Raw genomic sequence first — 53,960 nt, 5'->3', positions numbered from 1 at the left:
GTCATCCACAGCTGTGGACAGAATCGCCTTGAACAGCCGGTACGCCTTCGCGACGGTCACCTCGCTGACGCCTTCGTCGAGCAGCTTCTTCCGCCATCGCCTGACGTGCGGCTCCTTGATCTCGTTGAGCGGTATGTCGCCGAAGGTCGGGGCGATGTGCTTGCGCAGGAGGTAGCCGTACAGCTCAACGGTGCGCGGGCGGAGCTTGGGGCGTTCGTCGATCCAGTCGGTCGCGTACTTGCCGAGAGTGATCTTTCCGGCGTCTGGGTCGATCCACTCGTCATCGAGGATCTGCGCCTCGGTCCTCGTAAGCCAGACTTCCGCGTCGGTCTTGGTCGCGAAGGTCTCGGGAGCCGGGCGGTCCACGCCGTCCGGGCCTTGATAGCGGGCCTGGTACCGGCCGGAGGGTAGCTTGCGGACACGGCCGAACCGCCGCTTGGGAGGCTTCGGCTCTTGAGCCCCCAGCCGGGAGGAAGGCCCGCAGATGCTCGAGAACATTCCCAATGTCCAACTCCGTGCCTGGCGCAATGAGCACCAGCTCACGCGTGCAGAAATGGCCGACCGAATTAACGGCACCCAAATCGGTATTTCGGAACGCCTGACCTGCGACGAGGAGCGCATTCGACGTTGGGAGGCCGGGGAAGTCCGCTGGCCACGTTCGCCGTACCGGCTGGCACTGACGCAACTCACGGGTTTGCAGCCGGAGGCGTTGGGGTTCTTGCAGGCCAGACAGACGGGAAGCCGCTTGATCGAGGCGACGGCCATCCTGCCGATGGACGCACTACGGGCCGAAGCCGACCTGTACGGCACCATGGAACTCGCCCAGCAACTCCAGGCATCCGACGTCGGCACCGGCACCTTGGAAGCCCTTGCCGAGGCCGTCGATCTGCTCTGTCGTGCCTATCCGGTCGTGCCTGCCGCGACGCTGCGAGACCGCACGCAGAAGCGCCTTGCCCAAGTCAACCGGCTGCTTGCCGGGCGCCTCACCCTCGACCAACACCGCGAGCTGCTCGTCATCACAGGTTGGCTCACGGCCCTCCTGGGGTGCGTGCACTACGACTTGGGCGAGCGAGAGGAAGCAGAGACCGCGCGGCGAGCCGCCTTCGAGATGGGCCGCCAGGTCGACCACGGTGAACTCATGGGCTGGGCGCACGAGATGTCAGCCTGGTTCGCCCTGGTAGAAGGCCGCTATGAGGACGTCGTCAACGCCGCCCGCATGGGCCAGGCCGTCGCCGGCCAGACCAGCGCCATGGTGCAGCTCACCTTGCAGGAAGCCCGCGGCCTGGCTCGCATCGGTGACCGCCGCGAGGCAGATCGCGCACTGACACGCGGAGCAGAAGTCCTCAGTCGCCTGCCCATGCCCGACAACCCCGATCACCACTTCGTGTTCGACCACGCCAAGTGGGTCTTCTACGCAGCCACCTGCTACACCTGGCTGGCCGACGACGACCGCGCCGAAGAGCATGCTCGCGAAACGATCCAGATGCACACCCGCCCAGACGGCACCTCCAACGCCCCGATGCGAGTCGCTGACGCTCACATAGATCTCGGCATCGTGCACGCCCGACGCGGCGACCTCGACGCCGCAGTGGCAGACGGCATGGCCGCATTCGACATCGACCGCCGATCTCTGACCGACCTCGTCAACCGCGCCGCGGACCTCGACCGCGTACTACGCCAGCGATACCGCCGCGAAGCACTTGCCGAAGAGTTCCACGAGCGATTCGTGACGGCCCGCAGAGCTCTCACCAGCCGCCGACCCGAACTGCTCGACTGATCCGCTTGCCGGCCGCAGTGCCGCATTGCCGAATTGTTCTTATAGGTATCAAGGCGGTGGCGCGGCGTGCCGCCGCACCTCCGGCCCTCCGCCCGCCCGCCGTCCGGGCGTGCGGCCTGGGGGCCGGTCCCGAACGGCGGCGGGACACCGGGCCGGGCACCGCACGCCCGCCGCGCCGTACCAACCGAACGCCCCGACCGGGGTTGCCGCGCCACCGCACAGATGCGACCCTCACGATCGCCACGGCATGGTCCGCCGCCGTACAAGTCGGGGGCGATCGACGGTCCAGGGCTTCGTTCCTCAGCCCTGGCCCACCGGGCAATGTGGTTGCGGTCTGCTTCCAAGCCAAGGCAAGTCCTTGAGCTTTGCGATCAGCGGGAGCCGTTAGAGGTGGGCGACCGGCGAGACTTGCTCAGGACGAAGCGTGGGGGTGTCGTCTGGCGGTGATGTTCGCCGCAATGAGCAGCCCGGCCGGGACGGCTGCGAGAAGGAAACCGCTCGGTCCGATCAGGCTGACGCCCAGCGCTCCCCAGGCGAGGATCACCCAGCCGACATACCCGGGGACGTGTTGTCCCTGCCGCCCCGCCCGTGCCACCAGTAGTCCTAGCAGCACCAGCACCACGACGAATCCACCGGGCAGCGCCCAGAACGTTGCCACCGAGTCGCTGTCCGCGGCACGGTTGCGGAGGTCCCCGGCGAGCCAGCTAGACCAGGGAGCGAGGCGGGCGAACACGGCGGTGTGCGCCACGGCGATCAAGATCATGGTTCGGCCGGCCCAGACGGTGAGCCGACTCGGGGGCACGGACAATGCAGGTGGGTAGGCCGCGGGTGTAGTGCTCATGGTTGCCAGCTTCTCTGGGCCGCGGTCCGGCGTGACTCCCCCCGCGGGGGGATGCCGCTCCCTCGCTCCGGCTAGTGGCACAGGTGTGGCGCCTACGGGCGCAGCCGTGGTCGACTCTTTTCGCCATAGCGCCAAGATGGCAGTCACTCGCGCTCCAGATCTGCGCCGCCAGCCTGTACATGGAGGCCGTTCTGGGAGCCGCCTGGAGCCACCCGGACGGACGATCACGAACTGAGCCGAACGAACCTGAACGGCGGGGCGACGGCCGACCAGCCCGGCGAACGCGTCCGGACGGCTCTGAAGATCGTTTGCGGACCTACGGATCAGAAGGCCATGCTGTAACGCGCGTACTGGTCGCCAGGCGGAGTGAACTCCATGCCGTTCTCGTCAAGCGCGTTGTAGATCGTCATTTGGCCGTTCGGAAAGCCGAACCCTAAGGACGCGATCGTTCCCTCCACGAGATCCCTGTTCCTCCACATCAGCAGTTCCACTGCCGAACAGGGCTGCCCGACCAGTGCAGTGAGTTCATCCGGTACGTCGTCTCGCCACGCGAGGTGAAAGTCCGGCCAGTCCGGCGAGCGCGCTGGATTGATGGTGTTCCAGGTGATGGAGAGCTCGTCGAACTTCCAGTAGTTGATCTCGACCTGTTCGCCCTCGAAGTCCAGGAGGACCGGGCAGTCGGCGAACCACTTGTCCTCGTCAAGGTCCCACACCAGCAGCGCTCGGGTCAGTCGCCGGCCGACGAGGTGGCCCAGTCTCACCCCATGAGTGGCAGTGATCGCCAAGCGTTCGCTCAACCATTCCGGCCTGTATCCGGGGATTCCGAAGTTGAACATTCCGTGATTGTGCCGGATGCCGTCGCCGGGGCTTCTCGGGGCTGTCGGCCTCCGCTCACCCGGTGAGAGCATCAGTCAGGAGGCGAGACAGCATCGCCGACGAAGTCTCGGAATGCTTCTAACACCTCACCGAGGTTCAGAGGCCCACATGCTCCTTCGAAGTGGACCCCGTTGCTCCAAGCGTGTACCCAGCCGTCATCGGCGCGTTCCACCACTAGGCGGTCCAGTAAGGCCCCGGCAAGAGGCGTGTTGACGAGGTCGATCTTCAGGCGCCATCCCGGATTGTCCAAGGTGTCGATTGTCACGCCGTACCTGTGCTCCCAGTCGTCATTGCAGCAGGAGGCATACCAAGATTGAAGGAAGACGAGTGCATCCGTGATCACGTGGTGAGTCTGCCAGCCGTGCCCGTCGCGTGCCCGATGGGGCGGGAAACGAGGGGGAACAGCGGGGAGTCATAGGGAAAGCGATCAGCGCCGTGAGCTGCGTTTCAGCTGGTCGAGCATGATCGGCATGCGTCTTTGCGAGCAGGATGTCAGGAGTTCGAATCTCCTAGGCTCCACGTAGGTTCACAGGGGCACCCACCCGCTACCCGACTCGGTGGGTGCCCGTCTGCTTCCCGCCCCTGGTCAAAGGCCCTCGCTCCGCTCGGACGTTCCTTCTTGATGGGCGCTTGCGCGCCGGGAGGCTTCGCCGTGGGGCGCTTCGCGCGATGGGCTTCGCTTGGGGCCGCTTCGCGCGATGGGCTTCGCTTGGGGGCGCTTCGCGCCGCAGGGCTCAGGCGTTGCTTCCAGTCGGGCCACGGGCCCGACCCCTGCAGGGCCTCGCTTCGCTCGCACGTCTTTCAGCAGGCGAGGAGGGCAGAGATTCGCGCAGGCGAAAGCAGATCCGATCGGCTATGTGGCTGACAAAGCCGAGGATCGCGAAATTCATGCGGGACGCCGACAAGTGGTGCGGACAGCACCTCCGACAGGCCTCATGGTCTGTGCCGATCCTCCGAGAGGGTCGGCATCGGTCCGGCGGGCCTTCATCGCCAACGATGATCGTCTCAGCTCATTGAGCGCGATCCCCGCAGTCCAGCAGCAGATCCCCGCCATCCAGCAGCAGATCCCCGCCATCCAGCAATTCCGCCAGGAGACCCTCGGCGCTGACCCGCACCAACTGCTCAAGCTCCAAGCCGACTCGCTGGCCCCGGCAGTCCCGCACTTCAAGGGGTGTCCGTACAAGGGGTCATGGCGTCGAATCAGGCGGGCTGAATGCGCGGAGGGCGTGTGCCACGAGCATGTGGAGTTGTTCGGCGTCGGGCATGCCGAGGTGGAAGATGAGTCGGTGGTAGATAGGCCCGTAGAACAGGTCGAGGGCAGCGTCCAGGTTGGCGTCGGGAGCTAGCTGCCCATCGCGTTGGGCCTTCCGCATGCGTTCTTTGAACGCGATGATGCGTGGCTTGATGAGTCGTTCCCGCAGGTCGTGCGCCAGCTCGTCGTCCTGGAGCGCTTCGGCGATAAGCCCGGTGATGGCGGAGTTGTTCGGCGGGCTGAGCAACGTGATGACGGCGGACAGCTGGGCGTGCAGGTCGGCGGCAAGGTGGCCGGTGTCTATGTGGTCAGTGACCAGGCTCGCCGCATCATCGACGGCATCCAAGACGACAGCCCCTTTGGAAGGCCACCAGCGGTAGATCGTCTTCTTGCTGACGCCGGCGCGGGCGGCGATCGCCTCGATCGTCAGCCGGCCGTAACCAAGCTCGGCACATAGCTGGAGCGCCGCATCCAAGATGGCGCGGCGGCTGGTCTCGCGGCGGCGTAGCGGGTTCGGCGATGTTGGCATGCTCAGCAGTCTATGGGAAACGACACGTAGCGTGTTGACAGCTGTTTGAACGACACGTAGCGTGTCGCCATCGAACTACACGACACGTGTCGTATCGGTCCCAGGCCATGGCGGGCAGATGTCGGCCGCCGGCGATTGCCAACGACCTTGAAGGGAACGCTCATGGATTTCGCTCTATGGATCGTTGCCGCTCTGCCGACCGGCCGTCGCCTTCCTGCCGAGCGGCGCCGGCACATCGCTCCAGATGGTCTTCACGGTTGCCGCCGCGAGGCGGGCCGAAGACCTCAGTCAGGGCCAGCGGCGTGATCGCTGTGGTCGTTGAGTCCCCGGTCCGGCTGGGCTGATCTTTCGTGCCGTACTCGGTACTGCGCCGGTCTGAGCGCCGCGGGCACTACGGGTGCGGCGTTGCTGTCCGCCGGTGCGGTGGCCACACGCCCGCGCGGCGGGTGCGGGCGTACCGCAATGGTCGCGGGTGACCTGGTTCATCCCGCCATGGCCGTCGGCCGCCTTCGTGACATCGAGCCGTTTCGGCCCGCCTCCCCTACCGACCGCAACGGAGTGAAGACGCTCTGCTGCAGGCCGAGCGCCAACTCCAGAACGGAACCTTCATGTTCATCACCCATGTCACGGCAACCGAGTTCGCCGCTGCGCATGTCGGCTGCCGTCGGTCTCGTGCCGTATCTCGTCGGCGCGCTCATTGCCCGCCTGCGAATGGACTCCCGCGGTCACGTCGCATGGGCCGTCTTCTTCGTCGCCGCGGTGGCCGTCCTGGCCGTGAACCCGGGCCACCCCAACCCCTGGTGAATCAACAGATCACGAGAAATCCCCGTGATCCAGCCGACCGGTCAGCTGATCAGCTGATCAGCACTCGGCAATCAAGCTGCACGGCGCTGCTGTCGTCACCCTTGTCGCACGCTCATGAGCGTGGCCGGCGCAGTCGCCGCCAGTCCCGGGCCCGGTGTGAACGCGCGCTCGCATGCCTTCCGCGATCACGACGGGCCGCGTTGAAGGAAAGCGAAATATGAGCGGGTACGCCACTGAGGCGACCGAGGTATTTGTCGCCCACCGCAAGTTGTTGTTCAGCGTCGCCTACGAGATGCTCGGATCGGCGGCCGACGCCGAGGACGTCCTGCAGGAGACCTGGCTACGGTGGGTCAAGGTCGACCTTGGGCAGGTGTCCGACCAGCGTGCCTACCTGATCCGGATCACCGCCCGGCAGTCGCTCAACCAGATGCGCAACATGAAGCTCCGCAAGGAGGCGTACGTCGGCCCCTGGCTGCCCGAGCCGCTGATCACGACGCCGGACGTGGCCGAGGACGTCGTGCTCGCCGAGAGTGTGTCGATGGCGCTCATGCTGGTCCTGGAGACGCTGTCGCCGACCGAGCGTGCCGTGTTCGTGCTGCGCGAGGTCTTCGACGTCGGCTACGACGAGATCGCGGCCGCCGTCGGCAAGACCCGCGACGCCGTCCGCCAGATCGCGCACCGCGCCCGCCGGCACGTCGACGCCCGCCGACCACGAAGAGCGGTCTCTCCACACCAGACCCGGGCGGCTCTGCGGTCGTTCCGGCGCGCGCTCGAAACCAGGGACCTGCAGGGCCTGCTTGACGTGCTCGCCCCCGAAGTCGTCCTGACCGGCGCCGGCGGCGGACTCGAGCAGGCTCCGCCGCGGCCGGTCGCCCGCGCAGACAAGGTGGCCCGCATGATCGGCGGCGTCGTCGGCAAGGCCCGTGTCACGCTCATCCGTGACCCCGCGGTGAGCAACAGTACAAGTACCCAGCGATACTCTCGCGCGTGGACGGCGAAATCGACGGCGTCATAGCAGGCCGTCTCGGCACATCCGCGTCACCTACCCTTACGGCATCGACCTGCCCGGCGGGACGCCTCCGGCGGGGCTCACCGGAGAACGTGGCTGATATCCCGTTGCGGTACCGGCCGTGCATGCGGCCTGGGGCCGGTCACGGCCAGGGCCGCAGTCGGGCCGCCCGGCCGATCGCCAACCCGCCGTGGCTTACGAACCCGCCGCGCTGAGCCACGCCGCCGCAAAAGTCGTTAAGAGGCCTGCAGAATCTCCCGAAGCCGCCTCGTGGCCGTCTCCGCGGCGGACCTGGTGAGCGAGGGATCGAATTCGCCCACGTGGCCGTCGTGGTCCAGCACCATCATGGTGTTCTCCACTCTGATAATCACGATGTCGATCGCGACCATCGAGTCCTTGTCGAGGTTTTTGCCCGGGAACCCGCTGCGGAGCTTGATCCCATAGACACCGTCACCGAGCTTGCCGACAGGCAGCTTGCGGATGGTGTCCTTGGCAGCGTCCGAGGTGACCGTGACGTGGCTACAGTCGCGGACCATCTTCTTGGCCGCCCGCTCCAAGGCTGAGATCTTGCCGCGAGTGCCGCTCACTATGTACTGGCTCATTCCCTCCCACTTGTCTTTCTTCTTCAGCCAGGTCGCGCTCTTGGCTCGATAGAGCGGGACGATTCCCTTGACCGCCGTGGTGCACGCCTTCGAACGGGTGACCATGTCATACAGAGGATCCCTGTTTCGAGTCGTGTTGTGCGTGAAGTCCTCACCGAGATTCTCCGGCAGAAGCAGGGCCGCTTTGAGCTGATCCGGAGACGGTGGCTGGGGAGAGATCGCAGCCGAAGCGGGAGTCGGTGTGAGAAGCATTCCGCATAAAAGGCCGGTGGCCAGAAGCGAACGATGAATGATCACGGCGGGCACTCTAGCCGACGATCCTTTGGTTCACAGAGGGAGACGGCCGTTCTGGTGTACGAGGCTGAAGCCGCATCGGTCCATCTGCGATCACCTAGAACGGCCAGGATCAGAGCTGCGAACTCGGTCTGGTCGCAAAGCGCGCCGTGCGCACCTCGCGCCGGCCCCGCCGTACCGATCGAGCGCTCTGACGGGGTCGGCGCGCCGAAGTACGAGATGCAGCCCTGCGATCGCCACCGCACGGATGGCCGCCATGCGCGCTTGAGGGCGGTCGACGATTCAGGTTCGGTCCTCACCCTGGCTCACCGAAGCAGAGTGGTTGACGTTTGATCAGGCATGCGACGCCAGGCGAAGGCAGGGCGCTATGGGGCCATATTGATGAAATGGACTGCCAACACAGCGCGATGTGTCACCATCTCCGGATGGCGAACCATCGTGATCCGATTCAGCGGGTCGGGGCTTATGCGATATGCATCAGCGAAGAATCCGCCATACTTCTGTCCCGGTTCGCGGAACCGGACTGTCGCTGGGGGCCGCCGGGTGGCGGCGTGGAGCACGGCGAGCATCCCGCTGACGGAGTTGTTCGCGAAGTGCATGAGGAGACCGGATATCGGGTGAAGGTCGTCCGGATGCTCGGAGTTCACTCCAACGTATGGCGCAGTCCGGATGCCGAGGTCCACGCGATCAATCTGTTGTACGAAGTGGCCGTGGTGGGAGGGTGCCTTCAGGATGAAATCGGTGGCAGCTCTGACCAGGCGGCGTGGATCCCGTTGGCAGAGCTACCGGAGCGACGCCGTACGGAAGCGTCCATGGTCAGCTACCTTGATCAGCCCGGCTGTGGTCCCGGTTGCGGAGTCCACTGGGTGGAGCGAGCCCAGGCTTCCGCGTGTTCCGTGATCTCGGCGATGAGCGGGCTCTTGGCCGCCGCGTAGGCGTTCATGTCGGGCCAGTCCTGAGCGGCGAGTCGCTGTTTGAGTTCTCCGTAGAGTTCCCGGTCGGCGGTGTCGTGGCGCAGCCAGTCGCGAAAGAGGAGATGGCGGCGTTCCCAGTCGCTGCCCGTGGTGCAGATGTGCACATGGACGGCGCGGTCCTGGGTGCGCACCATGCGGTGGCCGGGCTGTCGGACGCGCAAGTGGTAGCCGGCGGAGACGAGCCTCGGAAGGTAGGCGTCCTCGTCGTTGGCGTCGGGCACGCTCAGGTCGATGTCGACGATCGGTTTCGCCGCCAGCCCGGGGACCGCGGTCGAGCCGATGTGGTCGACGCGGCGGGCCAGCGGGCCGAGAGCGATGATGATGCGTTCCCGTTCCTGCGCGAAGCGCCTCGGCCACATCGCGTCGTACGGGACGACTTTGATGTCGCGCCTTTCCTGTCCGCCGATCAACTCGATGTCCTCCGCCATGGTGGTCATCATCTCAACAGGGCGATGTCGGCTGGTCAGGCTTCTTCCAGCTGGGGTGGTCGGCCGGTGAGGGCAGATCGGGCTCTATGGCGGGTCTTCGGCAACGTCTGCCATGGCGTGCGACATGCGACATGCCACATGTGGGGAACGCGCTGCTCCGTGTCGAAGCCGATATCGCTGGTGGAGTGGTCACGAGCCGTAGAGCCGCCGGGTGTCGCCGGCGCACTCCTGGTCGCCTTCCAGTCGCCGGCGCACCAGGACGATGAGCCGTACCTGGATGACAAGGAGCACCAGTGCGATCAGCCCCGATGCGGCGCTCATCTCTTCTTCTGAAAGCCCACCGGCACATTCCGTTATGTTGCCGCCCTCGTATGAGGAGGCGCAGTCGTGTCCAAGGATCCCGGCGACGATGAACCAGTTGGCAAACAGAAGGGGGACTGCGCCCAGGGCGATGAGCAGCGTGGTGTGGTTGGCCCTTCCGCCTGCGGAGTTCGTCTCCGCCGGAACAGGTTCGAGACGGCGGTCTACATCGAAATCACGACTCACGTGGAACACGTAATCATAGGAAAGCTGCCCGCTGTGCGATATTCGTGCAGTGAGCGGGATTCCGCAGGTGTGGAACGCGGCTGTGTCCTAAGGTCGCGATCATGACGAGGTGGATGGGGGGCTGTTTGGTCGCTGCTGTCCCACCCCTCTTAGGCGTTATCAGGATCGTTCTGCGGACCGAACGCACGCAGGAGGAGATCCGGAAGTACTACCGCGAGGCCACGATCAGAGGAGCCGAGGAGAACGCGACGATCTCCTTGTCCTTCAAAGAGGCAGGAGACACGGCGGACCTCCGGGTGATCGTCGAGGTTCACGACAGGCACGGCAGCGACTGGGACTGGCGCTGCGAGTAGACGGGCCTTCTCCACACGCACGGCAGGGGTCCTCGCCTCGTGCCTGCGGAAGTCACCGGTCGCCCCGCGGCCCTCCTCCTGGTGCGTGGCATGCTGGCAACCGCCCCGATCAGCGCCGCCGCGAAGCCCGCGAGCACGCGGCAACCCTGGGAGTCATCGCGTGACCGAACCCGGCAAGGTCCTCTACGTCATCGTCTGCGCCGCCGGCCCCGCTCCCGACGTCGGCCGTCTGGTCACTCTCGCCCAGGACGCCGGCTGGACCGTCCAGATCATCGCCACGCCGTCGGCGCTCGACTTCATCGACGTCGGCCAACTGGAGAAGCAGACCGGCCGTCCGGTCCGCAGCCGGTACCGCAAGCCGCATGAGCCCAAACCACCGCGCGCCGACGCCATCGTCGTCGCGCCGGCGACCTACAACACGGTCAACAAGTTCGCCCAGGGCATCGCCGACACCTACGCCCTCGGGCTGCTCTCCGAAGCGCCCGGACTGGGCATCCCCGTCGTCGTCCTGCCCTTCGTCAACACCGCGCTCGCTTCCCGGGTGCCGTTTCAGCGCAGTGTCGCCGCGCTGCGCGCCGAAGGCGTTCGCGTGCTGCTCGGTCCCGGTGAGTTCCAGCCGGGCCCGCCCAGCTCGGGGGCCGAGCGCATCGACAGCTACCCCTGGTCGCTGACTCTGGAGAACTTGCCGCATTGATGTCTCAGGGATCGAGCGGTACGTCGGAGAATTTCGGGGTTCAGTGGGCTTCTGCCGAGGGGGTGTGCGCAGAGGGGCCGGCGGCGGTCCAGCTGCTCAGCAGTCGCAGGGCGTCGGCGGTGGCGGAGCCGGGTTCGACGTTGTAGACGCACAGGGTCTGGTCGGGGTCGCCGGGAGGCTGGAAGGACTCGTAGGCGAAGTGGAGATCGCCGACCACGGGATGGTGGTAGTGCTTGGTGCCGTGGGTGCGGCGCAGGACGCGATGGTCGTTCCACCAGGTGGTGAACTCCGGTGAGCGCAGGGTGAGCTCGCCGACGAGGTCGGCGAGCCGCCGGTCGTGCGGGTGGCGGCCCGCTTCGAGGCGGAGGATGGCGACGGTCTCGGCGGCGATCTGTGCCCAGTCTCCGACGCGGTCCCGGGCCTCGGGGTCCAGGAGGTAGTAGCGGGCGAGGTTGCGCTGGGGGACGGGGAGGGCGTCGAAGTCGGTCAGGACCGCGCGCGCCAGCCGGTTGCTGGCCAGCACGTCGGTGCGCCGGCCGAGGACGAAGGCGGGGACGTGCTCCAAGGTCTGGAGCATGAGGTGCAGACCTGGGCGGACCCGCTGCGGTTCGGCGGGGGCGCGGCGGGCGGGTGCGGGGCGGGCCAGCAGGTCGGTGAGGTGCTCGCGCTCCGCGAGATCGAGCTGGAGCGCGCGTGCGAGAGCCTCGACGACCTCCGGGGAGGGGGTTCCGGCGCGGCCTTGTTCGAGACGGGTGTAGTACTCGGTGCTGACGCCGGCGAGGCGGGCGACCTCGTCGCGGCGCAGTCCGGGCACCCGCCGGGGGCGGCGGTCCTCGGTCAGTCCCGCGCGGTCGGGGGTGATGCGGGCGCGACGGGAGCGCAGGAAGTCGGCGAGCTCGCTGCTACGGTCCATGCTCCTAGTGTGGGGGAGCCGTGTGTGGCGCACTCCGCCCTGGGTGGCCCTGCCAGTACCTGCCTTCCCGGTACCTGCCCCCGCGGTGCCTGCCTTCTCAGGGCCAGCTCAAGCCCCCTGACGGGGCCTCGGGGGTGGTGTGCTGGATGCGTGGCCGATGGCTGTCGGCCACAGGGTTCCACCCCTTGATTCCTCACCCTTCGGAAGGTGTGCATCCATGTCCACGGAAACTCTCGCCAAGCCCCTGACCGGCCGCGTGGCAGTCGTCACCGGCGCTTCCAGCGGCATCGGCGAGGCCTCGGCCGAGCACCTGGCGAGGCTGGGCGCGCGGGTCGCCGTCCTGGCCCGGCGCGCGGACCGGCTGCGGGAGCTGGTCGCCCGTATCGAAGAGCACGGTGGCACCGCCCTGCCGATCGCCGTCGACGTGACCGACGCCGCGGCGGTGCGCTCGGCCGCCGATCGGGTGGCGGCCGAACTGGGCGACGCCGACCTGCTGTTCAACAACGCGGGCGTGATGTTGCCGGCCCCGATCGAAGAGCTGGCCGCCGATCAGTGGCAGCGGCAGATCGACCTCAACATCACCGGGCTGATGAACGTCATCGGCGCGTTCACCCCGCAGTTGGTCAAGGCCGCCGGTGAGCGTGGCGTGGCCGACCTGATCAACACGTCGTCGATCGCGGCGCAGAACATCTTCCCGACCTTCGCCGTCTACTCCGGCACCAAGGCGTACGTGAGTCACCTCTCGCGTCATCTGCGTGCCGAGCTGGGCGCGAAGAACGTGCGGGTGTCGGCGCTCGAACCGGGCATCGTCGGTACCGAGCTGCAGAGCCACGTCACCGACGACGGTGCGCTGCAGTGGCTGGAGGGCTCCAAGGAGACGATGGACTGGCTCACGCCGCAGGACGTCGCCGAGACCGTCGGCTTCATCGCCACGCTGCCGCCGCGCGCGAACCTCCAGCAGGTCACGATCATGCCCACCGGCCAGCCCAGCTGACCTCCCCACTGGTCAGCTCAGCTCCCCGGCACGGGTCTGGCACGATCACCACATGGATGCGCACCGGATTCGGCTCATGCGGCGCGTCGAAGGCATTGTTCCCTGGGACCACCAGGAGGCGGCGCACGCGGCCGGGGCGCTGGACTGGATCGCGAGTGGTGCTCCGCTGTATCGGACCCGGAAGCCCGACATTCCGGACCCTCACCTGGTCAGCTACTTCGTCGTGCTCAACGGTGACGGGCAGCTGTTGCTCGTCGCCCACCGCAAGGCGGGACTATGGCTGCCCAGCGGAGGCCACGTCGAACCGGAAGAGGATCCGTGGCGGGCGGTCGAACGTGAATGTGCGGAGGAACTGCACATACCCGCCCGCCCGATCCGCCTGACGGGGCCGGAGCCCTTCTTCATCACCTGTACGAGAACGCGCGGGGCGGGGTCGCACATCGACGTGTCGCTGTGGTTCCTCCTGGAGGCGGACGCGGTCACCTCGTACGACCACACCGAGTTCGCGGACGTCACGTGGTTGGCGCCGCGGCAGGTGCTCGACGAACCGATCGAGATCCTCGATCCGCACATGCACCGCTTCACGCGGAAGCTGGTCAGCGCTCTTCGGTGAAGAGCGCTGACCAGCCTCCGCCGGGGTGCTCCGGTTGCGAGCGTGGTCTACGTCCCGGCCCGCTCCGCTGTCGTTGGACGTTCTACGAGGTGACGGGCCAGGTCCGTCAGGTGGTGCGGACGCAGGGTCCGGCCGCCGCTTCCCGGCAGCGGGACGTGCAACGGCCCGGTCCAGGCGGTGGGGATCGCCGCCGGTCCGTACACGGCTCCGGCCAGGCCGCCGGCGACGGCGGCGACGGTGTCGGTGTCGCCGCCCAGGTCGATCGCGGCGCGGACGGCGGCCTCATAGCTGCGGGTGGTGCGCAGAGCCCACACGGCTGAGCCGAGGCAGGGCCAGACGGCGCCGTTGACCTCGGTGGCCTGGCCGGGATGCCAGCCGGGGGCGAGGACGGTGGCGTAGCGTTCCCGATGGTCGGGGTGGACGGCGGCGAGGGTCCGGGGGAGCTCGTCCAAGGGGTTCGCGCCGTCCAGGGCGACGCGTACCAGGTCATGGAAGATCGCGGAGCCTTCCCAGGCCGCCGGGTCGCCGTGGGTGAGGGCGGCGAGGCGCCGAGCCGCGTCCATGGTGGCCTGCCGCCCGTCGCGGGCGAAGTACACCGCCGATGGGGTGGCACGCATCAGGGCGCCGTTGCCCGCGGCGCGGTGAGTGCTCCGGTAGTGGGCGGCGGCGGCCTGATCCCAGGGCAGGCCGCGGGCCAGTACGTCCCTGGTCTGCAGTCCGATGTCCTTGGGCCGGTCGGCCGCCCACCGTTGGAAGCGGGCGAAGATGTCCGGTAAGTCCAAGCCGCCGCGCTCCAGCAGCGACTCGGCCACGTGAACGGCCATCTGCGTGTCGTCGGTGGCCTCCCCGGCGTCCCAGCCGCGGCCGCCGCTCATCTCGCCGCCGGCACCCGGCACCGGATGGCGGGCGGAGAACGCGCCCGCCGGGCCGAACTCGAACGGAGCACCCAGCGCGTCACCCACGGCCGAGCCGACGACAGCGCCGACGGCGCGTTGCACAAGATTCACATCAACAGGCTAATCGGCCGTGAAGGGTCGGTCATCGAGCGTTTCACGGCGAGGTTGTGACCGGTCAGCGGTTGAGCGGCGGCGCTCGCGGATCCGCCGCGCGTGCTCGTGTGGAGCTGAGGAGACGGCGCAGGGCCCGGATCGCGGGGATCCGGGCCCTGTCGGTCGGTGTGGCGGGTCAGCCGGTGACCGGGATGTCGGTCTTCACCGGCGTCGGGGTGGGCGCGGGCTTGGGCTCGTCCTGCAGCTGAGTGACGGTCTCGTCCCAGGTGAACCAGTCCTGGGTGGTCGCCGTTCCGCGGTCGTCGTTGCCGGGGTGCGTGCGGGTGGGCGTGTTGCTCGGCGTCGGCGTCGAGGGCGGCGTCCGCGTGGGGGTGGTGGTCACCGTGGGCGTCGTCGTGGGCGTCGTGGTCGGCGTCGTCGTGGGTGTGGACGTCGGAGTCGGCGTCTGCGAGGGCGTCACCGTCGGCGTGGGCGTCTGGGAGGGGGTCACCGTCGGGGTGGACGTCTGGGAAGGCGTCACCGTCGGCGTGGGCGTGGGCTCGCACTCGACCCAGAACGCCTTCTGCTTCGCCGCCCCCTTCTCCCCGGCGAAGTTCCAGAACAGCTTGTAGTGCCCGTTAGGCAGGGTCATGTCAGCGGTACGGCCATGCCCCTTCGGGTCCAGCACCAGGGTGCCGCTCTCCACCGTGGTCCGGTCACCCGTGGGCGGCCAGGACTTGATCTCCCAGCTCACCCGCTGGGCCGCGTCGAAGTTGAACCCGACCAGGTAGAACACGCAGACGTGCGGCTCGTCGCGCTGGTCGTCCTCCGGCGTCGTCCACTTGTGGACCTTGACGTCGCCGTTGTCGCCGTGCGGCGTCGTCTGGACCGCTCCAGCGGAGGCCGTGTTGGAGATGGCGAGCACCGCGAGTGCCGCCACTGCGAGCATGAGCGCGGCTGTCAACCAGCGCCGCACCGGGGAGAATCTGGGGGGTGTCACGGAACCACACCTCTGGCGTATGAAGAGAGCTACAGCCTCACAGGGCTCATGTGTGTAAAAATGTCACACTCTTTGGCCATGGATCTTCAAACGTTCCAAACCGTTATCTAGCGGGGCCAAAAGGTGACGTTCATGTGTGTCCAGAACCTCCGGAGCCGATCGTGCCCCTCGATGCCCCCCGCCGACTCCTCGGCACGACGCTCGTCGCCATGAGCCTCGTCGCCTCGACCGCCACCACGGCCACCGCCGCCACCGCCGCCGCCGCCTCACCGGCGGCTCCCAGCGCCGCGCCGGCCGCCGCCGGCGGCGCCGGTGCCTCGGTCACGGCGACCGCGCTTCCCCAGGCCACCACGTTCACGCAGTTGAGCGGCCTTCCTCAGGACACGGACACGTTCGGCAAGCTGAGCGGCGTCGTGGTCCACCCCGTACGCACGGTCGCCGTCCACGCCCAGCCCGGCGGCAAGCCGGCGGCCACCCTGCCGGCGAAACAGCTCGGCAGCCTGACCTGGGTCCCCGTGGTGGAGGCGCGCAAGGGCTGGTATCGCGTGCTCCTGCCCAGCAAGCCCAACCACGTGACCGGCTGGATCAGCGCCAAGGGCCTGAAGAAGGCGCGCAGCCGCTACCGCGCCATCGTGAAGCTGGGCACCAGGCAGCTGACCGTGATGAAGGCAAGCAAGAAGCTCGGCACCTGGACGGTGGCGGTCGGCGGCCCCCAGACGCCCACCCCGGTCGGCAGGACGTTCCTGCTGGCCTTGATGTCGCCGAAGAAGAAGACCTACAGCCCGCTGATCCTGCCGCTCGGCGCGCACTCGCAGACGCTGGACACCTTCGGCGGCGGCCCGGGCACGGTCGCCTTCCACGGCTGGCCGGACCGGAAGGTGTTCGGCCAGGCGGTCACGCACGGCTGCGTCCGGGTGCCCGCTCGCGCGCTCAAGGTGCTGGCGGGGCTGCCTCTGGGGACCCCGGTCCTGATCGCCCCCTGAGGGAGGCGGCGGCGGTCGGCCGGCCGTTGAGCAGCGCCCTGCCGAGAGTGGTGACGTGATGGAAGACGGTGTTGCGCTCCCGCCGGGAATGGACGAGGCCGGCATCGCGCAGCACCGTCGCGTGCCGGCTGGCCATGGCGAGTGAGATGCCGAGGCGCAGCGCCAGCTCCGTCGTGGTCATGGGGCTGGAGACCTCCGCCAGCACGTACGCGCGGGTCCGCCCGAGCAGGGCCACGATCGGTTCGGCCTCGCGCTCCGTCGCGCCGTTCTCGCGGACGCGCGGCAGCCAGCCGACAGGCGGCCGCGCGGGAAGGCACAGCACGGGTGGGAGATCGGTGTCGCGCAGCGTGATCGGGTGGCGGCGGCAGAACGCCGACGGCAGCAGAACGATCCCACGCCCCTCGAGGCGCACATCATGGTCCACGTAGTCGCGCACGCACAGGACCGGCGGCTCCCACACCACGTCGGGATGCAGGTTGCCCAGCAAATGGTCGATGCCGCCGTCGGCCAGCCCCCGCAGCATCCGGTCGCGCTCGGTCTGCAGATGCGGCAGCAGCACGCGCTTGTACGGAGCTATCGCGGCGCGGTGGTACTCGGTGACGGCCCTGCCCAACCGGTCGAGCATGGGCGCGCCGCCGTCCAGCAGCGCCCTGATCGACGAGGAGTTCGGCTGCTTGTCACTGAAATAGCTCAGCTCCTCGCGGAAGCGCTGCGTCGGGGTGGACAGCAGCCAGTCGAGTTGCTCCTCCAGCGCGACGCCGCCGCGTCCCGGCGTGAGGAAGTCCGGCGAATATCCCCGGGGCGGCGTCAATGACAGCAACAGGCGGAAGTCCGTGACCTTCACCCGCCGGGTCCGCCGCCACCACTCCCCATAGACCAGGTCCCGCCCTTCCTGCAGGACGTGCAGGCTCAGCAGCACGTCCCACAGCGGGTCCGCGTCCTCGGCCAAAGTGATCCGGCGCAGGTCCTGGCTGGTGAAGTGTATGCGCAGCACTTTCGCCCTCTCATCGCGTCCGGACATGCCCGCATTCTTCGACTGCGGTCCCGGCGGAATGGTTTGACCTCATTTCCGGGTTCTGCCCGGCCGCCCGGCCGGGACGGCTGTGAGCTGCGATGTTGCGTCAGCGTGCAAACGTTTGACCCGGCGGAGACCCGCCCAGCATTCTCGGAGAGGTCAAGGCAAGTCGCGGTATGCATATCCGCCGATGCGGGCCTGAGGATTCATTCCCATGGCGCGTTTCACGTCCGGCTGGGGCGGAGTTCTTCGTTTGTTCAGCGGATTTCAGCCGGACGGGCTTGCAGCGTCCCCGAATGCGAAGGGAACACTCGTGACCGAACTCATCACCCGGCTCGGTGAACGCATGATCAGCGCTTTTGTGCCGCAGGAGAAGGCCGAGGCGGTCGGCGGCTGCAAGACGTACGCGTGCTGGATCTGCACGAAGGACGGCTGCAAGCAGTACGCGACCTACGCGTGGGACCCCGTGCACGGCACCTACTGCTGGCGCTGCCCCGTCTGACGTCCCGGCCTGCCTTGCCGGCCCGGCCCGGCTGTCCTGGCCGGGCCGGGCGGGCAAGTGGCCTCGGTGAGACAGGGTCCGGGCCGACGACTGGGGACCGACGACTGAGGAGGGATGACGTTGACAGTGCTCGCCATGGGCCTCGTACTGACCGGGATCGTGTGCGTGCTCAATCTGTTGCTGCTGCTGGCGCTGGCGAGACGGGTGAGAGACCTCGCGGCGGAGGTGGCGCGCACGCGTGACACCGGGACGGCGCGGGACGGCTTCCTGGCGATCGGCGAGAGGCCGGCGGATTTCACGGCGCGGACGGTTGACGGCCGCCAGGTGACGCCTGACGCGCTGACGGCCGGAACCCTGGTCGGATTCTTCAGCACCAGCTGTGGCGCGTGCCGCGAGAAGATACCGGCGTTCGTCGAACAGGCACGTGAACTTCGCGACCAGGGACGGCTCGCGCTGGCCGTGGTCGTGACCGGGCCTGAGGACCCGAGGTCCTACGTGGAGCGGCTGGAAGAGACCGCGCGCGTGGTGGTGGAGGATCACGAGGGGCCGGTCGGCCGTGCCTTCAAGGTCTCGGCCTTCCCCTCGTTCGGCGTGATCGGTGAGCACGCGCGGGTGCTCGCGGTGAGCGCCGATCCCGGCGAGGCGGTCCGGGCGCTCGCTCCGACCGCCCCGGGCGGGGCGGGAGCGTGATGGGCCGGCCCTTCGCCGGTCCGGTGCTCAGTGCCGTCCGGCACGGCGGAAGGCTCGTCCGGCTCTGCGGGCGCGCGGCCATGCCGCAGGTCTGGGGTTATCTCCTGCTCGAAATCCTCATCGGGGCCCAAGGAGTGGCGGCCGCCTGGCTCACCAAAGCGGTCATCGACGCTCTGATCGGGCGAGCGCGGCTCGCGGACGTGGTGTGGCCGGTGGCGATTCTGTCGGTGCTGGGGCTGGTACGCGGGGTGGCTCCGCTGATCCGCAGGTACGTGGTCGCGGAGATCGACCGCCGGGCGGCCTTGACCGCACAGGACGAGCTGTTCGCGGCGGTCGAGCGCTTCGTCGGGCTGGACCGCCTGGAGGATCCGGTCTTCCTCGATCGGCTCCGCCTCGCGCAGCAGAGCGTGACGGCGCCCGGCGGGTTTCTCGAGGCGGCCTTCGGCGTCATCCGGGGCGTGGTGTCGCTCGTCGGCTTCGTCGGTTCTCTCGCCCTGATCAGTCCGGCGGTGACGGGCATCGTCGTCATCGCGGCGGTCCCGGGGTTCGTCGCCGAGTTCCGCGTGTCGCGGCGCCGGCACCAGATGTTCATGGACATCGGCCCGGCGCAACGGCGGGAGATGTTCTACGCGAACCTGCTCACCAGCGCGCAGGCGGCCAAGGAGATCCGGCTGTTCCGGCTCGGCCCGTTCCTGCGCGGCCGGATGACCGGTGAACGGCGGGCCACGGACGCGGCCAGGCGCCGGCTCGACCGGCGTGAGCTGACGACGCAGACCACGCTGGTCGTGCTGTCGATCGTCGCCTCCAGCGCCGGCCTGCTGTGGATGGTCGCGGCGGCCGGCCGGGGTCAGCTCACGATCGGGGACGTGTCGGTGTTCATCGCCGCTGTGGCCGCCACGCAGTCCGGTCTCACCGACATGATCGTCTCGACGACCGCCGCCTACCAGGATGCGCTGATGTTCGAGCACTACGAGGCCGTCCTGCGCGCCGCCCCCGCGCCTGCCCCGGTGCCGCCGACGGCCCGGCCCGCCACCCTGCCGCCCACGCCGTCCACACCGCCCGCAAGCGTGCCCGCCGCCGTTCCCGCGCTCCGCGACGGCATCCGGCTGCGTGAGGTGTGGTTCCGCTACAGCGACGACCACGACTGGGTGCTGCGCGGCGTGGACATGTTCATCCCGGCGGGCGCCACGATCGCGCTCATCGGGGCCAACGGCGCGGGCAAGAGCACGCTGGTCAAGCTGTTGTGTCGCTTGTACGAGCCGACGCGAGGCGCCATCCTCTGGGACGGCACCGACATCCGGCACCTCCCGCCCGAGGAGCTTCGCGACCGGATGGGCGCCGTCTTCCAGGACTTCATGGCCTACGACTTCAGCGCCGCCGACAACATCGCCGTGGGCGAGCTGTCCGCGCTGGACGACGAGGTCCGCCTGCGCGAGGCCGCCGAGCTCGCGGGAGTCCATGACACCATCAGCGCGCTGCCCCGCGGCTACCGGACACTGCTGACCCGGATGTTCGTCGCCGGCCCCGGCCCGGCCGGCTCGGACGTCGGAGTGCTGCTGTCCGGCGGGCAGTGGCAGCGCGTCGCCCTGGCCCGCGCGTACGTGCGCAAGGACCGCGACGTCATGATCCTTGACGAGCCCAGCTCCGGGCTGGACGCCGACACCGAGCATGACCTGCACACGAGACTCAAGGACGTCCGGAGCGGCAGGACCAGCATCCTGATCTCACACCGCCTCGGCGCCGTACGGGACGCGGACATGATCTTCGTCCTGCGGGACGGCGTCGTCGCCGAGCAGGGCACGCACGCCCGGCTGCTGGCTCTCGACGGTGACTACGCGCGGATGTTCGGCCTGCAGGCGGCCGGTTACCAGAGCGAGCACCCCACGGGCGAAAGGGTGGGTTGACCATGCACATCGCACCGGCCTGCGGCCTCGCCGCCGCCGCCGTCGCCGCCGCCGTGGCATGGGGCGGGCTCGCCCTGCGGCGCCGGCTGCTGGTCATCACGGTGATCGGCCGCAGTATGGAACCGACCTACGCCCCGGGAACGCGGCTGCTGGCCCGGCGCACGTCTGACGTCTCCAGGCTGCGCAGGGGCGACGTCGTCGTCCTGAGATCACCCGCCGCCGAACGGCCGGTCAGCGTCAGAGTGCCCACCGCCGACGGCAGGACGGTGGTCGCCGGCTCGACGCCGGTGACCGACCTGGTCGTCAAGCGGGTGCACGCGCTGCCCGGCGACCCCGTGCCGCGCGCCCGCGTCCCCGCACTGGCTCACGTCGAGGAGGAGACGGTCCCCGCCGGCCGCATCGTGGTCCTCGGCGACAACCCGGAGGAGTCGGTGGACTCCCGCCGGTACGGGTACCTGGCGGCGGACACGCTGGTCGCGGTGGTGATCCGCGCCCTTCAGGGACAGACCGCGCCGGGCTCCTCCGGACGCACGTGACAGCCGTTCGACGGTTACTGGATCCAGCCGCGTTCCTCGGCGCGCAGGGCGGCCTGGAAGCGGCTCCCGGCGCCGATGCGGGTGTCGGACGCCAAGGCCGAGGCCGACCTCGGCTGGGCGCCCAGCCTGCCGGGGTACCGGGAGGGGATCCGCCGCGACGTCACGTCGTAGTGCGGCGGCGCCGGTGGTCAGGGCGTGACCCCGTAGAGAACGCGTTTCCCGATGTCGTCCCCCTCACCGGGATACTCGGTGACCGACCAGAGCAGGACCGGGTTGCCGGTGGTCGGCGAGCGCTGCCAGTAGAGGTCCTGGACCCCCTTCCCGGCGAAGTGCGGGACGGGGGTCTGACCGGGGACGGCCTGGTAGCTGTCCCACTGACGCCCTGCGTCACCCAGCGCGGCTCGTTGAGCTTCTTCTTCACGGTGGCGTCCGCCTTCTCCAGGCAGAACCAGTTCTGGGTCACCACCCTGTCCGAGCCCAGGCGCAGGGCGCCGTCGTTCTGCATCGCCCGCGGGCAGTTGCGTGTCGCGTGCCTGGTCGCGGCGGCCAGGAACTCGGTCGGATTCGTGTACTCCAGCGGGCCGAGTCCGAGGTCGTCGCGCAGGTCGTGGATGAGGTCGGCATAGGGGTCGCCGGTGACATCGCTTCCGTCCCAGGTCAGGACGAAGTCATCGGCGTTGGGCAGCTTCCGCATCGGCTGCGGGGTGGGTTGCCGCAGGGCCGCCTCCGGAGCGCTGCCCACTGCCGCGGCCGGGCTGGTGAGCGCGGTGACGGCGAGCACCGCGGCGGCCGTTCCCCGCATCAGGGAACGCAGTGAACGTGACATCGGCCATCACCTCCGTGAGGCCATCGGCCGGTGCCGCGAGCCCGGCTCCCGGTGAAATCGCAGGCGGCGGGCCTGGACCGCGGTGTCGGCGCGGCCGGTTCCGACCTCGGTGCCGGCACTGCCGGACCCGGCGTCGGAGCGGGCGAGGGTGATGCCGGACGTGGTGCCGGACGTGACGCCTGCGGGGTCGGGCACGGGCACGGGCTGCGTGGGCGGTTCGATCTCCTCCAGGTATCCGTTGGCCAGCAGCCAGCTCACCGGCACTTCCCGGTCCGCCTGCGGTGCCTCCGGAATGTACTTGCTGACCACGTGGTACTGCGTGCCGCCGCCCGGCTGCTGGAACGCGGGCGCGGCCGGGCCGATCTCGACGCGGAACGTCTTGAGCACCTTGAACGCGTGGTAGTTGCACGGGTGCGTGGGATCCTGCGGGTTGGTGTTGAGATTCCGCGGCGGCAGCGCGCGCCTGATGAACAGGTCGCCCAGCGGCGACAGGAATGCTCCGGAGTAACCGCCGAAACGGTCGAGCTTCATGCCGATCTGCAGGAACGTCGTCTTGAGCAGCAGCCGGCCGTTGGGATAGTTGCCGGAGCGGCCGAATCCGTCGTCGGGCGGGAAGCGGTAGTTGTTGACGGCGTAGTCCCAGTAGCGCGAGAGAAAGTGCTGGGGTTCGAGCCCGCCCAGCGGCACATAGCCGCGGAGAATGGCGCCGAGATAGCCGGTCCGCGGCAGGACTTTCGGCCCGAGGTCGGGGTCGCCGGTCACGTACGGGGGCCCGCAGGTGTGGGCGTCGGCGCCGTTCCTGCTGGTCTCCTTCTTGCCGGGGGCCTGCGTGGGCAGGAGGGCCCGCGACCGGACCGGCCGGATGTCGAACGGAGCGGCGCTGTCGGCGTGCGCGGCCGGGATGCCCATGGTGGCTGCCGTCGCGCAGATCGCGGTGGCCAGCATGACGCTGTGTCGGTGATACCGCATGACTTCCCTGTCGATCGTGCGTGAGAAACGAAAGAGGCTCGATCACGCGCGATTCGATGACGGCGACGAGCAGCCGAATCGCACTCACGGTTTCTCCTGCGGCGGAGCGGATCCGGCCGGCTCGGAGATATCGACGGAGAGGTTCGATTGCCGCGCGTCGGCGCGCGGCCATGGGATGCCGTCGCGTACGTGAATGCGGTGATCGTTCTCTACGTGCCCGACGCGACAGGAATGGCATCGCGAAATTCATAAGGGGAGGGCAAAGAATTGAGCATCAAAAGGGGGCAGGATATCGCCTATTGCATTTCTGTGAAACGCCAGGAATTTATGCGTCTTGTCCGCATATAGGCGTCCAATTCGCAGTTGTAGGGGGCCTGCCTCGGTGCCGCGCGATGATCCGCGGCAGGCCGGCGCACAGCCGGAGCCCGCCATCCGTGATCACGTCGAAACGTTGCGTAACGCCTTCATAACGTCGCATCTACACGTGTTGCTTCTCGCGGAAGCCGGACCGAATACTGCGTCAACACGAGTAGATGGGACTTGCGTAGTGGTCACACGCCGCGATGTGGCGCGGCTGGCCGGCACCTCAGAGGCCGTCGTCAGCTACGTGCTCAACAACGGGCCGAGGAACGTCGCCCCGCACACCCGCGAACGGGTGCTGCGCGCGATCGACGAGCTCGGCTACCGGCCGAACGCCGTGGCGCGCTCGCTGCGCACCAGCCGCACGCACACGATCGGGCTCGTCGTCCCGGACAACGCCAACCCCTTCTTCGCCGAGCTGGCCCGCGAGATCGAGGACGTCGCGTTCGAGAACGGCCTGACGGTGCTGCTCGGCAACGCGATGGACGACGACGACCGCGAGGCCGCCTACGTGCGGACCCTGATCGACCGCCAGGTGGACGGGCTGATCCTGATTCCCGCCCACGGCCCGCGCGCCTGGCGGTCCCAGCTGGCCGCGTCCGGGGTGCCGTGCATCGTGCTCGACCGCGAGCTCGACGACACCCCGGCCAGCCACCTGCTGCTCGACAACGAGGGCGGCGCGTACGAGGCGACCACCCACCTGCTGGAGCACGGGCAGCGGCGCATCGGTTGCGTGGCGGGGCCGAAGGACATCCACCCGACCGTCGACCGCGTCGCCGGCTGGTCGCGGGCGCTGACCGAGGCCGGTATCGACCCGGCGTCGATGCCACTGGCCCACGGCCCGTACGGGCGGCGGCAGGGTTACCTCAGCGGCCGGCGGCTCCTGTCGCGGGAGGACCGGCCCACCGCGCTCTTCGTGACCAGCGACGAGCAGGCGATCGGCGTCATGCGCGCCGCGGCCGAGCTGGGGCTGAGCGTGCCAGCGGACATCGCGCTGTGCTCGATCGACGGCATCGCCGCCTCCTCCTACACCGTGCCCGCGCTCACCACCATGCGTCAGCCGATCGAGGAGCTGGGCAGGCGCGCGGTGGAGCTGCTGGCGGCGCAGATCGGTGACTCGCCGGGCGGCGAGCGCGTGGTCCTGTCGGCCACGCTGATCAGGCGCGGCTCCTGCGGCTGCCCCGACCCCGCGGGTGGGCTGGACGATGCCTGAGACGACGCCTCGGAACGCTGCTGAAACGGCGCCCGGGACGACGGCTGGGACGGCGCGGGAGCTGGAGCTGGTCGTCGTCGGCAGCCTCAACATGGATCTCACGGTCCCCGTGACGCGCCTGCCGGGCAGGGGTGAGACGGTGGCGGGCGCCGCCGTGGTGCGGGCCGCCGGGGGCAAGGGCGCCAACCAGGCCGTGGCCGCCGCCCGGCTGGGCGCGCGGGTGCGCCTCGTGGGCCAGGTCGGCGACGACGCGCTGGGCCGCGAGCTGCTCGCCGCCGTGGCGGGTGAGGGTGTGGACGTCTCGGGAGTACGGCGGGTGCCCGCCGCCACCGGCATGGCGATGATCGTCGTCGAGGACGGCGGCGAGAACATGATCACTGTCGCCCCCGGCGCCAACAGCCTGTTCCACCTCACCGATCCGGGCTCCGCCGCCACCGGCCCCGGCTCCGTCACCACCGGCCTCGACCTCGCCGGCCCCGGCTCCCCCGCCACGGGCCTCGACCTCGCCCGCGCCGACGCGCTCCTGCTCCAGCTGGAGATCCCGGTCGCCGCCTGCCTGGCCGCCGCGCGGCAGGCCCGAGCCCACGGCGTGCCGGTGATCCTCAACGCCGCGCCGTACACCGACGGCCTGGACGACCTGCTCCCCCTGGTGGACCTGCTGATCGTCAACGAGAGCGAGGCGGACGCCCTGTGCCGCGGCGCCGACCCCGCCGGGCTGCTCGCGCTCGGGCCGCGCGCCGCGGTGGTGACGCTCGGCGGGCGCGGCGCGCGGGGCCGGGACGCCTCCGGCGCCTGCGAGGCGCCGTCGTTCCGGGTGCCCGTGGTGGACGCGGTCGGCGCGGGCGACACGTTCTGCGCGCAGCTCGCGCTCGCCCACGCGGCCGGCCTGCCTCTCGCGGATGCGGTACGGCGGGCCTGCGCGGCCGGCGCGCTGGCGACCACCGCCCACGGCGCCCAGACCGCCATGCCGACCGGCGGCCAGGTGGAAAGGCTGCTCGCCCGTGCGTCATGACGGCCTCTGGCATCCGCGCCTGCTGCAGATCCTGTCCGCGGCCGGACACACCGACCTCATCGTGGTGGCCGACCCCGGCCTGCCCGTCCCTCCCGGCGTCGAGACGGTGGACCTCGTCTGGCGCCGGGGCGAACCCGCCTTCCTCCCCGTACTCGAAGCGGTGCTCGGCGAGCTCGTCGTCGAGGCCGCCTACGTCGCCGAGGAGTCGCCGCCCGGCTTCCTCGACGAGCTGCTGAAGAACACCACGAGAACACAACGCATCCCTCACACCCGGCTCAAGGAGCTCACCGGCCGGGCCCGCGCGGTCGTGCGAACCGGTGAGGCGACGCCGTACGCGAACGTCGTCCTCCAAGCGGGCGTTCCCTTCTGAAGGAGACACCAGATGAACAAGAAGATCGTCGCCGTGGCCGGTCTGGCCCTCGCGCTGACCGCCTGCGGCAAGGAGGGCGGCACCGCCGCCGAGCCGGCCGCCGCCCCCAAGCCGGGTGAGAAGCCAGGCGTCTGCCTGGTGATGAAGTCGCTGGCCAACGAGTTCTTCCAGCAGATGCAGAAGGGCGCGGAGGAGCACGCGGCCAAGCGCGGCGACCTCACGCTCAGCGTCGTCGGCATCCAGAACGAGACCGACATCGACAACCAGGTCGCCGCGGTCGAGAAGTGCGTGACGCAGCAGGCCAAGGCGATCGTGATCGCCCCCGCCGACTCGCGGGCGCTGGTGGCGCCGCTCAAGCGGGCCGTCGACGCGGGCGTGAAGGTCGTCAACATCGACGTCCAGCTCGAAGAGGGCGCGATGAAGGCCGCCGGCATCGGCGACAAGGTGCCCTTCGTCGGCCCCGACAACCGCGAGGGCGCCAAGCAGTCCGGCATGGAGCTGGCCAAGGCCGTCGGCAAGGACGCCGAGGTGGTCATCCTGGAGGGCAACCCGGGCGCCGCCAACGCCGCTCAGCGCAAGGCCGGCTTCGAGGACGCGGTCAAGGAGGGCGGGCTCAAGCTCGTCGACTCCAAGACGGCGCACTGGGAGACCAACGAGGCGCACACCGTCTTCAGCAACATGCTCACCGCCCACCCGAACATCAAGGGCGTGCTCGCCGGCAACGACAACATGGCGCTCGGCGCGCTGAAGGCGATCGACGAGCAGGGCAAGAAGGGCCAGATCAAGGTCGCCTCGTTCGACAACATCCCGGCCATCGCGCAGTACGTCAAGGACGGCACCGTCGTGTCCACCCTCGACCAGTACGGCGCGCAGCAGGCCGCCAACGGCATCGACTACGCCATGAAGATGATCGGCGGCGAGAACTTCAGCGGCTGGCAGAAGACCGAGATCAAGCTCATCACCAAGGACAACCTCGGATGATGACGGTCACCGGCCTCGTCAAGCGCTTCCCCGGTGTGGTGGCGCTCGACGGGGTCGATCTCGACATCCGCGCGGGCGAGATCCACGCCCTGGTGGGGGAGAACGGCGCGGGCAAGTCCACGCTGGTCAAGGCTCTGGCCGGGATCCACGCGCCGGACGCCGGCACGATGACCTTCGACGGCGTGCCGTACACCCCGGCCGGCGCGGCCGACGGTCTGGCCGCCGGGATCTCGGTGGTCCACCAGGAGCTGGCGCTGCTGCCGTACCTCACCGTGGCGGAGAACCTGTTCCTGCGCGGGCTGCCGCGCACGGCGGGCGTCGTCGACCGGAAGCGGCTGCGCGCGGACGCCGCGCGGCTGCTGGAGCAGGTCGGTCTGGACGTCGCGCCGGACACGCCGGTCGAGCGGCTCGGCATCGCGCAGATGCAGCTCGTGGAGATCGCCAAGGCGATCTCCACCGACTCCAAGCTGCTCATCATGGACGAGCCGACCGCCACGCTCACCTCGCGCGAGGCGGGACGCCTGTTCGGCATCCTGCGCGGGCTGCGCGAGCGCGGCGTCGCCATCGTGTACATCTCGCACCACCTTCAGGAGGTGCTGGAGCTGGCCGACCGGGTCACCGTGCTGCGCAACGGGCGCAGCATCGAGACCCGTGAGATGGCCGGGGTGACCGCGCCGGACCTGGTCCGGCTGATGGTGGGGCGGGACCTGGCGCAGGAGTATCCCGTCAAGCCGCCGACCGCGCCGGGCGAGGTGGCGATCGAGGTGCGCGAGCTCAAGGTCGCGGGCTTCGAGGGGCCGCTCTCCTTCTCGGTACGGCGGGGCGAGGTCGTGGGGCTGGCGGGGCTGGTCGGCTCGGGCCGTACGGAGGCGATGCGCGCGATCTTCGGCGCCGACCCGGCCGTGTCCGGAAATATCAAGCTTTACGGCGAGAAGGTGCACATCCGGCACCCCAAGGACGCGGTGCGGCACGGCATCAGCCTGCTCACCGAGGACCGCAAGTCGCAGGGCCTCGTCCTCGACCTGCCGATCAGCGCCAACGTCACGCTCGCCAAGCTGCGCGGGCTCCTGCTGCGCTTCGGCCAGGAACGCTCCCTGTCCGAGGACCTCGGGCGGCGCCTGCACCTGCGCTCCGCGGGCGTCGGCCAGCACGTGCGCACCCTGTCGGGCGGCAACCAGCAGAAGGTCGTGCTGGCCAAGTGGCTCAACGCCGGCTCCGACATCCTGATCGTGGACGAGCCCACCCGCGGCATCGACGTGGGCGCCAAGTACGAGATCCACGAGCTGCTGCTCGGCCTGGCCGCCGAAGGCAAGGCCCTGATCGTCGTCTCCTCGGACCTGCCGGAGCTGATGGGCGTCTGCGACCGCATCCTGGTCTTCTCCCGCGGCAAGATCGCCGGCGAGGTCGCCAGGCCGGACTTCGACGCCGAGCACATCCTCACGCTCGCCTACTCGGGCTACCTCAAGAACGGTGAAACACAATGATCAAAAGGCTCGTGCTCGGCGAGGCCGGCATCGGCGTCGCCCTGGTAGTGCTCGCGGGCTTCTTCGTCATCGCGGCACCGAACTTCGCGACCGAGCAGAACCTGCGCAACATCATGACCCAGATCACCCTGAACACCGTGCTCGCCGTGGGCATGACGTTCGTGATCCTGGTCGGCGGCATCGACCTGTCGGTCGGCTCGGCGATGGCGCTGTGCGCGGTCGTGTCCGGCACGATGATGGCCGGATCGCACTCCGCCGTGACACTGCTCGGCGCGATCCTGGTCAGCGTGCTGGTCGGCGGCGCGGTCGGCTGGATCAACGGGTTCGTGTCGGAACAGTGGCGGGTGCCGTCGTTCATCGTCACCCTGGCCATGCTCAACGTCGCCCGCGGCGCCGCCGAGCGGTACACCGACGCGGCCACCATCTACAACCTGCCCGCCGCGCTCAACGACTTCGGCACCATCACGCTGCTCGGCGTCCCCGCGGTGTTCTGGGTCGCGCTGCTGCTGGCGGGCATCGGCTGGTTCGTGCTGTCGCGCACGGTCTTCGGGCGGCTGATCTACGCCACCGGCAACAACGAGGAAGCGGTCCGCCTGTCCGGCCACAAGACGTCCCGCATCAAGATCGCGGCATTCATGATCGCCGGACTGACGGTGGGCATCGCGGCCGTCCTGTACATGGCCCGGCTCAACATCGCCAGCCCGATCCTGGGTCAGGGCTACGAGCTGAACGCGATCGCCGCCGTGGTCATCGGCGGGGCCAGCCTGATGGGCGGGCGCGGCTCGATGGCCGGCACGTTCCTCGGGGCGTGCCTGCTCGGCGTGCTCACCAACGGGCTGCTGCTCATGGGCGTCTCCGACTTCGAGCGGCAGATCATCACCGGCCTGGTGATCCTGGTGGCGGTGGTGCTGGACGCGTACCGGCTGCGCCTGGCCCGCAAGCTGGCCGTCACCCAGCCCGCGAAGGAGCCCGTGCCGGCGGCGGTCGCCTCCTGACCGCCGTCACGCCGTCTCGTCGCGTCCCCTCTCGCGTCCCTCGTCGCCTCCCTCGTTGTGCACGAGGAGCAGGAACGTCCTGGCGTAGGACATGCCGCCGGCCGGCCGGGGCCAGGGCAGGCCGGCCAGCACCTCCGAGGCCGCCTCGTGGTGGATGCCGTCGACCCGGATCTCGGCGGTCTCGGAGTCCCCGCCGCTGCCGAAGAACGCCTTGACGCCGATCAGGTGGTCACGGTCGAACGAGCTCCGCAGCGCCGGGGCCAGATGGGGCGCGAGCGGGTTGTCCGCGGCCCAGCGCTGGACGGCCTGGAAGTCGTCGCCGATGCCCCAGCCGGTGATGCCGCCGTGGATCATGTGCCAGCCGGGGAACCCGTCGGGGTCGTCGGCGGCGTAGTGCCCGGCGAAGGAGCCGTCCTGGGCGAGGAGTTCGAGCAGGGCGCTGCCGGTGGTGCCCAGCCAGATCTCGATCGCGCGCTCCACGGTCTCCTCGGGAGTCGTGCCGTATCCCGTGGCGCAGTCGCTGATCGTGGTGTTCCCGGGCCGGTCGACATTGAGCACGAAGTCGATGTCCACATGACCGGGGTGGCCGGTGTGGTCCTCGCCGAGCACCACGGCGAGGCTGCCGGGGCCCTTGGCCAGGTCTCCCGTGACGTGCCAGGGCTGGTCCATGGCCTCGGACAACCGCCGGGCGATCATGCCCAGGACGACCTCGTCCGGTAGCCGCTCGTCCATCGCGCCCGTTCTCCCGTCGTTCATCATGATCATTGCAGGGTAGACCGTACCGGCTCACGAGCGGGGACGGGGATCAGCCAGGGGCCGGCGACCAGCGCGACGGCGACCTGCGCGGCGCCCGCGACGACCAGCGTCGGCCCTGCCCCGGCCAGGCCGATGACCGCCCCTCCGGCGAGCAGGCCGAGTGACACCGCCCCGTCGTGCACCAGGCTCTCGGCGGCGAAGGCGGCCCGCCGTTCCGCGCCGTCGGTGCGCACGGTGATCAGCCGGTTCATCGAGCCGATGCCGAGCGGCATGGCGAAGCCGCCGGCCGCGGCCAGGCAGGCGATCAGCGGCAGCGACGAGGTGACCGCGGGCAGGGCGATGAAGGACGCCCCGAGGATGACCCATCCGGTGGCCATGGTGCCCAGCGCCGGCAGCCGGGGCACGACCGCCGGCGCCAGGAGCGCGCCGACGAGGGAGCCCGCGCCGTAACCGGTCATGCCGGCCGAGATGAGCAGCCCGGGACGGCCGGTCTCGGCGCCGAGGATCGCCAGCCCGAGGGTGAAGGCGAACCAGACGAGCCCGCCGACGCCCGACATCGTCACGGCGCGGCGTATCTCGGGGTGACGGGCCAGGACGTGCCTGAGCGCCGGCGCGTCGCCGCCGGGGGAAGCCGACGCGTCGTCACCGCCGGGGGTGGCGGACGCGTCGTCACCGCCGGGGGAGGCGGACGCGTCGTCGCCGCCGGTGGTGGCCGTCGCGGCGCCGCGCACCGTCAGCAGCACGGCCGCGCCCAGGCCGACGCCCGCCGCCTCCGCCCAGAGCAGGTGGAAGGGGCCGGTGGCGGTGATCGCCCAGCCGGCCAGGGGCGGGGCCAGGATCATCGTGCTCCGGTGGGCGAAGTCCTGCCAGGCGAGCATCCGGGCGGCGACGCCCGCGCCCAGCCGGTCGCAGAGGTCGGCGAGCAGCGCCCGCTGGGCGGGCGCCCCCACGGCGGTCGCGCAGCCGGTGATCAGGCCGGTGGCGGCCAGGTGGATCGAGCCGACGGTGCCGAGGGCGGCGCCGACCGGGACGACGAGCAGTCCGGCCACCTGGACGGCGAGCACGCCGGCGAGGGCGCGGCCGGTCGTCAGCCGTTGCCGCAGTCCGCGCGCCCACCACGCCGAGGTCAGCATGGGCAGCCCGACGGCGCCGCCGACGAGCCCGGTGGTCCAGGGGGACCCGGTCTCGGCGAGCGCGACGAGGGGGAGCGCCACGGCGGTGGTGCGCTGTCCCATCCAGGTGAGGAACGTGGTCAGGAGCATGGCGGCGATGTCGCGGCGAGAAGTCACGGAGCAATCCTGAAATCTGGCGAAATTTCGGGGTAGGTCGTGGATCGTGCCGTGAGCTCATAACGTTGGCTTATGAGGTCATTGCCGTCGGTGGAGGATCTGCGGCTAGTCGAAGCGCTCGTCCGGCACGGCTCGCTCGGCGCGGCCGGGCGGGAACTGCTCATCAGCCAGCCCGCCGCGAGCAATCGGCTGGCCGCGCTGGAGCGGCGGATCGGCGAGCGGCTCTTCGACCGGGACACGACCGGAGCGCGGCCGACGCCGGCCGGCCGGGCGCTCGCCGCTGAGGCGGCACACGTGCTGGAGCACCTGGAGGCGATCTTCGATCGCACCCGGGCGGCGGCCCGCGCGGGCAGCCTCAGGGCGGGCACGTTCGGCAGCCTCGCCCCGTGGGTGTTCCCGGCGTTGGAGGACCTGCTGGGCGAGGTGACGGTGCACCAGGTCGCCGACCACGGCGATCGGCTGGTCGAATGGGTCGGCGAGGGCTCGATGGACGTGGCCTTCGTCGCGATCGCCGATCAGATGCGGTTGCCGGCCACGGTGACGGCGCTGCCCGTGGCCCGCGACCGGCTGGTCGTCCTCGTCCCGGCGGGGGCGCGCCTCGGCTCCGGGCGCAAGCCGTTCGCGGGGCTCGACGTGGTCGCGTACACCTACGACGCCTCCACCGCCGCGCTGCACCGGCGGCTCTCCGAGCTGGGCGGACGGCCGCGGCGGGCGGCCACGGCGGAGACGGCCGTGCGGATGGGCCGCCTGCTCGGCTGCCCGATCGTCCTGCCGAGCGGGCCGGCCGTCTCCTACGCCGGGCCGGGGGAGGAGATCGCGGCGATGACGATCCCGGGCAGGCTCACCCTGTTCATGGTGACCCGCCGCCCCATGCCGCCCGAGCTGTCGGCCGCCGCCGCGGGCCTGGCCGCCCGCCTCGGCCTGGAACCGGCGTCGGATTCGAGCCCGCCCGGCTAGCAGCCGAAACAGGTGAACAGAATTTCACGCCGTTGCGGAAATCGAATTCGTGCATATGAGAAACGCCATTTCCAGGGCGTCTGGAACGTTCCGTCCGCACGCTTGGTCATCGGTCGGTGTCAGGCCGAACGCATTGCAAGAGATCTTGACACGGAATCCCCGACTGTTAGCATTGCGCTGATATCGGACAGGCTGTAATGGGCAGAAGGGACACGCAATGTCGGCACTTCTGAGGATGGAACCCCGAGTGGCCGGGACCGACGTGATGGAGCCGGTCGTCGAGTTCGAGCAGCGGTGGGAGAGCCAGGTCGACCAGGACCGCTGCCCGGTGACGCGACCTGGCGTCTCGAAAATCTGCTGATCACCGGGGTCGGCGTGGCCCGGACGTACCGGAATTCACCCAGACGGGGGCTGGCGGAAGATGTGCGAGGCGGGTTCCCAGGACTGGGTGGAACAAGTCGTCAGGCAATGCGTCGGCGCTGACCACACGGTGACAGGCGGCTCTGTCTGGCTGGTTGTCAGGCCAGATAGGGCCGTTTTACCGGACCACGGATGGAAGTTACACGTATCTTCTCGCGCCTCGAACTTTCCCGCGCTCGTGGAGAAACTCGTCCCCTTGCTGGTGGCCGAGGGATGTGTGTTCAAGCTGGCCCGTTCGCGGCAGGTGCTCCACGAGTTGAACGACGGCCGGACGGTCCCGGAGAGCGTCGGCAAGGCGTTCACCGTCTATCCCGACCAGCATCGCGTCCGTGACGTCGGGCTGCTGCTCGCCCGGACATTGACCGGCCACCAAGGGCCGCGCGTGCTCAGCGACCGGAGAGTGTCCGCGGACGCTCCGGTGTACTACCGGTACGGAGGGTTCGTCACCCGGCGGAGCACCGACGTGCGCGGACAGTCCATCACACAGCTGCGCGGGCCCGCCGGCGAGGAGTTCGACGAGGCCGCCGGGCTCAGCTACCGGCAACCGTCGTGGGTCGAGGACCCGTTCACCGGCGCTCGGCCCGAACCCGGCCGCTCCGGCGACGACCTGCTGCTGAGCGGTCGCTACCGCGTCGTCGTCGGGATCCGGGAGGCCGCCCAGGGCAACGTCTACCGCGCGATCGACGAGCGGACCGGCGGGCGGGTGGTCGTCAAGCAGGCGCGCGCCTTCGTCGCCGAACACGGCGACGGCAACGACGGCCGGCTGCGGCTGCGCAACGAGCGCCGCGTCCTGGAGGCCCTCGACGGAGTCGCCGGTGTGCCGCGCTTCCTCGACCACTTCCGGTACGGCGACGACGAGTTCCTGGTCACCACCGACCGCGGCCCGGCGACCCTGGCCGAGGACGTGCGGCGGAACGGTCCGTACCGGACAGGACCCGGCGCGGGCGCGCGGAGCCTCGACCGGCTGGCGGGCGAGCTGGCCCGGATTCTCACCGCGGTGCACGAACGCGGCGTCATGATGCGGGACCTGTCCGCCGCCAACGTCGTGATCGGTGACGGCGCCAGCCTCATCGACTTCGGACTCGCCTCCTACGACGGGCTGCATCTGTCCGGGCTGACACCGGGCTACGCCCCCGCGCGGCAGGTGCGCGGCGAGCCGCCGCGAGCCGCCGACGACCTCCACGCGCTCGGCATGACCCTGGTGTACGCGGCGACAGGGCTCCACCCGGTGACCCTGGGCGACGACCCCGAGCTGCCGAGGACGCGGGCGCTGCAGACGGTCTCGCGGTACCACGGCCCGACGCCGTCGGGGACGATGTCCGCCGTGGTGGACCTGCTCGGCGACGAGGAACGTGCGCGCGCCGCGGTGCTGCGGCTCGCGTCAGGGGACGACCGCCGGACGGTCTCCCCGCCGACGCCTGTCGCCACCGCGCCTGTCGCCACCGCGCCTGTGGTCACCGCGCCTGTGGTCACCGCGCCTGTGGTCACCGCGCCCGTGGTCGCCGGGCCGGTGGTCGCCGCGCCCGTGGTCACCGCTGACGTGGCCGCCGAGGTGCTGGACAACCTCGTGGGCGATCTGCTCGATCTGGTGGACGGCGTCCTGGAGGCTCCGGCCGGCACGAAGGCCGCCAACGACGCGAGCGTCTACAGCGGCAGCGCGGGCATCGGCCTGGAGCTGCTGCACCACCGGCACCGGCCGGCCGCGGAGCGGAAGCTGCGCGAGCTGGTGGACTTCACCGTACGCGTCACGGCGCCGTTGACGCCGCAGCCCGGCCTGTTCACCGGCGTGACCGGGACGGACGTCTTCCTCCAGGAGGCGGGTGACCGCGGCATCAGCCCGGCGGGGGGCCGGCCGGGCAGGAGCCTGCCGCCGCCGGAGTGGCGCCCGGAGGCCGCCGACCTGACCGACGGGGACGCGGGCGCCGGCCTCGGGCACCTGTACTTCCACCGCCTCACCGGCGACCCGGCCGACCTGGAGGCGGCGCGGCGCTGCGCGCGGGCCGTCGTGGCGGAACGACCGCTGCCCCGCGCCTCCAGGCCGGGCGAGGCCGACGTGACGGCCGGACGCGCGCACGGCCTGGCCGGCACCACCGCGTTGCTGCTCGGCCTGGCCGAGGAGACCGGCGAGTCGTGGGTGCTCGAAGCCGCCGCGGACCGCGTGCGCCTCCTGTCCGAACGCGCCCGGGTCCTGGTACGCGAGGCGGAGGACCCGGCCGCCGAACCGATGACCATGTCCTGGTGCCGCGGCCTCGCCGGGGTCGGGCCGACGCTGCTGCACGCGAGCAAGGTGCTGGGCGACCCGGCCCTGGCCGACCTCGCCCGTCGGGGAGCCGACGTGTGCGTCGCCCGCATGTCGCGCCTGAGCGCGCTCGGCCAGTGCTGCGGCGTGGCCGGCGTCGGCAACTACCTGCTGACCCTGGCCGAGCTGGAACAGTCGGAGCGTCATCGGGCGGCGGCGTACGACCTGGCCACTCATCTCCTGCTCCGGAGCGCCGGCTCGCCCCTCCACCCCACCTTCTTCGCGCCCGGCGACCCTCCCGCCCGCTCGCTCTCGTGGGCGCAGGGACTGACCGGCGTCGTGACGTTCTTCCGCCGGCTGGCGTACGGGGGCCCCGACTGCCTCCCGGTCGGCTGAGCCTCCCGGTGAGACTTTCCTGCGCCGGAGAGCGATTTCCCAGCTCCTCGGAGGCTCCGTCCGCCGTTCGTCGACGTGGCCGCGCGGCTCAGGAACCCTCCCGGAGCGGAAGGGGTTCCTGCCGAGCCGCCACGGAGGAAGGGCGGTGGCGGTGGCAACGGGTGGGTGATCCTCCTGCCCTGCGCCACGTCCCTGCTCGCGCGGGCCCGGGCAGGCGCGGGACCGAGGAGTCAGGCGACGAGGGCGCGGACGAGGCGGATCAGCGCTTCGCGCCGGGCGGCGGGGCTGTCGTCCGGGACGCCGGCCCGGATCATGCGGGCGAGTTGCGGGGTGGAGAACCACCAGCCGGCCAGGGCGATCACCGCGTACACGAGGTCGGCCGGCGGCAGCGCGCCGGTGAGGGAGCCCTCCTCCTGGGCGGCGGCCAGCGCGGCGACCTTGCCGGCGTAGTGGGCGGTCCTGGCCGCCTCGGCGGGGACCTCGGCGTCGCCGGCGTGCAGGCCCTCCCAGTGCAGCAGCCGCACCAGGTGCGGGTGGGAGCTGTGGTAGTCGAAGACCCGCCCGGCGTACCCGCCGAGGTCGGCGGCCTGCGCGGCGTCCAGGGGGACGGCGGCGGCCAGCCGTTCGAGCTCCTGGGTGAGCACGGCGCCGAAGAGCTGGTCCTTGTTGCCGAAGTACTGGTAGATGCGCTCCTTGTTCACCCCGGCCTTGGCCGCGACCCGGTCGACGCGGGCGCCCTGCGGGCCGTGCTCGGCGAACTCCTCGACGGCGGCGTCGAGGAGGAGTTGCCTGGTTCGGGCGGTGTCCCATGCCATGACCTCAGCATACGACATTCTCCAACTGGGCGGTTGGAGTTTTCGGCGCGGGTGTGGCAAACTCCAACCATCGAGTTGGATTCGGGGCTCGCCCAGAGCCCTCACCCGTCCCAGAGAGGGGATCGCCATGCCGGTCGCCCAAGCCGCCCATGCCACCTCCGCCGCCCCCGCCAGCCCCGCGAGGCCGGCGAGGCCCGCCGCCGTCGCGCCCGCCCCGCCGTCGGTGCACCATCGGGCGCTGCTCACCTGGCTGGCGGTCTATTCGATGATCATGGTGGTCCAGCTGCTGCTCGGGCCGGCCATCGCGCCTCTGCCGATGCCCCTGCGCACGCTGATCCTGACCGGCGTCGTCGTGCCGACGGTGGTGTACCTGCTGATGCCGCTGCTGCTGCGGGCCCACGCCAGGATGCCGAGGCGCGGGAGGCGGCCTAGCTCCGCGGGACGTCCTTGACGAACACGATCCCGTCGCTCCCCGTCAGCTGCTCCGGATCCAGCGGGAAGTAGCCGAACCAGGGCGACGTGCGGGCCGCGAGCGCGGCGCCGCCGAGGGCGGCGGCCAGCCGGCCGGTGCCGACGACGCAGCGCTCCTGCGGGAGCGCGTACAGGAGCCCCTCGACGGTGTCCGGGGGCGGGGTCTCCACTCCCTGGTGCCGCATCGTGCCGAGGGCCGTGGCCAGGAACGCGAACTCCTCGCCCAGATGGGCGCGGACGATCGCGCCGGCGCTCCACCACTCCACCGGCAGCTCGCCCAGCCGCATCGTGCTCCTGTGCCGCTGGAAGTGGAGGTTGTGGGCGTGGACCAGCGCCGGACCCCGCTCGGCGACGGCGAGGAGGTTGGCGGCGATCATCGAGCTGCGCAGGCCCAGCAGCCTTGTCATGCGTCCCGGTGACGTGTCGGCCAGCCAGAAGTGGTAGCGCAGGAGGCCGGTGGCGGCGCGGCCGTACAGGCGGGCCCGGTCCCAGCCGTCTCGTGCGGACGCGGCGATCAGGCGCGGCGTCTCCGCGTCGAGCAGCGCCACGAGATCGTCGGCGAGCAGCAGCAGCTCCCTGGCCTCGGCCGACCGGCCCACGGACCGGGACGGGTCCGTCGTCGCGGCGGGATCGGTCCACCGGTCGTCGGCCCCGAGCAGGCCGTCGAGGGTGTCGGCGGTGCAGGGCAGCAGGTCGGCGTCCACATGGGCCGCGAGGTAGCCGTGGAGCGCGGTGAGGGGCCGCCGGGGGCTCGCGGCGTGGGTGATCTCCAGCGGGCCGTCGCAACCGGCGAAGCGCAGCCGCTCGGCCGGGGCCCGGCCGTCGTTGTACGCGCGCATCCAGCGCACGAGCTCCCGGTTGGCCGCCGACGCTCCCCACCCGTGGCTGAAGCCGCGCTCCATGACCTCGTCGAGGGTGCCCGTGCCCGAGGTGACGTAGTCGTCCACGGCCAGGCCCAGCACGCAGTCGCTCTCGATCCCGATCGTCCGGTAGCCCTCCTGCTCGACGAGCTGCCGGAACAGCTCGTTGCGCAGGCGCAGCAGGGCGTCCTCGCCGTGGGTGGGCTCGCCGAGGGCGAGCAGTCGCGGCCGGGCCGGGAACAGCCTCAGGACGGCGGCGGCGTCGACGGCATGAGTGGCGTCCTTGACGCTGATGTCCATGCCTTCAACGGTATCTCTGAACCGTCTGTGGAAGCTTTTCCGCGATCCGGCCGCGACAGGAAGGGACAACCTTAAAAGCTCAGAGAGCGAAGTCCACGGCGAACTCCTGGTACACGCGCTCCTTGGCCGCCCACGCCCTGGGCGAGTAGGCGGCGTAGAAGGACTTCCCGCACTCCAGGTCCTTCAGGGCCGACCTGATCTCCTTGTCCAGGTACGGCTTGGCCTCCGCGGGCTTCAGCTGCGGCTTCAGGATGATGGTGCGGCCCTCGGGGGCCTTCGGCAGCTCGCCCTTCCAGTTCTTCCTGGCGACCTCGCCGGCCTGCTTCGTGTACTGCGACCGGCCGAGTACGGCCAGGACCGAGGGCTTGGCCTGGCCGACGCCCAGGCACTTGGCGAACTGCCGGCCGAGCCGCGTGAGCTGCCCGTCCTCGTCCAGCGGGACGAGCGACGCGTCCAGCGCCGCGTCGAGCCGGGTGAGGTAGCCGTCGTAGGAGGTGACGGTCTTGCCCAGGTGCTGCTCGGCGGCCTTGGCGAAGCAGCGGTCGTCGGCCGCGCGCCACTTCTTCAGCTCCTCCGCGGACATCGCCATCATGGTGTCGTTGTTCGGGTTCTCCCCGGACACGGGGTTGACCACCGGGTCGCGCGGAAAGACGAGCGGGGACCAGACGCCGAAGCCGTACTTGGCCCGGTACGCACGCAACGCCGCGTAATCACCCGTGATCCGTTCGCGCTCCCCGGGCTGCCGCTTGCGCTTCGTCACCGGCTGGGCCAGGTAGGTCAAGCCCTGCTCCTTCATGCAGGCGACCCGCGTCTGCTCGACGGCGGCCTTCTTCTCGTACGCGGCCTGCGTCTCCGGCGAGGTGGAAGCGCCGAACGAGCCGACGAGCAGGGTGACCGCGACGGCCTTCGCTGCGATGAACATGGGTGTGCTCCTTCTCTCGAAAATGGGCATGCGAAACAGAACCTCCGGCCGAAAAGGCCGGATCGGGGGGAAGACTCAGCAGGGAATCTCCATGCGGGACGCGTCCGGCGACACCTCCGGCAGCGCCGGGACGAGATCGACGGCGAGCACGGCCGTGCCGTTCGCCGCGCCCTTGCGCGCGGTGACCTCGCGGTTGGGCAGCCTCACCTTCCTGTCCCTGGTGTTGACCGTGCGCTCGCCCAGGTAGCGATAGGTGTGCCGGTCGAAGATGAGCTCCGACCGGGTGCCGTCGCCCTCGTCCATGGCGACGGCGAGGCCGGGGCGGCCGGCGGCGTCCACGGCGTCGGGGACGAGCACGATGCCGTCGAGCCCGGCGGCCACCTGGTACAGCGCGGCGCTCAGGCTGGGACGTACCACCGACTCGGCGACCAGACCCTGGAGCGCGGACCAGACGCGCAGCGGTTCCTCGCCGCCCGTCTCGGCCACGAGCTTGGCGCGCACCTGCGCGGGGTCCGTCGGCCAGGCGCCCAGCCGGGCGTACGCGGGCCGGCCGGGGCAGGTCGCCGGCTCGTACACGGTGTCCTCGGTGCCGTGGTCCCAGGAGGTCCGGGGCGCCGGACCGATGGCCGAGACGGCCTGCTCGCGGCTCAGCCAGGGCTTGCCCACGTCCGCGGCCTCCCAGCGCTCCTCGTTGACCAGCACCTTGGTGTACTGCGTCCTGCCCGCCTCGTCCTCGGTGTACAGGCTCTGCTGGGCCAGCCGCCTGGTGTGGACGTACTCGCCGCGGGCCGGCACCATGTCGGGCTGGTCGGTGGCGGCCCGCGCGGCCAGCGAGAGCAGCGTCTTGGCGTCGGCCGGCGGCGCGCCGATCAGGGATCCGGGGCCGTGCGGGCCGGAGCCGCCCAGACCCACCTCGGCGACGAGGACGCCGGCGGTGAGCGTCACCGCGATCGCCCCGGCGAGCGCGACCCGCCGCACCGGCAGCGCCTCACGCCACCCGCGGCGGGGACGGTCCGACCGGGACGCGAGCGCCCCACGCCACCCGCGGCGGGGACGGTCGAACCGGGACGCCAGGACGGCACGGGAGCCGGCCAGGTCGCGCTCGGTCGCCTCGGGGACCTCCGCCCACAGCCGGGCGAGCTCCGCCATCTCATCCATGGTTCGCTCCTTCCAGCGCCTGGCGGACCTTCCTGCGCGCCCGGTTGAGCCGGGACCGCACGGTCCCGACCGGGACGTCCAGCGCCTCGGCCACCTCCTCGTACGTCAGCTCCGCCCACGCCACCAGCAGCAGCACGTCCCGGTCACCGGTGCGCAACCCGGCCAGAGCGGCCACCAGCGGCCTGTTGACCGCGAGCGTGCCCACGCCGTCCTCCACCGGCCCGCCGACGATCTCCGCGGGGTCCACACCGCCGCGCACGTACGCGCGGTAGCGGGCCACCTCGCGCCGCCGCCGTTTGCCGATCACGTTCGAGGCGATGCCGTACAACCAGGGCCGGGCGTCGGCCTGGCCGGACTGGTAGCGGTGCCGGTGCTCGAACGCCGCAAGGAACGTCTCGGACACCACGTCCTCGGCCGCGTCGGGCCCGAGCCTGCGGGCCGCGTAGCGGTGCAGGGCCGGCGCGTGCCGGTCGAACACGGCGGCGAACGCCTCCGGCTCCTCGAACGACCGGCCGATCAGATCGGCGTCGGAGGCCTCGGCTGTCGCCGGTCTGGCCATGGACTGGTCAGCTCCTTCACGCGGTGCCGAGGTGCGGCAGGCGGGCAGATTCGCCTGTACTTACCGCTGCACCGCCGAAGAGTTCACGCCGGGCCGATACCGCTCGAAGGACGCAAGCCGTCGAGGTCAGTGGCGCAGCAGGGTCAGACCGGTGTCGGTCCCGGCGCCGCCGACGACGAGCCTGCCCCGGCCGCCGACGGGGAACGTGGCCAAGGGGTGGGTGTGGCCGACGTCGATGTTGGCCAGGACGGGGACGCCGGCCGGGATCGGCTGGTTGGCGATGATCTGTTCCAGCAGCGGGCGGGACATGCGGCTGGCCTTCTGGAACCGGCCGATCGCCAGCCCCCGGATGTTCGCCGCGTCGGGGAGCTGCAGCAGTGAGGTCAGGTCGCGGGCGAACGTCGCCGGGTGCGACTCGAAGTCGTCCTCGACGATCAGCAGCGCGCCGTCGAGCGACGGCAGGTACGGGGTGCCCTGCAGCAGGTTCAGCGTGCAGAGGTTGCCGCCGACGATGCGGCCCTCGCCGCTGCCGGGCCGCATCGGCCACCACCCGTCGTTGGGGATCTGCTCGCGCTTGTCCTGGTCGAGGAACCACAGGTCGTCGCTCCAGTGCGCGGCCGGGGTCAGCGCGACCGGATCGGTGTCGAACAGGACCGACGTGAACCAGCGCAGGGTCTGCTCGAAGTGGTCCCGCATCCCGAACGTGGACCAGTGCGGGCCGGAGTAGGTGACCAGCCCGGTCCGCGCGAGGACGGCGTTCTGCAGGGCGGTGATGTCGGAGTACCCGCACAGGATCTTCGGGTTGGCGCGGATCAGCTCCCAGTCCAGGTACGGCAGGAGCTCGTTGGAGTTGTAGCCGCCGATGACGGTCAGGATCGCCGCCACCGACGGGTCGGCGAACGCCTCGTGCAGGTCGGCGACCCGCGAGGCGACGCTGGAGGAGTCGAACGCGTCCCGCTCGTCGACATGGCCGCCGTAGGTGAGCGTGAGGCCGAGCTCGGCGAACCGTGACGCGATGACGCCCGTGTGATCGTGCTCCATGACCATCGCGCGGGACCTGGCCGGCGCCACGACGCGGACGACGTCGCCCGCCTTCAGCTTGGGAGGGAAGATCACGTCCGTCATCGTCGAAGCGTAACGGTACTACCGGGGAACCTGGGGCTTCCGGGTCATGTGTGGTGTGGCTACTATCGGGCACCAATCGCCTACTTTGGCGATATTCGCGATGAACGCACCGAGGAGAGTGTCCCGCACGTGGCTGGCTTGGGCAGGGTCGGGCGACGACGAACGGAACCCGGCCGCGACGGCTTACCGGAGTCCGCCGGAGCCGGGCCGCGGCGGCTGCCCGGTCGCCGCCGGCTGCGCCTGCGCACCGTGCTGATCATCGTCGTGGTCGTGCCGACCGTGACCTTCGCCCCGCTGCTGGGCTCTGGCATGTTCCAGCTGTTCAGCCAGTGGCAGGCGGAGGTGGCCCAGCTGGAGCTGGCCGCCGTCACCGTGGGCCGGCCCGCGGCCAACCTGTTCTTCAACCTCGACCGGGAGCGGCGGATCACCGCGGAGGCCCAGGCCGAGCCCGGTGAGGACACCGGCGACAAGCTCGCCAAGCAGCGCGCGGAGACCGACAAGGCCGTGGCCGCCTTCCGCCCGGTGGCGAACCTGGACACGTCCAAGGGCCCGGAGGGCACCACGGACGCCATCGCGCGGACCCAGCGCGCGCTCGGGCTGCTGGAGCAGCAGCGCCGGGCGGTGGACGCCGGCTGGTCCAGCGCCCAGAACGCCTACGACTACTACAACAGCGTCATCGAGGCGGACCTCGGCCTGCTGACCGCCCTCAGCCGTACCGACCACGGCGAGGTCAGCACAGGCGCGCAGACGCTGGTCGACCTCTTCTGGGTCGTCGACATGATCGGCCGTGAGGACGCCGTCCTGGCCCGCGGCTGGGGGGCGGGGCGCCTGACACGGGACGAGTACGCCCTCGTCACCGACGCCGCCGGCACCAGGAACCACCTCATGCGGGACCGGGTGGTGCCCAGTCTCGGCGGCAACGAGAGCCGCTACCGGACGCTGACGACCAGCAAGGCGTGGAAGACCATGGCCGACCTGGAGGAGCGGCTGGTCGCCTCCGGGGGCGGGGCCGACGACAAGCAGGTGAAGCTGCGCCCGGTCGGCTCCACGTGGCGTTCCTCGGTGGACGCGATCAGCCCCCAGCTGCTGGACCTGCTCGCCCTCCGGCTCGAAAACGTGGCGAAGATCGGCTACAGTCACGCCAAACAGCTCTTCGTGATCTTCATCAGCATCACCAGCGTGGGAGTGCTCGCCCTGGCCCTGGTGATCATCACGAGCTGGCGTCTCACCGCCGTTCTCCGGCGGCGCATCCTCCAGCTCCGGCAGGAGGCCCTGGAACTCCAGGAACGGCTGCCCGACGTGGTCACCCGGCTGGAGCGCGGCGAGGACGTCGACGTGGAGGCGGAAGTACACATGGTCGACCCCACGCCCGACGAGCTGGGCGAGCTCGGGCAGGCCCTCAACATGGCCAGCCGCAGCGCCGTCGCCACCGCCGTGCGCCAGGCCGAGCAGCACCGCGGATTCCAGCGCATGCTGCAGCGCATCGCCCGCCGCACCCAGATCCTCATCGGTCTCCAGCTGAAGAAGCTGGACGAGCTGGAACGCAGGTACGAGGACCCCGAGGTGCTGGAGGGACTGTTCGACCTGGACCACCTCACCGCCCGCCTGCGCCGCTACGAGGAGAACCTGGTGATCCTCGGCGGCGGCCAGCCGCAGCGCCGCTGGCGCAAGCCCGTACGCCTGCTCGACGTGCTGCGCGCCGCGCAGGGCGAGGTCCAGGACTACCGGCGGATCACGATCGACGTCGAGGGCGAGCCCTGGGTGGCCGAGCGCGCCGTGGGAGCGCTGGTCCACGTCCTGGCGGAGCTCATGGAGAACGCCACCGCCTTCTCCAGGCCGCCGACCCCCGTCGAGGTGCGGGCCGCCATGGTCAGCCGGGGCATCGCCGTGGAGATCGAGGACCGCGGCCTGGGCATGGAGCCCGAGCAGTACGCCGCCGCCAACGCCCTCATGCGGACGCCGCCGCAGCTCGACGTGATGGCGCAGGCCGACGACGTGCGGCTCGGCCTGTACGTGGTCGCCCGGCTCTCCGCGGGCCTGGGCCTGCAGGTGGAGCTGCGGCAGTCGGCCTTCGGCGGCACCCGGGTCATCGTGCTGCTGCCGGACTCGCTGGTGGTGGAGCGACCCCGCCTGGTGCCGGGCCCGGCCGCGCGCCCCGAGGAGGCCCCCCAGGACCCCACGGGCCCGCACCCGCACCCGTACCCGCAGGAAGGCGCGGCCGGTCCGCGCCGGCCGCAGGAAGGGTCCCAGGAAGGGTTCCAGGAAGGGCCTCAGGACAGGCCCGGCGAAAGCCCCGACGAGAAGCCTCACGACAGGCCCTACGACGGGCCCTACGAGAAGCCGCGCGACACCACGCAGCTGCCGACTCGTTCCCGGGGACGCGCGATGGCCTACGTCACGGCGCCCGGCGCCGGATCACCGGACCGCGGCGACGCGCCCGCGCCGCCCGGCAGCCGGCCGCTGCCCCAGCGGGTGCGCCAGGCCAGCCTGGTCACCGAGCTCAAGGTCCCCGCGGACCGGGAGGAGCGGACCGAGCAGGACCTCTGGACCGTACGCGACCAGCCCACCCGGTCCGGCGCCACGATCGGCGCCTTCCAGAGGCAGTCCCGCAGGCGCCGGGCCGGTGACGACGCCCTCCAGCCGGGGCCGGACGGATCCGCCGAGCCCCCTTCCCCTACGACGGAAGATCGATGATGACGCAGCGAACCACCGCCACCGACACAGACCTGGACTGGCTCCTGGACGGCCTGGTCGATCAGGTCGCGGGCACCAGGCACGCCATCGTGCTGTCCGACGACGGCCTGGTGATCAGCCGCTCCCGGACCATCGAACGCTCGGACGCCGAACGCCTCGCCGCGATCGCCACCGGCCAGCAGAGCCTGGCCCGCGGCGTGGGGCAGCTGTTCAGCGGCGGGCCGGTCCACCAGGTCATCATCGAGATGGCCGAGCTGTGGCTGTTCATCACGGCCGCGGGCCGCGGCACCCACCTGGCCGTGGTCGCCTCCCAGGAGGTCGACGCCGAGCTGATGAGCGTCGCGATGCACACCCTGATCCAGCAGGTCGGCCAGAAGCTGGGCACCGACGCGCGTACCCCGCCGGCCGACGAGGCGGGGAGACGCGGATGAAGCACTGGACGGAGGGCTTCGACGACGACCACGCCGACGAGCCCCTTGTCCGTCCCTATACGATCACCGGCGGGCGAACCGCTCCGGAGCGGGACGACCTCACGCTGATCACCCTGGTGACGGTGATCTCCGAGGCCCCCGCGGACAACTCAGCCGGCATGCGCCGGCTGCAACCGGAGCACCGCACCATCCTCGCTCTGTGCAAGCAGCCGCTGGCGGTCGCCGAGATCGCCTCCGCGCTGCACCTCCCGGTGTCGGTGACCAAGATCCTGATCGGTGATCTGATCGAGGCCGGTCACGTGCGGTCCCGGCCGCCCCTGGCCTTCGCGCAGGCGGGCGGCTTACCTGGCATGTCAATCCTTGAGGCGGTGAGGGATGGGCTTCGCAAGCTCTGACCACGGGGCTCGCGCCCCCCTGGCAGTGAAGATCCTTATCGCGGGTGGTTTCGGCGTCGGGAAGACCACCCTGGTCGGCGCGGTCAGCGAGGTCGCCCCGCTCCGCACCGAGGAGTACCTGACCCACGCCAGCATCGGTGTGGACGACCTCGAAGGGGTGGGCGGAAAGTCCACCACCACGGTGGCGCTGGACTTCGGGCGCATCACCATCAACGGCGACCTCGTCCTCTACCTGTTCGGCACCCCCGGGCAGGAACGCTTCTGGTTCATGTGGAACGACCTGGTCAACGGGGCGATGGGCGCGGTCGTCCTGGTCGACACCCGTCGGCTGGAGGTGAGCTTCGCGTCGATCGACTTCTTCGAGAGCCGCGGCATCCCCTTCGTCGTCGGCGTCAACTGCTTCCACGGCGTACGGGACCGGACGCAGGAGGAGATCCGCAGGGCGCTCGACCTCGACCCGCAGGTGCCGCTGGTGCTGTGCGACGCCCGCGACCGGGCGGCGGGGCGCGACGTCCTGCTGGCGCTCATCGACCACCTGATGGCCGCGCACACCCGCGCCTCTGCGCACCCCGTCTCCTGAAGACCTAGGGACCGGAGGACGCGTTCAGGTAGGTCAGGACGGCCAGCACGCGCCGGTTGCTGTCGTCGTCGTCGGTGATGCCGAGCTTGCCGAACAGCGAGGTGGTGTACTTGCTGATGGCGCTCTCGCTGAGGAACAGCCGCCGGCCGATGGCCTGGTTGGACAGTCCCTCGGCCATGAGGCCGAGCACCGAGTGCTCGCGTTCGGTGAGCTGCCCGAGCCGCCGGGTCGAGGAGCCGCTGGACAGCAGCTTCGCGATGACGGCCGGGTCCATGGCGGTCCCGCCGCCGGCGACGCGCTCCAGGGCGTCGATGAACTGGTCGGCGTCGAACACGCTCTCCTTGAGGAGGTAGCCGACGCCGCCCGCGCCGTCGGCGAGGAGCTCGCGCGCGTAGAGCTGCTCGACGTGCTGCGAGAGGATCAGGACCGGCAGCCCGGGCACCTCGCGGCGGGCGGCCAGGGCCGCGCGCAGGCCCTCGTCGGACTGGGCGGGCGGCATGCGGACGTCGACGACGGCGACGTCGGGCCGCCACTTCAGCAGCGCCTCGACCGTCTCCGGGCCGGTGGTCGCCGTCGCCACCACCTCGTGACCGTACGCCTCCACGAGACGGACCAGCCCGTCGCGCAGGAGGTAGAGGTCTTCGGCTACAACGATGCGCATGGCACTGCCATCCTCACTCGGGTCGGACCGCCCGCCGGACTGGTGACCTCCAGAGTGCCGTCGAACACCGCGAGACGGCGTCGCAGCCCGTCGAGTCCGCCGCCGGGCCGCACGCCGGCCCCGCCCCTGCCGTCGTCCTCGACGTCGACGACGATGCCGGTCCCGTCCTCGGCGATGGAGATCCGCGCCCGGGTCGCGTGGGCGTGCTTGACCGCGTTGGTCATCAGCTCGGCCACGCCGAAGTACACGGCGGACTCGATCGGCGGGTCCAGGCGCAGCCGGACGTCGGCGTCGACGGTCGCCTCGAGCGGGCTGTCCAGGGCTAAGGCGCGGACGGCGTCGACGAGGCCCCGCTCGTTCAGCACCGGCGGGGTGATGCCCCTGACCAGCTCGCGCAGCTCGTTCAGCGACGTGGCGGCGCCGGCCCGCGCCTCCCGTAGCAGCGCCACGGCCCGGTCGGGGTCGCTCCGCATCAGCTTCTCCGCGGTCGCCAGGGAGAGCCCGAGCGCGACCAGGCGCGCCTGCGCCCCGTCGTGCAGGTCCCGCTCGATACGGCGGATCTCGGCGGCCTGCGCGAGGGTCGTGTCCGCGCGCTGGCTCGTCAGCTCGGCCACCCGCTCCGCCAGGGCCGCCGCGGGCGGCGGGCGCAGGAGGCGGACGGCCAGCGGTACGGCGGGCCGCCAGGCGTACGGGGCGGCGGCGACGGCCACGACCAGGCCGAGCACCCCGGCGAGGGGCCATGAGGTGCCGAACCCGAGGACCGCCGCCACGAGCCCGGCCGGCGGGACGGCGGCGACCACGCCGGCGGTGAGCGGCGCGATCGCCGTGAACCGCAGGTCGCGCCAGACGGCGGGATCCCGCCACCAGATCCGCATCCGCTGGTCCATGAGGGCGTCATGCCGGGTGCGTTCGTAGCTGAAGCCGTTCCACCAGTAGCCGGTGGACATCCGCGTCACCGGAGCGGCCCGGAGGTACCCGGCGGGGATGACGACGCCCGTCCACGTGGCGACGAGCGAGCGGGTCGTCCGGCACACCGGGCGTGACAGCGCGAACGTGCCGATGCCCGCCCACAGGAACGGCGCGATCCACGTCCACGCGCCGCCGCCCCACCACATCCACAGCGCCACGGCGAGGGCCCACACCGCCGGCACCAGCATGGAGAGGCCCACCACGACGCACGCGCGCACGAACCCCACGCAGGCGCTCGCCCCCCACTGTCGCATCATCGTCCCTTCTCCCGGTACGGCTCGGCCTCTCCACTGTGCGGCCTCCGGAGCCCGGCTCCCGCCGGATCGGCCCCGGAGTGGGTCCAGCCCCACCGATCCGGACGTCCAGCCCCATCCTCGCGCTCCGTCTCCCCGAGGCCCGCTGATGTGGCTCGTCAGTCATCGACCGGATACGGACCGCTCCGTACGGTCCAGGGGACTCTTTGGCCGGCGTCGCCAGGAGGCATCATGACAGCACGGTCGAGCACCCCATCACCCTGGCCGGACCTGCCGCCCGGTCCGCTCGGAACCCCCTCTCCCGACCTGGCCTCGCCGGCCGGCAGCCGCAACCTGCGCGCGCCCGGCCTTCCCGGATGGTCAGCGGCACCTCGCTGGAGGACGACCCCTCGGCGCTGATCAACCAGGACCCGCCCGAGCACACCCGCTACCGCCGCATCATGCAGGGCACCTTCACCCCCGGCACATCGAGCGCTGGCGGCCGCGCGCCGCGGCCATCGTCGCCGAGCTGATCGAGACGGCCGGTCACGAGTTCGACCTGGTCGCCGAGTTCGCCCTGCGGCTGCCCGCGCGGGTGATCTGCGAGATGCCGGGCGTCCCGATGGACCGGTTCGAGCAGTTCCGCGGCTGGACCGAGATGTTCCTGTCCACCTCCGAGGCCAGTGCCGAGGCCAGGGGGGGAGGGGTTCGCCGCGTTCATGGCGTACGCGGGCGAGCTGATCGCGGAGCACCGGGACAGGCGCGGCGGCGACCTCATCGACCTGCTCATCGAGGCGCGCGACGAGGGCGACCGCTGTGCCACCCCGAGCAATGCTGCCCAACCCCTCAAGCGACGGGCTGATCCACCGCCCGCTCCGGCTCCCGGTCAAGGGCGGGTGAGACGCTCCTGGCGCCCGACATCGTCACTGCTGCTACGTTTAGGCACTTTAGTCCCTGAGTAATCAGAGGTACGGAAGTGCGAAGGTACGGCTGGACGATCGGCGGCGTGATGGCGGGATGCCTGCTCGCGGGGTGCTCGGCCCTGCCAGGCCTGGCCGGGAAGGCGAGCCCTCCGGCGAGCCCTCGGGCGAGCACGACGGCCACGCCCGCCGCGAGCGACGCGCCGGTGGCCGCCCGCGCCGTCACCGACCAGGAGGCCGCCGCGATCCTCGCGGACTACGTCAAGCGCAACAACGCCGCCAACAAGGCCCGCAGCGCCGAGCTCCTGGCCGGCTACGAGGGCGGCTCCAGCTTCACGATCGACAAGGCCGCCTACACGTCGAGCCGCCGCCTGGGCAAGACCGTCACGTACCAGCCGTTCGGCTACACCAGGCCCGCCTTCCACGTGCCGGCCGCCGGCCGGCAGCCCTGGTTCCTGGCCACGGCGCACTGGCGGCGCGGGACGACCACCGCGAAGGAGCCGACGTACCTGCTCTTCGCCCGTCAGGGCGACGGCTGGCGGCAGATGTACTCGCCGGACGCCTTCGACGGCACCACCGCCGACGACCTGCCCGAGATCGCCGTGGGCGCCTCGGGGCTGGCCACCGAGGTCGCTCCCACGGACTCGACCGGGCTGCTGATGTCGCCGGCCGACTTCGCCGAGAAGTACGCCGCGCACCTGGCCGGCAAGGGCGGCGCCGCCGACAAGAGCCTGTTCGCCGCCGACCGGATCACCACGCAGGCCGCGTCCACCCGCATCAGGATGAACCAGTACGCCCACAGCACGGCGACCGCCCGCCCGGCCGGCCGCTACCCGTCGTACACGCTGCGCACCGCCGACGGCGGGGCGCTGACCTTCACCACGATCGAGCGCACCCTCCGCTACGACGTGCGGCCGGGGCCGGAGCGCAACTACGTCTTCCAGAAGGACAGCGGCATCCTGCGCGGCAAGTACTACACGTACATGACCGTCACCGACCTGTTCCAGGTGGTGGCCCGCATCCCTCCGAAGAAGGCCGGCCCGGACCAGGTCAAGGTGATCGCGTCCTACTCCGGCCTGGTCGCGGGCGACGGCAGATGAGACGGGGCTAGTTCCAGATCCCCGGGACGTCCTCCGGCACGGAGTCCTTGACCTGTCCCTGGTCGATCACGTCGCCCTCCAGGGGCAGCAGGACGGTGGCCTGGCGCCCCCAGTCGGAGAAGCGGGTGCTCGACTCGACCTGGACGGAGCCGTCGTAGAACGGGATGACGGCCTTGGCCGCCACCCTTTCCACCAGGCCGGTCGGGCCGAGCCAGAGGGTGTAGGCGACCTTGCCGTCGCGGCCCTTCTTGCCCTTCTTGGAGTGCGAGCCGAAGCGCGAGGCGAAGGCGGGGGACACCGCCGCCAGCTTGCTCGTCCTGATGGACCCCTTGACCACGCCGTCCCGCACCGACGCGGGCTTGGCCAGGAGCGTCTTGAGCGTGTCCGGCTCCAGGACCTCGACGATCAGGTTGCTCGGCGGCAGCTCCGTGTTCCGGTAGCGCACCCAGCTCGCCCCCTGGCGCTGCAACGTCTGGTCGACCACCGGGCCGGCGACGTAGCTCGCGGTCCGCGACGAGATCAGCTGGACCGGCCCCTGCTGCAGGGCCTCGGTCTCCTCGCGGTCCAGCCTCGTCATGCTGCGCAGCAGGTCCTTGCTGTAGCGCACGGTCTGCGCCACGTCCGACGCGGCCGCGCCGCGCTGGTCGAACCCGATGGTGCCCTCCAGGCTGGAGGTGGTGACCAGGGTGGGCGTGAAGGTCATCTTCGCCGTGGCCTGGACGTTGACGGCCCTGCCGCGGGCCAGTTCGGCCTTGAGCGCCTTGACTGCGTCGATCTTGGATTCGGCCTGCGCGGGCATGGCGGTGAGCTGCACCGCGCCTACGATCGCGACGGCGCCGAGGATGGCTCGATTCATGGGGTTTCCCTGGGAACGGTCGGAAAGACGCGATCAATCTTGTGCATCTAAGATCGCTAGTCAAGCCGAACCGTCTCATTCGGCATCATCGGGGATCACTCCAGGCTCAACCACCTCATTTCCTCTTCGCACAGCCCTCCGGCGGGGCGGGGCGCTGCGTGGTCCAGCCGGTTTCCGGAGCGGTGGCGTGGTAGCTCATCGCGTCGCCCTTGGCGACCCAGGAGACCGTGCTGGCCGCGTAGTCGACCGTGGCGAGCGTCGCGCCCGTACCGGGATCGAGGAGTGTCCTCTGCTCCATCCACAGATCGCCGGTCCGCTCGCCGACGTAGCGGACGTTGGGCCCCCTGGTGCCGAAGTCGACGGACAGGGCCGGGCGGCCCAAGGGATCCGTCACGGTGCCCACGACCTTGGTGCTCGGCAGTGCGGCCAGGAGGCGGATCAGCGCGGCGCGCTGATCCGGGCGGAGCGGCTCGCCGAGGAGGTTCGCGGCCGTGGGCAGGAACTCCTCGAAGGACTGCGTGAAGCCGTTCCTGTGCCAGATCTGGTGGTATGTGCGGAGCTTCTCCCTCAAGGCGTTCTGGTCGGTGGGGAACGCCGCCAGCTCGGCCATGGTGATGGTGCCGACCGAGCGATTGGCCAGGGCGCCTCCCGCGCCGGGGTCCCACCTGTAGAGGCACTGCTTCGGCTGGTCGGTGAACGTCACGTCCGCGCACCGCTCGCCCTTCCCGCACGGCTTGACCCGGATCGGGCTCCCGGCGGCCCGCCAGGCGCGCTCGTCCGCCGGCGTCGCCGGACGGGCGGGCTCCGCCCGTGTCGTCACGAGCATCGGATCGACGGGATCGCGCGACTGCCAGATCTCCAGGCGGCTGGTCGTCCGGTAGGTGAAGCCGCCGGCCCTCCCGTAGGTGCCGTAGATCGACACGTGCCGCCAGTAGAGGCCGCTCGGGGCGGGCAGCCTCTCGATCCGGTCGGCCAGGTCGTACAGCGCCTGGTCGGGCTTCGGCGCGACCGCCGCCGGAGGGGCCGTGGTCAGGTGCGCGACCAGGGAGAAGACCAGCGTGACGATCGCCGCCGTGGCCGCGGCGGCCGTCACCATCCACATCCAGGTACGGCGCCTCGCCGGGAGGCGCGGCGGACCGGTCAGGCGGGCCCGGGCGCGGGCGACGACCTCGGCCGACGGCGGCCGGGCGTCGGGCAGGGCACGGTCGAGCAGGTCCAGCTCATCCATCGGAGTCCTCCTTCAGCGGGTTGACGTCGCCGAGCGCCCGGCGAAGCTGCTTGCGTGCCCGGTTCAGCCGGGACCCGACGGTGCCGGCGGGGATGCCGAGAGCCTGGCCCACCTCGGCGTGGCTCAGCCCGCCCAGCGCGACCAGCAGCACCACGTCCCGGTCGCGCCGCTTCAGCCCGGCCAGCGCCCCCGCGAGCGGGCCGGTGAAGCGGGCCGCCGTCACCCGGTCGAGCACCTCGTCCTCGTGGCCGCCGCTGTCGCGCTCGGCCGCCCGGCTGATCGCCTTCCAGCGCCTGGTCTCGGCGCGCCGGTGCCGTGCGACGAGGTGGGTGGCGATGCCGTACAGCCAGGGCCGGACCGCGCCGACCGCCGGGTCGTAGGCGCTCTGCAGGGCCGCCACGAAGACCTCGGCGGCCAGGTCGTCGGCCACGTCCTCGGACAGCCGCCGCGCGATGTAGCGGTGGATCTCGGCGAAATGCGCGTCGAAGAGGTCAGGGGGCATCCCCAGACCGGCTCTGTGGCGCGTGTTGTGGCCTATCACGCCCGTTCTTTCCCGCTGGGCGGAAATGCTTTCACGCGGCCGGGGCGATGCGTGCCGGTACGGCAGAAGGCCACCACCCGGGAGCCGGGTGGTGGCCTTCGCGGTCGAGGCGGGGGATCAGCCGGGCGTCACATCAGCCGGGCGCCACATCAGCCGCAGTGTTCGAAGCCGCTGGTGTACGAGCTGCTGCCGACCGAGCCGCCCCACCGGACGCACTGCCCGGCCGCGTCACGCCTGACCGGTCCCGCGTAGTAGTCGAAGCTGCCGGAGTCGGTCGTCCTGGTCTCGCCCTGCGGCTCCAGGAAGGCCGACACCGCCGACGGCGAGCCGAGGTTCGACGTCTTCAGCGTGACGACGCAGTTGTAGCCGTTGCCGGAGTTGTAGAGCAGGTAGGTGCGACCGCCGGTCAGGCCGGCCGAGTCGATGACGGAGTACCCGCTGCCGCAGACGCCCTCGGGGGTGTACGGGTTGCTGCCGCCGCAGGCGTTGCTGCTGGAGATGGCCTTCTTCTGGCCCAGGGAGACGGTCACGCCCTCCACGGTCGGGCTGGTGTCCATCCCTCCGTCGGAGTACCGCTGCTCGTAGTGCAGGTGCGGCGCGCTGGAGTTGCCCGTCGAGCCGACGGTCCCGATCGCGGTGCCCTGGCTGACGGACAGGCTGCTGCCGGCCGCCTTCACCATGCTGGCCAGGTGGGCGTAGCGGGTCCTGGTGCCGTCGCTGTGGCGGACCTCCACCCACTTGCCGTAGCTGGTGCTGCCCGCGTCGTAGAAGTAGGCGGTGCCGGCGGCGGTGGCGCGCACGGTCTCGCCGTTGACGTCGTCGCCTCCGTAGTCCTGCCAGTCGATGGAGCCCTCCGGGTTGTGACCACCCGTCCAGTTGTTGGCGTAGAAGGTCTTTCCGCAGTTGAACGGGCTCTTGTGGGTCACGGCGAGGACGCCGGAGGCGTGCGCGGACGCGGGAGCGGGCAGGGCGAGCACCGCCGCCGCGAGGGTCACCAGGAGAGCGGGGATCGTTAAGGTGAGGGATTTCGGCCAGGTCAGCCTGCTGGGTGCGGGCATGTTCGCCTCTCTGAACAGGTGCGTATGGGGGGATACGGCGCCCAGTTCCTCGATGCCGATGAGCCCTCTGGCGACAGGTACGCGTCGACGGCCATGATGATCTGATGATGGACTCGACGGGAAGGGAGGGCCGCTGTCAGGGAACGTCTCGACATCTCACCGCCTGGGGGGAACGACGGGTTGATCGTGAAGGTATCTCCGAAAGTTCTTTTCATCAATCATTTCTGAAGGAAAATTTCCGGCTTTTGTCATCGACCGATTCCCCGGCCGGTCGGGCGGCTCGTCCGCTGCTGTTCCTCGACGTGGACGGAACGCTCATCCCGTTCGGGACGCCGCCCGGCGGAGCGCCGGCCCGCCCGCCCGCGCCACCGCCGCCCCCGGGCTCCCACCCCCTCCTCTCCCGCATCGACCCCCGGCACGGGCCGCGGCTCGCTGCGCTGCCGTGCGACCTGGTGTGGGCGACGACATGGATGGCCGAGGCGAACGACGTCATCAGCCCGCTGCTCGGCCTGCCCGAATTGCCGGTGGTGGACTGGCCGGACGCCCCGGACGACGAGGGGCCGCTGCACTGGAAGACCCGCGGCCTGGTCGGCTGGGCGGCCGGGCGGCCGTTCGTCTGGGTCGACGACGAGATCACTGACGCCGACCGCGCATGGGTGGCGGCGCACCACCGGGGGCGGGCCCTGGCGTACCGCGTCG

General features: G+C 70.6%; 60 protein-coding genes (2 of these 60 only partly in view). 30 read left to right on the top strand and 30 right to left on the bottom strand.

Annotated features, from left to right (window positions below):
- On the bottom strand, positions 1-498 hold the 5' end (the start) of the coding sequence (locus HT134_RS30820; RefSeq protein ID WP_175603989.1) for a tyrosine-type recombinase/integrase. Its footprint begins 693 nt before the window's first position; only the first 498 of its 1,191 coding nucleotides appear in the window; its start codon is at positions 496-498; its stop codon lies beyond the left edge, outside the window.
- On the opposite strand from HT134_RS30820, the gene HT134_RS30815 reads away from it, so the two are divergent.
- Positions 485-1,777: an NsdA family TPR-like regulatory protein gene (locus tag HT134_RS30815; protein WP_175603988.1), complete on the top strand. Its 1,293-nt coding sequence runs from the start codon at positions 485-487 to the stop codon at positions 1,775-1,777. The genes HT134_RS30820 and HT134_RS30815 overlap by 14 nt on opposite strands.
- Before the next feature lie 412 nt (positions 1,778-2,189).
- On the opposite strand, the gene HT134_RS30810 is transcribed toward HT134_RS30815, so the two are convergent.
- From HT134_RS30810 to HT134_RS30795, 5 genes are all read right to left on the bottom strand, one after another.
- Positions 2,190-2,579 carry a DUF6463 family protein gene (locus HT134_RS30810; protein ID WP_376768131.1) on the bottom strand — a complete coding sequence of 130 codons (390 nt, stop codon included), beginning with the start codon at positions 2,577-2,579 and terminating at the stop codon, positions 2,190-2,192.
- Positions 2,580-2,941: 362 nt separating this feature from the next.
- The gene (locus HT134_RS30805; RefSeq protein ID WP_175603986.1) at positions 2,942-3,454 is read right to left on the bottom strand and encodes a hypothetical protein; all 513 of its coding nucleotides are present in this window, start codon (positions 3,452-3,454) and stop codon (positions 2,942-2,944) included.
- A gap of 71 nt (positions 3,455-3,525) precedes the next feature.
- Entirely contained in the window at positions 3,526-3,837 is a 312-nt protein-coding gene (locus HT134_RS30800) for an immunity 53 family protein (protein ID WP_175603985.1), read from the bottom strand.
- 667 nt (positions 3,838-4,504) lie between these two features.
- On the bottom strand, positions 4,505-4,627 hold the full coding sequence (locus HT134_RS47225; protein WP_281387744.1) for a hypothetical protein: 123 nt from the start codon (positions 4,625-4,627) through the stop codon (positions 4,505-4,507).
- A 54-nt stretch (positions 4,628-4,681) separates the two neighbouring features.
- On the bottom strand, positions 4,682-5,275 hold the full coding sequence (locus HT134_RS30795; RefSeq protein ID WP_175603984.1) for a TetR/AcrR family transcriptional regulator: 594 nt from the start codon (positions 5,273-5,275) through the stop codon (positions 4,682-4,684).
- Between the two features lie 621 nt (positions 5,276-5,896).
- On the opposite strand from HT134_RS30795, the gene HT134_RS30790 reads away from it, so the two are divergent.
- Positions 5,897-6,079: a hypothetical protein gene (locus HT134_RS30790; RefSeq protein WP_175603983.1), complete on the top strand. Its 183-nt coding sequence runs from the start codon at positions 5,897-5,899 to the stop codon at positions 6,077-6,079.
- Positions 6,080-6,251: 172 nt separating this feature from the next.
- Entirely contained in the window at positions 6,252-7,094 is an 843-nt protein-coding gene (locus HT134_RS30785; RefSeq protein ID WP_246365892.1) for a sigma-70 family RNA polymerase sigma factor, read from the top strand.
- Positions 7,095-7,324: 230 nt separating this feature from the next.
- Here the strand turns inward: HT134_RS30785 and HT134_RS30780 are convergent, their stop codons facing one another.
- Positions 7,325-7,987 carry a hypothetical protein gene (locus HT134_RS30780; RefSeq protein WP_175603982.1) on the bottom strand — a complete coding sequence of 221 codons (663 nt, stop codon included), beginning with the start codon at positions 7,985-7,987 and terminating at the stop codon, positions 7,325-7,327.
- Between the two features lie 383 nt (positions 7,988-8,370).
- Here HT134_RS30780 and HT134_RS48185 point away from each other — a divergent pair, with 383 nt between their 5' ends.
- Positions 8,371-8,919 (top strand): NUDIX domain-containing protein, encoded by a 549-nt coding sequence (locus tag HT134_RS48185; RefSeq protein WP_376768126.1) that lies wholly within the window; start codon positions 8,371-8,373, stop codon positions 8,917-8,919.
- Here the strand turns inward: HT134_RS48185 and HT134_RS30770 are convergent.
- Positions 8,814-9,386, bottom strand: a complete 573-nt coding sequence (locus tag HT134_RS30770; RefSeq protein ID WP_175603980.1) for a GrpB family protein — start codon at positions 9,384-9,386, stop codon at positions 8,814-8,816. The two genes, HT134_RS48185 and HT134_RS30770, sit on opposite strands and share 106 nt — an antisense overlap.
- A 189-nt stretch (positions 9,387-9,575) precedes the next feature.
- On the bottom strand, positions 9,576-9,932 hold the full coding sequence (locus HT134_RS30765) for a hypothetical protein (RefSeq protein ID WP_175603979.1): 357 nt from the start codon (positions 9,930-9,932) through the stop codon (positions 9,576-9,578).
- A 101-nt stretch (positions 9,933-10,033) separates the two neighbouring features.
- On the opposite strand from HT134_RS30765, the gene HT134_RS30760 reads away from it, so the two are divergent.
- Together HT134_RS30760 and HT134_RS30755 are read left to right on the top strand one after the other, a co-directional pair.
- On the top strand, positions 10,034-10,285 hold the full coding sequence (locus tag HT134_RS30760) for a hypothetical protein (RefSeq protein ID WP_175603978.1): 252 nt from the start codon (positions 10,034-10,036) through the stop codon (positions 10,283-10,285).
- Positions 10,286-10,445: 160 nt separating this feature from the next.
- The gene (locus HT134_RS30755; protein WP_175603977.1) at positions 10,446-10,979 is read left to right on the top strand and encodes a flavoprotein; all 534 of its coding nucleotides are present in this window, start codon (positions 10,446-10,448) and stop codon (positions 10,977-10,979) included.
- Positions 10,980-11,019: 40 nt separating this feature from the next.
- Here HT134_RS30755 and HT134_RS30750 read toward each other — a convergent pair whose 3' ends face one another.
- On the bottom strand, positions 11,020-11,892 hold the full coding sequence (locus HT134_RS30750) for a helix-turn-helix transcriptional regulator (RefSeq protein ID WP_175603976.1): 873 nt from the start codon (positions 11,890-11,892) through the stop codon (positions 11,020-11,022).
- Positions 11,893-12,109: 217 nt separating this feature from the next.
- Between HT134_RS30750 and HT134_RS30745 the strand changes: the two genes are divergently transcribed.
- Positions 12,110-12,886 (top strand): SDR family oxidoreductase, encoded by a 777-nt coding sequence (locus HT134_RS30745; protein WP_175603975.1) that lies wholly within the window; start codon positions 12,110-12,112, stop codon positions 12,884-12,886.
- 52 nt (positions 12,887-12,938) lie between these two features.
- A complete protein-coding gene (locus HT134_RS30740) occupies positions 12,939-13,499 on the top strand; it encodes an NUDIX domain-containing protein (protein WP_175603974.1) in 561 nt (186 codons plus the stop codon).
- Positions 13,500-13,546: 47 nt separating this feature from the next.
- Here the strand turns inward: HT134_RS30740 and HT134_RS30735 are convergent, their stop codons facing one another.
- Both HT134_RS30735 and HT134_RS44880 read right to left on the bottom strand, forming a co-directional pair.
- Entirely contained in the window at positions 13,547-14,506 is a 960-nt protein-coding gene (locus HT134_RS30735) for an ADP-ribosylglycohydrolase family protein (protein WP_175603973.1), read from the bottom strand.
- 178 nt (positions 14,507-14,684) lie between these two features.
- A complete protein-coding gene (locus tag HT134_RS44880) occupies positions 14,685-15,488 on the bottom strand; it encodes a hypothetical protein (RefSeq protein ID WP_217708574.1) in 804 nt (267 codons plus the stop codon).
- A gap of 161 nt (positions 15,489-15,649) precedes the next feature.
- On the opposite strand from HT134_RS44880, the gene HT134_RS30725 reads away from it, so the two are divergent.
- Positions 15,650-16,471, top strand: a complete 822-nt coding sequence (locus HT134_RS30725; RefSeq protein ID WP_312888570.1) for a protein-sorting L,D-transpeptidase LdtCP — start codon at positions 15,650-15,652, stop codon at positions 16,469-16,471.
- Here the strand turns inward: HT134_RS30725 and HT134_RS30720 are convergent.
- Complete coding sequence (locus tag HT134_RS30720) at positions 16,419-17,492, bottom strand: ArsR/SmtB family transcription factor (RefSeq protein ID WP_217708573.1); 1,074 nt, start codon at positions 17,490-17,492, stop codon at positions 16,419-16,421. The genes HT134_RS30725 and HT134_RS30720 overlap by 53 nt on opposite strands.
- Before the next feature lie 307 nt (positions 17,493-17,799).
- On the opposite strand from HT134_RS30720, the gene HT134_RS30715 reads away from it, so the two are divergent.
- From HT134_RS30715 to lepB, 4 genes are all read left to right on the top strand, one after another.
- Entirely contained in the window at positions 17,800-17,988 is a 189-nt protein-coding gene (locus tag HT134_RS30715; protein WP_175603972.1) for a hypothetical protein, read from the top strand.
- A gap of 114 nt (positions 17,989-18,102) precedes the next feature.
- Positions 18,103-18,678 (top strand): TlpA disulfide reductase family protein, encoded by a 576-nt coding sequence (locus tag HT134_RS30710; RefSeq protein ID WP_175603971.1) that lies wholly within the window; start codon positions 18,103-18,105, stop codon positions 18,676-18,678.
- Entirely contained in the window at positions 18,678-20,582 is a 1,905-nt protein-coding gene (locus HT134_RS30705) for an ABC transporter ATP-binding protein (protein WP_175603970.1), read from the top strand. The genes HT134_RS30710 and HT134_RS30705 overlap by 1 nt, the downstream gene beginning before the upstream one ends.
- A 2-nt stretch (positions 20,583-20,584) precedes the next feature.
- The gene (gene lepB, locus HT134_RS30700; RefSeq protein WP_175603969.1) at positions 20,585-21,118 is read left to right on the top strand and encodes a signal peptidase I; all 534 of its coding nucleotides are present in this window, start codon (positions 20,585-20,587) and stop codon (positions 21,116-21,118) included.
- Between the two features lie 14 nt (positions 21,119-21,132).
- Here the strand turns inward: lepB and HT134_RS30695 are convergent, their stop codons facing one another.
- The 3 genes from HT134_RS30695 to HT134_RS47220 are packed head-to-tail and all read right to left on the bottom strand — an operon-like array spanning position 21,133 to position 22,913.
- Positions 21,133-21,282 (bottom strand): hypothetical protein, encoded by a 150-nt coding sequence (locus HT134_RS30695; RefSeq protein WP_175603968.1) that lies wholly within the window; start codon positions 21,280-21,282, stop codon positions 21,133-21,135.
- The gene (locus HT134_RS30690) at positions 21,279-21,944 is read right to left on the bottom strand and encodes a hypothetical protein (RefSeq protein WP_175603967.1); all 666 of its coding nucleotides are present in this window, start codon (positions 21,942-21,944) and stop codon (positions 21,279-21,281) included. Before HT134_RS30690 ends, HT134_RS30695 begins: the two co-directional genes overlap by 4 nt.
- A gap of 6 nt (positions 21,945-21,950) precedes the next feature.
- The gene (locus HT134_RS47220) at positions 21,951-22,913 is read right to left on the bottom strand and encodes a TNT domain-containing protein (RefSeq protein ID WP_175603966.1); all 963 of its coding nucleotides are present in this window, start codon (positions 22,911-22,913) and stop codon (positions 21,951-21,953) included.
- A gap of 547 nt (positions 22,914-23,460) precedes the next feature.
- On the opposite strand from HT134_RS47220, the gene HT134_RS30680 reads away from it, so the two are divergent.
- Genes HT134_RS30680 through HT134_RS30655 form a run of 6 tightly spaced genes read left to right on the top strand, consistent with a single transcriptional unit; the run spans position 23,461 to position 29,328 of the window.
- Complete coding sequence (locus HT134_RS30680) at positions 23,461-24,486, top strand: LacI family DNA-binding transcriptional regulator (protein WP_175603965.1); 1,026 nt, start codon at positions 23,461-23,463, stop codon at positions 24,484-24,486.
- On the top strand, positions 24,479-25,498 hold the full coding sequence (locus HT134_RS30675) for a ribokinase (RefSeq protein WP_175603964.1): 1,020 nt from the start codon (positions 24,479-24,481) through the stop codon (positions 25,496-25,498). Before HT134_RS30680 ends, HT134_RS30675 begins: the two co-directional genes overlap by 8 nt.
- On the top strand, positions 25,488-25,868 hold the full coding sequence (gene rbsD / locus HT134_RS30670; RefSeq protein ID WP_312888569.1) for a D-ribose pyranase: 381 nt from the start codon (positions 25,488-25,490) through the stop codon (positions 25,866-25,868). The genes HT134_RS30675 and rbsD overlap by 11 nt, the downstream gene beginning before the upstream one ends.
- Before the next feature lie 12 nt (positions 25,869-25,880).
- On the top strand, positions 25,881-26,849 hold the full coding sequence (locus HT134_RS30665; RefSeq protein ID WP_175603962.1) for a sugar ABC transporter substrate-binding protein: 969 nt from the start codon (positions 25,881-25,883) through the stop codon (positions 26,847-26,849).
- Positions 26,846-28,333, top strand: coding sequence for a sugar ABC transporter ATP-binding protein (locus HT134_RS30660; RefSeq protein ID WP_175603961.1), 1,488 nt, complete (start codon positions 26,846-26,848; stop codon positions 28,331-28,333). Before HT134_RS30665 ends, HT134_RS30660 begins: the two co-directional genes overlap by 4 nt.
- Positions 28,330-29,328 carry an ABC transporter permease gene (locus HT134_RS30655; protein WP_175603960.1) on the top strand — a complete coding sequence of 333 codons (999 nt, stop codon included), beginning with the start codon at positions 28,330-28,332 and terminating at the stop codon, positions 29,326-29,328. Before HT134_RS30660 ends, HT134_RS30655 begins: the two co-directional genes overlap by 4 nt.
- Positions 29,329-29,334: 6 nt before the next feature.
- On the opposite strand, the gene HT134_RS30650 is transcribed toward HT134_RS30655, so the two are convergent.
- A complete protein-coding gene (locus tag HT134_RS30650) occupies positions 29,335-30,084 on the bottom strand; it encodes a DUF6348 family protein (protein ID WP_217708572.1) in 750 nt (249 codons plus the stop codon).
- A gap of 5 nt (positions 30,085-30,089) precedes the next feature.
- Entirely contained in the window at positions 30,090-31,373 is a 1,284-nt protein-coding gene (locus HT134_RS30645; RefSeq protein ID WP_175603958.1) for an MFS transporter, read from the bottom strand.
- Positions 31,374-31,445: 72 nt separating this feature from the next.
- Here HT134_RS30645 and HT134_RS30640 point away from each other — a divergent pair, with 72 nt between their 5' ends.
- The 3 genes from HT134_RS30640 to lanL all read left to right on the top strand — a co-directional run bounded on the left by HT134_RS30640 (position 31,446) and on the right by lanL (position 35,385).
- The gene (locus HT134_RS30640; RefSeq protein ID WP_175603957.1) at positions 31,446-32,330 is read left to right on the top strand and encodes a LysR family transcriptional regulator; all 885 of its coding nucleotides are present in this window, start codon (positions 31,446-31,448) and stop codon (positions 32,328-32,330) included.
- 235 nt (positions 32,331-32,565) lie between these two features.
- A complete protein-coding gene (locus HT134_RS47215) occupies positions 32,566-32,691 on the top strand; it encodes a hypothetical protein (RefSeq protein ID WP_281387743.1) in 126 nt (41 codons plus the stop codon).
- 60 nt (positions 32,692-32,751) lie between these two features.
- Complete coding sequence (gene lanL / locus HT134_RS30635) at positions 32,752-35,385, top strand: class IV lanthionine synthetase LanL (protein WP_246365891.1); 2,634 nt, start codon at positions 32,752-32,754, stop codon at positions 35,383-35,385.
- Between the two features lie 230 nt (positions 35,386-35,615).
- Here the strand turns inward: lanL and HT134_RS30630 are convergent, their stop codons facing one another.
- On the bottom strand, positions 35,616-36,200 hold the full coding sequence (locus tag HT134_RS30630) for a TetR/AcrR family transcriptional regulator (RefSeq protein WP_175603955.1): 585 nt from the start codon (positions 36,198-36,200) through the stop codon (positions 35,616-35,618).
- A 127-nt stretch (positions 36,201-36,327) separates the two neighbouring features.
- Between HT134_RS30630 and HT134_RS30625 the strand changes: the two genes are divergently transcribed.
- Positions 36,328-36,651: a putative antibiotic biosynthesis monooxygenase gene (locus HT134_RS30625; protein ID WP_175603954.1), complete on the top strand. Its 324-nt coding sequence runs from the start codon at positions 36,328-36,330 to the stop codon at positions 36,649-36,651.
- Here HT134_RS30625 and HT134_RS30620 read toward each other — a convergent pair.
- The 5 genes from HT134_RS30620 to HT134_RS30600 form a co-directional block, all read right to left on the bottom strand.
- The gene (locus HT134_RS30620) at positions 36,629-37,831 is read right to left on the bottom strand and encodes an erythromycin esterase family protein (RefSeq protein WP_175603953.1); all 1,203 of its coding nucleotides are present in this window, start codon (positions 37,829-37,831) and stop codon (positions 36,629-36,631) included. The genes HT134_RS30625 and HT134_RS30620 overlap by 23 nt on opposite strands.
- A 79-nt stretch (positions 37,832-37,910) precedes the next feature.
- Positions 37,911-38,753, bottom strand: coding sequence for a hypothetical protein (locus HT134_RS30615; protein WP_175603952.1), 843 nt, complete (start codon positions 38,751-38,753; stop codon positions 37,911-37,913).
- 75 nt (positions 38,754-38,828) lie between these two features.
- Entirely contained in the window at positions 38,829-39,911 is a 1,083-nt protein-coding gene (locus HT134_RS30610; protein ID WP_175603951.1) for a CU044_5270 family protein, read from the bottom strand.
- Positions 39,904-40,470 carry an RNA polymerase sigma factor gene (locus tag HT134_RS30605; protein ID WP_175603950.1) on the bottom strand — a complete coding sequence of 189 codons (567 nt, stop codon included), beginning with the start codon at positions 40,468-40,470 and terminating at the stop codon, positions 39,904-39,906. Before HT134_RS30605 ends, HT134_RS30610 begins: the two co-directional genes overlap by 8 nt.
- Positions 40,471-40,596: 126 nt before the next feature.
- The gene (locus tag HT134_RS30600; RefSeq protein ID WP_217708570.1) at positions 40,597-41,595 is read right to left on the bottom strand and encodes a S66 family peptidase; all 999 of its coding nucleotides are present in this window, start codon (positions 41,593-41,595) and stop codon (positions 40,597-40,599) included.
- Positions 41,596-41,724: 129 nt separating this feature from the next.
- On the opposite strand from HT134_RS30600, the gene HT134_RS30595 reads away from it, so the two are divergent.
- Genes HT134_RS30595 through HT134_RS30580 form a run of 4 tightly spaced genes read left to right on the top strand, consistent with a single transcriptional unit; the run spans position 41,725 to position 45,695 of the window.
- Complete coding sequence (locus HT134_RS30595) at positions 41,725-44,289, top strand: sensor histidine kinase (RefSeq protein WP_312888566.1); 2,565 nt, start codon at positions 41,725-41,727, stop codon at positions 44,287-44,289.
- Complete coding sequence (locus HT134_RS30590; RefSeq protein ID WP_376768125.1) at positions 44,286-44,720, top strand: roadblock/LC7 domain-containing protein; 435 nt, start codon at positions 44,286-44,288, stop codon at positions 44,718-44,720. The genes HT134_RS30595 and HT134_RS30590 overlap by 4 nt, the downstream gene beginning before the upstream one ends.
- On the top strand, positions 44,717-45,115 hold the full coding sequence (locus tag HT134_RS30585) for a DUF742 domain-containing protein (protein ID WP_175603949.1): 399 nt from the start codon (positions 44,717-44,719) through the stop codon (positions 45,113-45,115). The genes HT134_RS30590 and HT134_RS30585 overlap by 4 nt, the downstream gene beginning before the upstream one ends.
- Positions 45,096-45,695, top strand: coding sequence for a GTP-binding protein (locus HT134_RS30580; protein WP_175603948.1), 600 nt, complete (start codon positions 45,096-45,098; stop codon positions 45,693-45,695). The genes HT134_RS30585 and HT134_RS30580 overlap by 20 nt, the downstream gene beginning before the upstream one ends.
- A gap of 4 nt (positions 45,696-45,699) precedes the next feature.
- Here the strand turns inward: HT134_RS30580 and HT134_RS30575 are convergent, their stop codons facing one another.
- Entirely contained in the window at positions 45,700-46,356 is a 657-nt protein-coding gene (locus HT134_RS30575) for a response regulator transcription factor (protein ID WP_175603947.1), read from the bottom strand.
- Positions 46,341-47,582, bottom strand: a complete 1,242-nt coding sequence (locus HT134_RS30570) for a sensor histidine kinase (protein WP_175603946.1) — start codon at positions 47,580-47,582, stop codon at positions 46,341-46,343. Before HT134_RS30570 ends, HT134_RS30575 begins: the two co-directional genes overlap by 16 nt.
- Positions 47,583-47,935: 353 nt before the next feature.
- Here HT134_RS30570 and HT134_RS30565 point away from each other — a divergent pair, with 353 nt between their 5' ends.
- Both HT134_RS30565 and HT134_RS30560 read left to right on the top strand, forming a co-directional pair.
- Positions 47,936-48,091, top strand: a complete 156-nt coding sequence (locus HT134_RS30565; protein ID WP_175603945.1) for a hypothetical protein — start codon at positions 47,936-47,938, stop codon at positions 48,089-48,091.
- A 443-nt stretch (positions 48,092-48,534) separates the two neighbouring features.
- A complete protein-coding gene (locus HT134_RS30560) occupies positions 48,535-49,578 on the top strand; it encodes a DUF8094 domain-containing protein (protein ID WP_175603944.1) in 1,044 nt (347 codons plus the stop codon).
- Between the two features lie 7 nt (positions 49,579-49,585).
- On the opposite strand, the gene HT134_RS30555 is transcribed toward HT134_RS30560, so the two are convergent.
- The 4 genes from HT134_RS30555 to HT134_RS30540 form a co-directional block, all read right to left on the bottom strand.
- A complete protein-coding gene (locus HT134_RS30555; RefSeq protein ID WP_175603943.1) occupies positions 49,586-50,434 on the bottom strand; it encodes a hypothetical protein in 849 nt (282 codons plus the stop codon).
- 115 nt (positions 50,435-50,549) lie between these two features.
- On the bottom strand, positions 50,550-51,662 hold the full coding sequence (locus HT134_RS30550) for a CU044_5270 family protein (RefSeq protein ID WP_175603942.1): 1,113 nt from the start codon (positions 51,660-51,662) through the stop codon (positions 50,550-50,552).
- Positions 51,655-52,164, bottom strand: a complete 510-nt coding sequence (locus HT134_RS30545) for an RNA polymerase sigma factor (RefSeq protein WP_175603941.1) — start codon at positions 52,162-52,164, stop codon at positions 51,655-51,657. The genes HT134_RS30550 and HT134_RS30545 overlap by 8 nt, the downstream gene beginning before the upstream one ends.
- A gap of 188 nt (positions 52,165-52,352) precedes the next feature.
- A complete protein-coding gene (locus tag HT134_RS30540) occupies positions 52,353-53,261 on the bottom strand; it encodes a M23 family metallopeptidase (protein WP_175603940.1) in 909 nt (302 codons plus the stop codon).
- A gap of 245 nt (positions 53,262-53,506) precedes the next feature.
- Between HT134_RS30540 and HT134_RS30535 the strand changes: the two genes are divergently transcribed.
- Positions 53,507-53,960 carry the 5' portion of an HAD domain-containing protein gene (locus tag HT134_RS30535; protein WP_246365889.1) on the top strand. 65 nt of this gene lie beyond the right edge of the window, so only the first 454 of its 519 coding nucleotides appear in the window; the start codon lies at positions 53,507-53,509; the stop codon falls past the right edge of the window.

The sequence above is a fragment of the Nonomuraea rhodomycinica genome (genome assembly GCF_013363995.1).
GTDB classification, from domain to species: Bacteria; Actinomycetota; Actinomycetes; order Streptosporangiales; family Streptosporangiaceae; genus Nonomuraea; species Nonomuraea rhodomycinica.
The sequence above is the reverse complement of the archived record's forward strand: the minus strand, read 5'-3'. Positions and strand labels throughout refer to the sequence as shown.

Excerpts from the sequence above, each read along its gene's own strand:
- HT134_RS30815 (WP_175603988.1), top strand. The coding sequence starts at position 485 with ATGCTCGAGAACATTCCCAATGTCCAACTCCGTGCCTGGCGCAATGAG.
- HT134_RS30805 (WP_175603986.1), bottom strand. The coding sequence starts at position 3,454 with ATGTTCAACTTCGGAATCCCCGGATACAGGCCGGAATGGTTGAGCGAA.
- HT134_RS30795 (WP_175603984.1), bottom strand. The coding sequence starts at position 5,275 with ATGCCAACATCGCCGAACCCGCTACGCCGCCGCGAGACCAGCCGCCGC.
- HT134_RS30790 (WP_175603983.1), top strand. The coding sequence starts at position 5,897 with ATGTCACGGCAACCGAGTTCGCCGCTGCGCATGTCGGCTGCCGTCGGT.
- HT134_RS30785 (WP_246365892.1), top strand. The coding sequence starts at position 6,252 with ATGCCTTCCGCGATCACGACGGGCCGCGTTGAAGGAAAGCGAAATATG.
- HT134_RS48185 (WP_376768126.1), top strand. The coding sequence starts at position 8,371 with ATGGACTGCCAACACAGCGCGATGTGTCACCATCTCCGGATGGCGAAC.
- HT134_RS30770 (WP_175603980.1), bottom strand. The coding sequence starts at position 9,386 with ATGGCGGAGGACATCGAGTTGATCGGCGGACAGGAAAGGCGCGACATC.
- HT134_RS30760 (WP_175603978.1), top strand. The coding sequence starts at position 10,034 with ATGACGAGGTGGATGGGGGGCTGTTTGGTCGCTGCTGTCCCACCCCTC.
- HT134_RS30750 (WP_175603976.1), bottom strand. The coding sequence starts at position 11,892 with ATGGACCGTAGCAGCGAGCTCGCCGACTTCCTGCGCTCCCGTCGCGCC.
- HT134_RS30745 (WP_175603975.1), top strand. The coding sequence starts at position 12,110 with ATGTCCACGGAAACTCTCGCCAAGCCCCTGACCGGCCGCGTGGCAGTC.
- HT134_RS30740 (WP_175603974.1), top strand. The coding sequence starts at position 12,939 with ATGGATGCGCACCGGATTCGGCTCATGCGGCGCGTCGAAGGCATTGTT.
- HT134_RS30720 (WP_217708573.1), bottom strand. The coding sequence starts at position 17,492 with ATGTCCGGACGCGATGAGAGGGCGAAAGTGCTGCGCATACACTTCACC.
- HT134_RS30710 (WP_175603971.1), top strand. The coding sequence starts at position 18,103 with ATGACGTTGACAGTGCTCGCCATGGGCCTCGTACTGACCGGGATCGTG.
- HT134_RS30705 (WP_175603970.1), top strand. The coding sequence starts at position 18,678 with ATGGGCCGGCCCTTCGCCGGTCCGGTGCTCAGTGCCGTCCGGCACGGC.
- lepB (WP_175603969.1), top strand. The coding sequence starts at position 20,585 with ATGCACATCGCACCGGCCTGCGGCCTCGCCGCCGCCGCCGTCGCCGCC.
- HT134_RS30690 (WP_175603967.1), bottom strand. The coding sequence starts at position 21,944 with ATGTCACGTTCACTGCGTTCCCTGATGCGGGGAACGGCCGCCGCGGTG.
- HT134_RS47220 (WP_175603966.1), bottom strand. The coding sequence starts at position 22,913 with ATGCGGTATCACCGACACAGCGTCATGCTGGCCACCGCGATCTGCGCG.
- HT134_RS30675 (WP_175603964.1), top strand. The coding sequence starts at position 24,479 with ATGCCTGAGACGACGCCTCGGAACGCTGCTGAAACGGCGCCCGGGACG.
- HT134_RS30665 (WP_175603962.1), top strand. The coding sequence starts at position 25,881 with ATGAACAAGAAGATCGTCGCCGTGGCCGGTCTGGCCCTCGCGCTGACC.
- HT134_RS30660 (WP_175603961.1), top strand. The coding sequence starts at position 26,846 with ATGATGACGGTCACCGGCCTCGTCAAGCGCTTCCCCGGTGTGGTGGCG.
- HT134_RS30655 (WP_175603960.1), top strand. The coding sequence starts at position 28,330 with ATGATCAAAAGGCTCGTGCTCGGCGAGGCCGGCATCGGCGTCGCCCTG.
- HT134_RS30650 (WP_217708572.1), bottom strand. The coding sequence starts at position 30,084 with ATGAACGACGGGAGAACGGGCGCGATGGACGAGCGGCTACCGGACGAG.
- HT134_RS30640 (WP_175603957.1), top strand. The coding sequence starts at position 31,446 with ATGAGGTCATTGCCGTCGGTGGAGGATCTGCGGCTAGTCGAAGCGCTC.
- HT134_RS47215 (WP_281387743.1), top strand. The coding sequence starts at position 32,566 with ATGGAACCCCGAGTGGCCGGGACCGACGTGATGGAGCCGGTCGTCGAG.
- lanL (WP_246365891.1), top strand. The coding sequence starts at position 32,752 with ATGTGCGAGGCGGGTTCCCAGGACTGGGTGGAACAAGTCGTCAGGCAA.
- HT134_RS30630 (WP_175603955.1), bottom strand. The coding sequence starts at position 36,200 with ATGGCATGGGACACCGCCCGAACCAGGCAACTCCTCCTCGACGCCGCC.
- HT134_RS30625 (WP_175603954.1), top strand. The coding sequence starts at position 36,328 with ATGCCGGTCGCCCAAGCCGCCCATGCCACCTCCGCCGCCCCCGCCAGC.
- HT134_RS30620 (WP_175603953.1), bottom strand. The coding sequence starts at position 37,831 with ATGGACATCAGCGTCAAGGACGCCACTCATGCCGTCGACGCCGCCGCC.
- HT134_RS30615 (WP_175603952.1), bottom strand. The coding sequence starts at position 38,753 with ATGTTCATCGCAGCGAAGGCCGTCGCGGTCACCCTGCTCGTCGGCTCG.
- HT134_RS30610 (WP_175603951.1), bottom strand. The coding sequence starts at position 39,911 with ATGGATGAGATGGCGGAGCTCGCCCGGCTGTGGGCGGAGGTCCCCGAG.
- HT134_RS30605 (WP_175603950.1), bottom strand. The coding sequence starts at position 40,470 with ATGGCCAGACCGGCGACAGCCGAGGCCTCCGACGCCGATCTGATCGGC.
- HT134_RS30600 (WP_217708570.1), bottom strand. The coding sequence starts at position 41,595 with ATGACGGACGTGATCTTCCCTCCCAAGCTGAAGGCGGGCGACGTCGTC.
- HT134_RS30590 (WP_376768125.1), top strand. The coding sequence starts at position 44,286 with ATGATGACGCAGCGAACCACCGCCACCGACACAGACCTGGACTGGCTC.
- HT134_RS30585 (WP_175603949.1), top strand. The coding sequence starts at position 44,717 with ATGAAGCACTGGACGGAGGGCTTCGACGACGACCACGCCGACGAGCCC.
- HT134_RS30580 (WP_175603948.1), top strand. The coding sequence starts at position 45,096 with ATGGGCTTCGCAAGCTCTGACCACGGGGCTCGCGCCCCCCTGGCAGTG.
- HT134_RS30575 (WP_175603947.1), bottom strand. The coding sequence starts at position 46,356 with ATGCGCATCGTTGTAGCCGAAGACCTCTACCTCCTGCGCGACGGGCTG.
- HT134_RS30570 (WP_175603946.1), bottom strand. The coding sequence starts at position 47,582 with ATGATGCGACAGTGGGGGGCGAGCGCCTGCGTGGGGTTCGTGCGCGCG.
- HT134_RS30565 (WP_175603945.1), top strand. The coding sequence starts at position 47,936 with ATGGTCAGCGGCACCTCGCTGGAGGACGACCCCTCGGCGCTGATCAAC.
- HT134_RS30555 (WP_175603943.1), bottom strand. The coding sequence starts at position 50,434 with ATGAATCGAGCCATCCTCGGCGCCGTCGCGATCGTAGGCGCGGTGCAG.
- HT134_RS30550 (WP_175603942.1), bottom strand. The coding sequence starts at position 51,662 with ATGGATGAGCTGGACCTGCTCGACCGTGCCCTGCCCGACGCCCGGCCG.
- HT134_RS30545 (WP_175603941.1), bottom strand. The coding sequence starts at position 52,164 with ATGCCCCCTGACCTCTTCGACGCGCATTTCGCCGAGATCCACCGCTAC.
- HT134_RS30540 (WP_175603940.1), bottom strand. The coding sequence starts at position 53,261 with ATGCCCGCACCCAGCAGGCTGACCTGGCCGAAATCCCTCACCTTAACG.